This window comes from Streptomyces zhihengii (assembly GCF_016919245.1).
GTDB classification, from domain to species: Bacteria; Actinomycetota; Actinomycetes; order Streptomycetales; family Streptomycetaceae; genus Streptomyces; species Streptomyces zhihengii.
Window position 1 is genome coordinate 57672 of record NZ_JAFEJA010000003.1, and the last position, 57671, is coordinate 115342.

Annotated in this window: 37 protein-coding genes and 4 pseudogenes (1 of these 41 only partly in view); 23 read left to right on the forward strand and 18 right to left on the reverse strand. The window is 67.3% G+C overall.

Annotation, left to right across the window (positions count from 1 at the left end; genetic code table 11):
• Both JE024_RS38435 and JE024_RS38440 read left to right on the forward strand, forming a co-directional pair.
• Positions 1-188, forward strand: partial view of a pentapeptide repeat-containing protein gene (locus JE024_RS38435; protein ID WP_244883683.1) — the final stretch only. It extends 1402 nt beyond the left edge of the window; 188 of the gene's 1590 nt are visible here — the last part of the coding sequence; its start codon lies beyond the left edge, outside the window; the stop codon is at positions 186-188.
• 473 nt (positions 189-661) lie between these two features.
• Entirely contained in the window at positions 662-1300 is a 639-nt protein-coding gene (locus JE024_RS38440) for a PASTA domain-containing protein (protein WP_244883684.1), read from the forward strand.
• 578 nt (positions 1301-1878) lie between these two features.
• Here JE024_RS38440 and JE024_RS38445 read toward each other — a convergent pair.
• From JE024_RS38445 to JE024_RS38465, 5 genes are all read right to left on the reverse strand, one after another.
• Positions 1879-2415, reverse strand: coding sequence for a DUF4240 domain-containing protein (locus JE024_RS38445; protein ID WP_205378630.1), 537 nt, complete (start codon positions 2413-2415; stop codon positions 1879-1881).
• 383 nt (positions 2416-2798) lie between these two features.
• The gene (locus tag JE024_RS38450; RefSeq protein WP_205378631.1) at positions 2799-3350 is read right to left on the reverse strand and encodes a hypothetical protein; all 552 of its coding nucleotides are present in this window, start codon (positions 3348-3350) and stop codon (positions 2799-2801) included.
• Between the two features lie 473 nt (positions 3351-3823).
• A complete protein-coding gene (locus tag JE024_RS38455; RefSeq protein ID WP_205378632.1) occupies positions 3824-4225 on the reverse strand; it encodes a DUF6009 family protein in 402 nt (133 codons plus the stop codon).
• Positions 4222-5751 (reverse strand): DNA primase family protein, encoded by a 1530-nt coding sequence (locus tag JE024_RS38460; protein ID WP_205378633.1) that lies wholly within the window; start codon positions 5749-5751, stop codon positions 4222-4224. Before JE024_RS38460 ends, JE024_RS38455 begins: the two co-directional genes overlap by 4 nt.
• On the reverse strand, positions 5748-6857 hold the full coding sequence (locus JE024_RS38465) for a bifunctional DNA primase/polymerase (RefSeq protein WP_205378634.1): 1110 nt from the start codon (positions 6855-6857) through the stop codon (positions 5748-5750). Before JE024_RS38465 ends, JE024_RS38460 begins: the two co-directional genes overlap by 4 nt.
• A gap of 383 nt (positions 6858-7240) precedes the next feature.
• Between JE024_RS38465 and JE024_RS38470 the strand changes: the two are divergent.
• The 9 genes and pseudogenes from JE024_RS38470 to JE024_RS38510 form a co-directional block, all read left to right on the forward strand.
• Positions 7241-7576: pseudogene (locus JE024_RS38470) on the forward strand (helix-turn-helix domain-containing protein); the annotation flags it as partial.
• A gap of 111 nt (positions 7577-7687) precedes the next feature.
• Positions 7688-8389, forward strand: coding sequence for a hypothetical protein (locus tag JE024_RS38475; protein WP_205378635.1), 702 nt, complete (start codon positions 7688-7690; stop codon positions 8387-8389).
• The gene (locus tag JE024_RS38480) at positions 8386-8652 is read left to right on the forward strand and encodes a hypothetical protein (protein WP_205378636.1); all 267 of its coding nucleotides are present in this window, start codon (positions 8386-8388) and stop codon (positions 8650-8652) included. Before JE024_RS38475 ends, JE024_RS38480 begins: the two co-directional genes overlap by 4 nt.
• Before the next feature lie 632 nt (positions 8653-9284).
• Positions 9285-9803, forward strand: coding sequence for a site-specific integrase (locus tag JE024_RS38485; RefSeq protein WP_205378637.1), 519 nt, complete (start codon positions 9285-9287; stop codon positions 9801-9803).
• Positions 9804-9970: 167 nt separating this feature from the next.
• On the forward strand, positions 9971-11167 hold the full coding sequence (locus JE024_RS38490) for a helix-turn-helix domain-containing protein (protein WP_205378638.1): 1197 nt from the start codon (positions 9971-9973) through the stop codon (positions 11165-11167).
• Positions 11168-11413: 246 nt separating this feature from the next.
• Entirely contained in the window at positions 11414-12193 is a 780-nt protein-coding gene (locus JE024_RS38495) for an ATP-binding protein (protein WP_205378639.1), read from the forward strand.
• The gene (locus JE024_RS38500; RefSeq protein ID WP_244883685.1) at positions 12190-12732 is read left to right on the forward strand and encodes a hypothetical protein; all 543 of its coding nucleotides are present in this window, start codon (positions 12190-12192) and stop codon (positions 12730-12732) included. The genes JE024_RS38495 and JE024_RS38500 overlap by 4 nt, the downstream gene beginning before the upstream one ends.
• Positions 12733-13027: 295 nt before the next feature.
• On the forward strand, positions 13028-13891 hold the full coding sequence (locus tag JE024_RS38505; protein ID WP_205378640.1) for a radical SAM/SPASM domain-containing protein: 864 nt from the start codon (positions 13028-13030) through the stop codon (positions 13889-13891).
• A 26-nt stretch (positions 13892-13917) separates the two neighbouring features.
• Positions 13918-15060 carry a methyltransferase domain-containing protein gene (locus tag JE024_RS38510; RefSeq protein ID WP_205378641.1) on the forward strand — a complete coding sequence of 381 codons (1143 nt, stop codon included), beginning with the start codon at positions 13918-13920 and terminating at the stop codon, positions 15058-15060.
• A 78-nt stretch (positions 15061-15138) separates the two neighbouring features.
• Here JE024_RS38510 and JE024_RS42040 read toward each other — a convergent pair whose 3' ends face one another.
• The gene (locus JE024_RS42040; protein ID WP_205378642.1) at positions 15139-17100 is read right to left on the reverse strand and encodes an ABC transporter ATP-binding protein; all 1962 of its coding nucleotides are present in this window, start codon (positions 17098-17100) and stop codon (positions 15139-15141) included.
• Positions 17101-17182: 82 nt separating this feature from the next.
• Positions 17183-17569, reverse strand: a pseudogene (locus tag JE024_RS42485) (lasso peptide biosynthesis B2 protein); the annotation flags it as partial.
• A gap of 81 nt (positions 17570-17650) precedes the next feature.
• On the opposite strand from JE024_RS42485, the gene JE024_RS38525 reads away from it, so the two are divergent.
• The 4 genes from JE024_RS38525 to JE024_RS38540 all read left to right on the forward strand — a co-directional run bounded on the left by JE024_RS38525 (position 17651) and on the right by JE024_RS38540 (position 22923).
• Positions 17651-17989, forward strand: a complete 339-nt coding sequence (locus tag JE024_RS38525; protein ID WP_205378643.1) for a hypothetical protein — start codon at positions 17651-17653, stop codon at positions 17987-17989.
• Positions 17989-18918 carry a phage portal protein gene (locus tag JE024_RS38530; RefSeq protein WP_205378644.1) on the forward strand — a complete coding sequence of 310 codons (930 nt, stop codon included), beginning with the start codon at positions 17989-17991 and terminating at the stop codon, positions 18916-18918. Before JE024_RS38525 ends, JE024_RS38530 begins: the two co-directional genes overlap by 1 nt.
• The gene (locus tag JE024_RS38535; protein WP_205378645.1) at positions 18873-20150 is read left to right on the forward strand and encodes a phage portal family protein; all 1278 of its coding nucleotides are present in this window, start codon (positions 18873-18875) and stop codon (positions 20148-20150) included. The genes JE024_RS38530 and JE024_RS38535 overlap by 46 nt, the downstream gene beginning before the upstream one ends.
• A 1150-nt stretch (positions 20151-21300) precedes the next feature.
• The gene (locus JE024_RS38540; RefSeq protein WP_205378646.1) at positions 21301-22923 is read left to right on the forward strand and encodes an ISL3 family transposase; all 1623 of its coding nucleotides are present in this window, start codon (positions 21301-21303) and stop codon (positions 22921-22923) included.
• 1014 nt (positions 22924-23937) lie between these two features.
• On the opposite strand, the gene JE024_RS38545 is transcribed toward JE024_RS38540, so the two are convergent.
• The 7 genes and pseudogenes from JE024_RS38545 to JE024_RS38575 form a co-directional block, all read right to left on the reverse strand.
• On the reverse strand, positions 23938-25275 hold the full coding sequence (locus tag JE024_RS38545; protein WP_205378647.1) for a helix-turn-helix transcriptional regulator: 1338 nt from the start codon (positions 25273-25275) through the stop codon (positions 23938-23940).
• A 1073-nt stretch (positions 25276-26348) separates the two neighbouring features.
• Positions 26349-29450 carry an SAV_2336 N-terminal domain-related protein gene (locus JE024_RS41670; protein ID WP_244883686.1) on the reverse strand — a complete coding sequence of 1034 codons (3102 nt, stop codon included), beginning with the start codon at positions 29448-29450 and terminating at the stop codon, positions 26349-26351.
• Entirely contained in the window at positions 29443-30507 is a 1065-nt protein-coding gene (locus tag JE024_RS38555) for an AAA family ATPase (RefSeq protein ID WP_205378648.1), read from the reverse strand. The genes JE024_RS41670 and JE024_RS38555 overlap by 8 nt, the downstream gene beginning before the upstream one ends.
• On the reverse strand, positions 30504-32021 hold the full coding sequence (locus JE024_RS38560) for a VMAP-C domain-containing protein (protein ID WP_205378649.1): 1518 nt from the start codon (positions 32019-32021) through the stop codon (positions 30504-30506). The genes JE024_RS38555 and JE024_RS38560 overlap by 4 nt, the downstream gene beginning before the upstream one ends.
• Positions 32022-32026: 5 nt before the next feature.
• A complete protein-coding gene (locus JE024_RS38565) occupies positions 32027-32941 on the reverse strand; it encodes a trypsin-like peptidase domain-containing protein (RefSeq protein WP_205378650.1) in 915 nt (304 codons plus the stop codon).
• Positions 32942-32964: 23 nt separating this feature from the next.
• Positions 32965-33357, reverse strand: a complete 393-nt coding sequence (locus tag JE024_RS38570) for a CU044_2847 family protein (RefSeq protein ID WP_205378651.1) — start codon at positions 33355-33357, stop codon at positions 32965-32967.
• 532 nt (positions 33358-33889) lie between these two features.
• Positions 33890-34510 (reverse strand): annotated as a pseudogene (locus tag JE024_RS38575) (transposase).
• 356 nt (positions 34511-34866) lie between these two features.
• On the opposite strand from JE024_RS38575, the gene JE024_RS38580 reads away from it, so the two are divergent.
• Both JE024_RS38580 and JE024_RS38585 read left to right on the forward strand, forming a co-directional pair.
• Complete coding sequence (locus JE024_RS38580) at positions 34867-35787, forward strand: terpene synthase family protein (RefSeq protein ID WP_205378652.1); 921 nt, start codon at positions 34867-34869, stop codon at positions 35785-35787.
• Between the two features lie 1042 nt (positions 35788-36829).
• Complete coding sequence (locus JE024_RS38585) at positions 36830-38173, forward strand: aspartate aminotransferase family protein (RefSeq protein WP_205378653.1); 1344 nt, start codon at positions 36830-36832, stop codon at positions 38171-38173.
• Between the two features lie 1791 nt (positions 38174-39964).
• Here the strand turns inward: JE024_RS38585 and JE024_RS38590 are convergent.
• On the reverse strand, positions 39965-40444 hold the full coding sequence (locus tag JE024_RS38590; RefSeq protein WP_205378654.1) for a hypothetical protein: 480 nt from the start codon (positions 40442-40444) through the stop codon (positions 39965-39967).
• A gap of 1777 nt (positions 40445-42221) precedes the next feature.
• Here JE024_RS38590 and JE024_RS38595 point away from each other — a divergent pair.
• Genes JE024_RS38595 through JE024_RS38610 form a run of 4 tightly spaced genes read left to right on the forward strand, consistent with a single transcriptional unit; the run spans position 42222 to position 46193 of the window.
• Entirely contained in the window at positions 42222-43265 is a 1044-nt protein-coding gene (locus JE024_RS38595; protein WP_205378655.1) for an iron-siderophore ABC transporter substrate-binding protein, read from the forward strand.
• Positions 43262-44305 (forward strand): FecCD family ABC transporter permease, encoded by a 1044-nt coding sequence (locus tag JE024_RS38600; RefSeq protein ID WP_205378656.1) that lies wholly within the window; start codon positions 43262-43264, stop codon positions 44303-44305. The genes JE024_RS38595 and JE024_RS38600 overlap by 4 nt, the downstream gene beginning before the upstream one ends.
• On the forward strand, positions 44302-45354 hold the full coding sequence (locus tag JE024_RS38605) for a FecCD family ABC transporter permease (protein WP_205378657.1): 1053 nt from the start codon (positions 44302-44304) through the stop codon (positions 45352-45354). The genes JE024_RS38600 and JE024_RS38605 overlap by 4 nt, the downstream gene beginning before the upstream one ends.
• The gene (locus JE024_RS38610; RefSeq protein ID WP_205378658.1) at positions 45351-46193 is read left to right on the forward strand and encodes an ABC transporter ATP-binding protein; all 843 of its coding nucleotides are present in this window, start codon (positions 45351-45353) and stop codon (positions 46191-46193) included. The genes JE024_RS38605 and JE024_RS38610 overlap by 4 nt, the downstream gene beginning before the upstream one ends.
• A gap of 2455 nt (positions 46194-48648) precedes the next feature.
• On the opposite strand, the gene JE024_RS38615 is transcribed toward JE024_RS38610, so the two are convergent.
• The 3 genes and pseudogenes from JE024_RS38615 to JE024_RS42620 all read right to left on the reverse strand — a co-directional run.
• The gene (locus tag JE024_RS38615) at positions 48649-49218 is read right to left on the reverse strand and encodes a helix-turn-helix domain-containing protein (protein WP_205378659.1); all 570 of its coding nucleotides are present in this window, start codon (positions 49216-49218) and stop codon (positions 48649-48651) included.
• A 1181-nt stretch (positions 49219-50399) separates the two neighbouring features.
• A complete protein-coding gene (locus JE024_RS38620) occupies positions 50400-53096 on the reverse strand; it encodes a LuxR C-terminal-related transcriptional regulator (RefSeq protein WP_205378660.1) in 2697 nt (898 codons plus the stop codon).
• A gap of 908 nt (positions 53097-54004) precedes the next feature.
• A pseudogene (locus tag JE024_RS42620) lies at positions 54005-54548 on the reverse strand (winged helix-turn-helix domain-containing protein); the annotation flags it as partial.
• 664 nt (positions 54549-55212) lie between these two features.
• Between JE024_RS42620 and JE024_RS38630 the strand changes: the two are divergent.
• Complete coding sequence (locus JE024_RS38630) at positions 55213-56568, forward strand: IS4 family transposase (protein ID WP_280521544.1); 1356 nt, start codon at positions 55213-55215, stop codon at positions 56566-56568.
• A gap of 317 nt (positions 56569-56885) precedes the next feature.
• Positions 56886-57539: a hypothetical protein gene (locus tag JE024_RS38635; RefSeq protein WP_205378662.1), complete on the forward strand. Its 654-nt coding sequence runs from the start codon at positions 56886-56888 to the stop codon at positions 57537-57539.
• Positions 57540-57671 lie beyond the last annotated feature (132 nt).

Consider the following 57671-nt stretch of genomic DNA (forward strand, 5'->3'; position numbering starts at 1 on the left):
CTGGGGACCGATTCACCGGCAAGCGCTTCGAGAAGGCCCTGAGCGTCACGCTCAACTCGGTGGTCTTCCGCTCCAGCGGCCAAGACCTCACCACCACTGGCACGTACATCGAGATGACCTCGCGCCTCGTGGAGCCCGCACTGCTCGCCCTCGCGGTCCTTGCCGTCCGGGGCCGCATCAAACGGTGACTTGAGTTCCAGGATCCGGATGGTTGCACCAAGGTGCACCGCCCGGTGAGGAGCTGCCTCGCTGGCCACCGCGTTGCACGGACGTCGCCGACGCTTCGCCTGGTGCACACGTGCGGGCGAACACGGCTGCAGCCCGAAGGCTTTCGGCCTCACGGCGGGTACGAGGGCGCCCTCTCGCCTTTCAGCGCACACGAGCGGCCCGCCCTTGGATGGACGGAAACACTCAGGGTGCGGCAGGCCGGGTGTGGGCCGGCCGATCAGGCTCGTGCTCACCTGTCGCCGCAGGAGTCGCAGGTGGGTGCTCAGGCGTCGACTGGTGAGCTCGCTGTTCGTGCCGCAGTAGCGACTTGTCCAGTTCGAGGGTGTAACGGCGCTGCGGGGCTTGTCGTGTCACGGCTCGGCGACTTCCGTCAACATCATCTCGCAAGTGCCATAGCCTGTTCCGTCTGTAACGGGATCTGTGGGGGTAATCTGTGCGAACCGACACCATCAGCATTTTCCTGCTCTGCGCTGCCCTGAGCGGCATGGTCGCGTGTCAGCCGACCGGGACACAGACGCCGGCAGGTGGCAGCACGGCATCGTCCGCGAAGGCCGCTGCCAGCCCCGAGGCTGACGCCTCGGCAACCTCCGTGGCGGCGACTGTTCCGAACTTCGTGGGCATGGGCTTGCAGTCAGCGCAGGACACGGCACAGGAAGTTGGCTTCTACGGGCTCGACTCGCACGACGCGCTGGGCCGCGGCCGGGCTCAGGCACTGGACCGGAACTGGAAGGTGTGCAGTCAGAGCGTGGCTGCTGGCACGAAGGCGTCGACGGACACGAGGCTGGACTTCGGCGCGGTGAAGCTGGAGGAAGACTGTCCTGCGAAGGACGAGGTGCCGCCGTCGGCTGACAGTGGCACCATGCCTGATTTCACGGGGAAGTCGGTGAAGGCGGCCCGTATGGCGCTGGACTCTGGTACATCGATCAGGGTCAGTGACGCGTCCGCGGACGACCGGATGGTGCTCGTGGAGTCGAATTGGCAGGTGTGCACGCAAGTGCCGGCTGCTGGGACGGCCTTGGCAGGTCGGCCTGTCATGCTGACGGCTGTCAAGTTCGAGGAGACGTGTCCGTGAGTCCCGCAACTCGGTGACGGGCGAGTGCTCCCTGCTCCGCAGGGATGGCTTCGGTGGTCATCGTGGGCGCCTGAGCGGTGTTGCTGTGCCGGTCGTGGTGCGTTCCTGCGCGGGATGACCGCCGGAGGGGTAGGGCCGTGCTGCGAGGTGGGCGGGTGTCAGGTCGCCCGGTATCTGCTCAGAACAGTTCCAGGTCGTCTCCGCTGGTGCCCGCGACAACGGGCCGGAATGCGGCGGGCAACCCGTCCAGACGGTCGGGGCTGGCAGCGGCTGCCGTCGTAGGCCGTCTCTGCCAGCCAGGCGCGAAACCGTTCGGCGGCCTCGCGGTAGGGAATTCGCGCAACGGCTCGGTGCTCGCCGGCGGGGCAGAAGTCCACGGCAACAGTGAGTAGGCAGGACCCTTCCAGCTCCTTGCTGTATGGGCCAGCCCACGGAGCGGGCGGTTCGTCTCGAACGGGTTTGATCAACCGGGTGGGAGGTGCGGCGCTGCCTTGCACGGCACCTGTAGCCAAGCGGAGCGGAATGGTCGCAGCTAAGGAGCGTGGCAGGAGTGATGCTCCGGGTCCTGGTCGGGCTGGTCACTTGGGGTAGAGCGCTGCGATGCGGGGCAGTCGGGCGCCAATCTGGCTGTGGTCGTCGAAGTCGAAGTTCCAGGCGGGATCGAGGTCGGGGTAGGTGATGGTGATGCAATCGTCGGGGAGTTCTGTACCGGTGGCGGCCTTGTAGGCGTCCCAGGCCATGCTGAGGGTTTGCTCGCACTCAAGACTGATTCCATCGGCTGCTGCTGCCTGGACAGCTGGGAGATCGGCGAGGTAGTCGGCGTCCGTCGATGCGCGCTCGTATACGGTGCGGCCTTGGGCGATAAGCCACCCTCGGAAGTAGTCGAAGCCGTCGTCGGAACATCCGCCGTTGATGAGGTAGGCGGCAGCCCAGAGGGGAGCTTGATAGGAAGCGGTCATGAGATCCCAGAGGATCTGCTGGGCCGCGAGGATCTGTTGGGGCTCAAGGACGGCCAGCAGGTTGGTGGTCTGGGTTGCAACATCCTGGGCCTCCGCAGAGTGGTCGGCTCTCTCGCGGGCTTGCTCAATCAGCTTCCAGAACTGTTCGGTGTTCACGACGGCACAGCATGACACCCGGGTCAGACAATCCGTCGAACTCGGCGGGGCCCGGACTCGGCTGACCGAGTTCTGATCGGATCCTCGAGGCGCCCGGAGCGTCATGTCTCATGGCTGAGCGGGGATCAGGCTGGCCGGAACAGTGTCGAGGTCCTGTTTGAGGAAGCTGGCGAAGCCGCTTATCGGCTTCGGGGTGTGCGGGGCGACGCCTCGCCGTACGGAGGGGCGCGGTCAGAGAGCTGCGGGTGGGGAGCAGAGCCGGGTGGTGGTTGGGCTCAGGTTCGGGCCATCCCCGCCCTGAACAGCCGAGGAGAAAGATACTCCTGGACATGGCCGTGTGGACGGCGGTGTCGAGGACCGCGGGTGGAGTTGCGTGCGCTTGGTCAGCGGATGGGCGGTGGGTTGGTGGTACGCGGGGCCAGGGCGGAGGGCGGGAGTCCTTCGCGCAGGGCTTGTTCGTTGATGCCGGCCAGGGGGTTTGCGGGGTCGGAGGCGAAGACGGCGTTCGTGCCGCGGTTGCTCTGCTGTTCGCGTCGGTAGGCGTCGCTGAGAGCGATACCGAAGTACCCGGTGGCGGTTCCGTCGGGCAGGGCGGGATCGGCGACCAGGCCGTCGGCGGTCAGACACCATGCGTGCTCGAAGACGGGAAATGGCCAGGCCGAGGGGGCGAGTGCGAACCCCTCGATGTAGGTCCAGCCCGCGCGTTCGGCCCATAGGGTCGCGACCTCAAAGCACCGGCCAGGCTGCTGTTCATCTGCCCGGGTCCAAGGAGAGGGGTCGTGATAGGTCCCATGCGTGGCCGTCAGGTCGGCAATACTGCTGTGTGCCCATGAAGGGTCCCCGATGCGCAGATTCGCGTAGAGCGCCATCCAGCGGCGCAGCTCGTTCTCCGCGCCGTTGTCGTGAGTAGTTGAAGGCTGTCCGGCGCCGGTCATGCCATCTCCTCCAGTCTGTCGGCAGTCGCCGACCGTATTGTCTCTGGTCATCTGGGGAGGTCGGGCAGTGGGTACGGGCTTCTTCGGGTAGCGGTCACCGGGCTCCGGGGCCTTCCTTCGGGTGCAGTGAAGCTGGTCCTTGTTCCCCATCTCGTTCACGGGTGTCGGCTGGCTGCTCAGGTTCCTGCAGGGCAGTATCCAGTCGGTTGCCTCCCAGAGGCCGCATCTCTCGTCCTGTAGTGCGGCCGTCGGGGCTGGACTGAGCATCCGTTCCCGGAGTGACCTGGATCGGGGCGGCATCATCCGCCTCCGGATTCCCACAACCACCGACCGTCACCATGAGTGGCTATTTGCACGCTTTTAGCAATGGCGCATGTGCCTCCTCAGGAAGACGCCCGGACGGACGGCGATGTCGGATGTCCAGTCGCTTGAGTCGCTTCAGTCGCTGAGACCGAGTCCCCGGAGACGGCTGGTCAGAGAGGAAGAGTTATACCGAGCGCTCGCATGGCACTGGACGGGGGTCCACCCTCCGAGCGCTCGGTCTTCCTGCCTTTGGTACGTGGCTGGAGAGTGGAGGGATCGATAGCTTCGGCGGGGGCGGAGCCGGCGTACAGGCCGTCGGGTTCGGCGTCGCGGTCGTGCGGCAGGAGCCAGAAGACACGGCGTCTGAAGGTTCCGGATGCGCGGGACGCTTTTGCCTCCGCAGCCAGGACAGCGTAGCCGACCATGCGCCCGTCACGATGGTAGGCGGGCTTGCCGCTACGGGTGGGGAGCCGGTCCAGGCTCTGCCGCACGTAATCGAGACGGGTGACGTCCTCGAGCCAGACAAGCGCGGTCTCGTGCTGAAGATCGTTCTCGCTGATCAGGGAACTCATGCCGTCTCCTCGTTCGCGAGCAGTCCGATACCAGGGTAGTACTTCCTCGAATTCGACAAGATCATCTCCTTCGGGGAGGCAAGGCCGAGAAGCTCGCGGGCTCGGGCGGCGAAGGTTCGGTTGCTCATGGGCAGGCAGCCTTCGCTCTGGCACCAGCCGCGGTAGGCGTCGTAGAGCGTCTTCTGTTCGGTGCGGCAGTCAGGGTTGAGGAGGCAGGCCTCGTCGAAGAAGCGGCCGGTGTGATCCTCGGTCTCGGCATAGGCGTTGGTGGCGATGCGTACTTTGTCCGGGCCGGTGAGGTCCTTCTCGCCGGCGAGGTAGCGACGGGCGCCGTCGATGAGCCAGTTGAGGATGCCGGGGCCTTCCTCGGCGACGAGGAGATCGGTGAGATTGTCGATGCGGCGGTCGTCGGCGACGGTGCGCTCGAAGGGGATCAAACGCATGCGGCGCCAGAAGGCGAATCCGCCGGTGCCGACTTCGGGGCGGTGGTTGCCGAGGAGCCAGAGCTTGTGGGTGGGGTTGAAGGAGAAGAAGTCCTGTCGCATGCGGCGGGCTTTGATGCGGTCCCCGCCGGTGAGGTGCTTGACCCGGGCTTCGTCGAACTTGTCGCCGGGTTTGACTTCGGAGCAGACGACGACGCGGCGGCCGTGGAGTTCGGCGAGGTCGGTGGGGTGGCCTTCGTAGAGGCGGGCCATGAGGAAGCCGGGGGGTGCGGCGTCGGCGTAGTCGCCGAGGAGCTTCATGGAAACGTCGAGGAGGACGGATTTTCCGTTCTTGCCGGCCCCGAAGAGGAAGGGCATGACCTGGCCGCCGACGTCGCCGGTGATGGAGTAGCCGAGGAGCAACTGCAGGAAGTTGATCATCTGCGTGCCGTCGGCGTCGTCGCCGAAGGTGTCGGCGAGGAAGCGCTGGAACCTGGGGATCGGCATGACGGCGGGGCCGACGCTGGTGGAGCGGGAGTGGAAGTCCTTGTTGGGGTCGGGTGTGCGCAGGAGGCCGGTGTGGAGGTCGACGATTCCTGCTGGGGTGCACAGGGCGTAGGGGTCGGCGTCGAGGTGTTCGGCTTTGAGGACCATGCCGGGGGCGGATTTCGCCTGGACGAGCATGGCGTTGATGCCGGCGGTGCTGAGAGCTCGGCGACGGTGCTTTCTGAGTGCTTCGACGGCGTGTTCGCCGGTGGGGTCGCTCAGAGCGAGGTGTTCGCCGATTTCACCGGCGGCCCACAGGACGGAGTCGTCTTCGTCGTATTGCCAGCGGGTGGTGTCCCAGCGGTACCAGCCGAGGCCGGGGACGTGTCGGAAGTCGGCCTGGTAGAGCTGGACGAACAGTTTGGCGTTGCCGCGGTCGGTGAGTGAGTCGGGTCGCAGGCCGTGTGCGGTGGCGGGCGTCGCAGGCGGTGTCGGCTCGCTGGCTGTGGCGTGCTGGGCCGGCAGGACGGGAGCGGCCTTGGCCATGATCTGTTCAGCCAGGGCGTGAGGGTCGAAGTCGAAGAGCGTGCTCGGCTCGCCTCCGGCGGGACTGGTCATGGGCGGCTCCCGGGGTTCAGGGGGCGGCGGGCTCCGGCGGTCATGCCACTGCGGATGATTGTTTGCGCGCGGGCTTCCTGGCCGGGGCGAGTGAGGCGGGCGGTCTCCATGAGTGCGTCTTCGGCGTCCTGGGCGGTCAGGTGTCCTGCTGAGACGAGGCCACCCAGGGTATAGGCGGCGCGGTTGAGTTTCTCGGAGAAGCCGGTGCCCTCGGTGGAGTGGGCGCAGTCGGCGATTTCGGCGAGGGCGTTGGTGAGGATGGTGATGACGGGGTTGTTGGTGCCGCGGGCAGCGAGGACGGCTTGGCGTGCGCGGCCGGGGACGGGTCGTGGTGCTGGTACGTGGGGGGCTGGGAGGTGGTGGGTGCGCTGAAGTTCCTGCGCGAGCCAGGTAGGCAGTGGTGCCGGGGTTCGTGCGGTGCCGAGGGGTGTGTAGGTGCCGGCGTCTGTTGTCGTGCCGGGCGCGATGATGTAGCCGCCGTCGGCGCGGATGTCGACCTGCCAGGCGAGGGCGCGGGTGGTGCTGGAGCCGGTGGAGCACTGCCAGTGCCGGGCGTCGGTTTGGCGGTACCAGACGTGTAGTCCTCCGGAGGGGGTGCGGACGCGCAGGGTGCTGGTGTCCTGGGCAGGGCTGGGCTGTCCGCGGAGGGCTGCGAGTACGGCGAGGGTGTGGAAGCCGGTGGTCATGGCGGACACGTCGATCTCGTCGGCGATGTCGATGCCGGGGAGAAGTCTGTTACGGGTGGGTGGGGTTGCGGGGTGGGCGTCGATGTCGATGACGACAAGGTTGGCCGGTCCGCAGGCGATGCCGACTCCCATGCGAGGTCTGGGACCCCACCACTGCTGGATGCGGGTGCTGTCGAGGGTGGCTGCGTGAAAGCCGTGGCACCAGCGACCTGCAGCGCGGCAGGGGCAGGTGCGGCGGTCGTGTCCGGGCTCTCGGCAGGCGGGGCAGTTGGCGGCGGGTGTCTTCCGGCCTGGGGCCAGAGGGTGGACCGGCCACCCGTGGCTGGCGCACCAGCGTGCGAGCGCCAGGGCACTGGGCTGAGTGGTGACTGGAGTGCCGTGCTCTGGGTCGCTGACGGGAAGCCGCAGGTCAGAAGGCATTGCGATCCCCCGGTAGCGACTGAAGCGACTCAACGATGGAGATAGCCTAGCGAAAACGTATGTTCGGGGTGACCAGATGGGTCACCGGCGTGGCGGTCTTTCGTTTCGTGAGCGACCGAGCGACTGAAGCGAGCGACTCGGAAGCTCCGTGCGCTCGGTCGCTTGCGGGCACAACGTTGCAGGCCAGGCCGCATTCGCAAGCCGAGAAAGCGACTGTAGCGACTGTAGGTGCCTATATATCAGGCGCACACGCGCGATCCCTGCAGCCCATATAAGGAACTTGAGTCGCTTCAGTCGCTACCCACCTTGCATCAGGGTTCTGACCAGGGGTTTCTTGGAGCGACTGAAGAGTCGCTGCGTGTGCTGGCTTCAGTCGCTGTGCCAGTGCTGCGGAGGGTGCTTCGAACAAGGACGTCGCGGCCCGGCTCGACTCGACTCCGCATGCGGTGGGCCGCTGGCGGGCGAGGTTCGTCGAGCACCGGATCGCCGGCCTGGGCGACATGCCCCGCTCGGGCGGTCCCAGGTCGGTCACCGACGAACAGGTAGCCGCGCTCGTCGCCAAGACCCTGGAGTCCGCCCCGAAGAACGCGACGCACTGGTCGACACGGTCGATGGCGAGGCAGACGGGTCTGTCGCAGTCGACGGTGTCACGGGTCTGGCGGGCGTTCGGCCTGCAGCCGCACCGCTCGGAGACCTTCAAGCTGTCGACGGATCCGTACTGCTGGGGTGCGACCATGTTACCTGCGGTAACCGACAATAAGTGTAATAAGTGTAATTGTTGTCGGTAATCTGCTGCCACGAGCACCAAGCAGCCATCAGAGGGGGAGCGCATGTCCGCGAACGAGTGGGCCGGTCTGTCGGCCAACCTCAAGTTCCAGGGTGGATTCGCTGTGTGGGACATCGGGATGCTCGTGCATCTCTATGGAGCGAAGAAGGCCGGTGCGCGCATCATCGAGAGCATCGAACTGAAGCTGGCCGACAACAAGATCGGGCATCTGCCGACCAAGCTGCCAACCGACGGCACCCGCCGAGTGCTCCTCTATGCGAAGGACCATGTGGGCCTCGGCTACGTGATCAACCAGATTCACACCCTCGCCATCCAGGCCCCTGAAGCGGGGGAGAATGCCACGGTTTACCAGTTGCAGGGCTTCCTGAACTCCCTCAGCACCTTGTCGAATCACGCCTACAGGCCGCCGGTCGTGAGCCCGTGGGCCACCCCCGAGGAACACGCCGCAGCAGAGTCTCGGCAGCAGCGCCGACGGACCGCCGAACTCGCGTACATCCGCAGCTATTACGGACTGGAGAACCGTCAGGACATCCAGGTGGACCTTGGTGTACGCGTCCGGCTTCGCGGCCATGAGGGCAAGATCGTCGACACGCAAGGCACCGAGTTCCTGATGGTGCTGTTGGACGGATCTGACAAGCCGTTGCCCCGCCGTGTCTCCCCGGACCTGGAATTCGCGACCCCTGCTGGATGGGTGACGGTCCCGGAGCCGAACCACCCGATGACCTCCGAGGAGCATGCACGATGAACGCCCCGGCGGAGGTTTCCGACGGCACGATGGCGTGCCCTGTCCCCGCCCCCGAGACCGGGCACCCGTGCACCAAGCGGATCCCGCCCGGCTGGACGGCGGCCGAGGGCCCCGGCGGCGGGCACTTCTGGCAGTCCCCGAGAGCCGCCGAACTTCAGGCCCGCGGCGCGCACTTCGACGCCGGCCTGCTCCTGTCCGGGCAGCCCACACCGTGGCACCTGCCCGAAGACTGCGCACCCGGCTGCTGGAAGTGGAGGGGCTGATGACCCTGCGCGAGACCGACGACCAGGTCGTCGACGCGAGGCTCGTCGACGACGCTGCCGTGGCCCGCGTCGCCTCTGACGCGCGTCCTGTCGTCGGTCTGCACACCGTGCTGCGCCCGGGCAGCCCATCCCCGCGACGGTGTACCGCGGCCCGCGGTACACCAAGCGGGACATCACTCTCACCGACGAGACCGCCCAGGCGCTTGATGACGCGGAGAACGACCGCGAGCCCGGGCGCCGCACGGCGATGCGCGGCTTCAAGGCCTGGTGCGCAGAGCAGGGCTACGTCGCTGAGCCGTGCACCACCGTGGCGTACACCGAGTACAGCAGGCACCTAATGCAGCGGGGCCTCAAGGTGTCCACGATCAGGAACTACATGTCCTTGATCCCCACGTCGATGCCGGCAGGAGAACGCCCCGACTCGAGCCTCTACCAGGTGCTGTTGGCCGACTACCGGAAGAACAACAAGAGGGCCATGCGGGTTCGGCGCGCGTTCCCGCTCACCCTGTCCTACCTCGTGCCGATGATGGAGAAGGCAGAAGCGGACGGGTCCGCCATCGGGATCCGGGACGCGGCCATGTTCGCCTTCGGGTACCGGTTCTTCGGTCGCAGCGAAGAAGACGTTGGCCTCGATGATCGAGGACCTGACTACGATCCTCGATCACCTAGTGCTGGTGTGGCTCGCTCAGGACAAGACGCACAAGGGCGAGGCGCAGGAGATCACTCTTCACGAACACCCAGACCTCCAGCTCGTCCCCCGGCTCCGTCGCTGGCTCGCCTACCTTGCCTCCCACGGCATCACGACGGGGCCCCTGTTCCGGCACGTGCTGAAAAGCGGAGTGCCGGCCTCAGCCGAGACCCGGGCGAAGAAGGCCCCCGTCCGTGGCGGGTACCTGCGGCCGGCGACTGTCGACGAGCGGGTGAAGCTGTGGTTCGCCAAGGCTGGTCTGGTCACCGACGGCCGTCCCGTCAGCAGCCACGGACTCCGGGCCGGGGCGGCAACGGGCCTTGCCGAGGCGGAGGCGTCCGTCAGCGACATCCGCGAAGCCGGCCGCTGGGCCGAGGGATCGACTATCCCCGAGCGCGTGTACGTCCGGCCCGTCAAGGACGCGTCGAAGGACCCGTTCGAGAACGTCAGACGGCCCGCCTGAGCACCACTGCAGAAGCCGACTGAACGAGCTGAGAACGGGCGTGCCTTGAAGTCGGTGGCCAGTCCCGCAAGACGACGAACCCCGCTCTCGGGGAGCGGGGTTCGTCCGTCCCCCACGAAGCCGATCGCGGGGTACCGTTCTGGTGTCGAAGCAGAACAGGAGTCAGTATGCACGCTCTGCCTGAAGACCACACCGGGGTGCGCATCGCGCGCCTCCGCCGGGAGCGGCACCTCACCCAGCGAGCACTCTCAGACCTCTCTGGCATCCCCTACAGCACCCTGACGAAGACGGAGCAGGGAGCTCTCCCAGCAACTCCGCACGTCGTCAATGCGTGCGCTCGGGCCATGCAGGTTGAGACGGCCACCATCGTGGGTCAGCCCTACGCCGGCGATCTGAGAGCCGATGAACTTGACGTCCTGATACGGCCTATCAGAGAGGCCCTGGACGTCTACGACCTGGGGGCCGACCCGGACGTACAAGCGCGGCCCCTCGTTGACCTCACAGCCGAGGCAGAGGCGTTGTGCGCTGCTGTTCGCGCGGGAGAGATCAAGCGGGCGGCCACGGACGTGGCCGGCCTCATCGAAGAGACCACCACCGCCGCCCATATCGCGCAGAGCAGGGAAGGGTGGCTGGCCCTCGCCTCGCTCTACAGGACCGGGTACGACGTTGCTGCGAAGCTCGGGTTCCCGGACCTGGCTCAGCTCGCCCTGGCCCGAATGGACTGGGCCGCCCAGCGCGGGTCCGATGCCGTCTTCGGCGGCATGTACCAGTACCTGCGGGCCCTCACCTACCTCCGGGCCGGCCAATACCGGACTGGTCAGCGCCTCGTTGATCTGGGACTGCGCGCTCTCGAGCAGGCTGACCCGTCACGGGAACGCGAGGCCGTCACCGGGCAGATCCACTTGGGCGGTGCCGTGATGGCCGGTCGCGCCCATGACGAAGCCCTCGCCATGTCCCATCTCCGGGAAGCGGAGCGGTTTGCCGAGTCGACCGGGGAGGCCGTGAAGGTGCACTGGCTCGCCTTCGGCCCCACCAACGTTCGCGTCCACCGGGTTGCTGTGCTCGCCGAACTCGACAAGTACGGCGAGGCCGTGGAGGCCACGGCCGGACTCAGCATTCCCCGCGACTGGCCGAAGTCCCGGACCAGCCACCACTACGCCGAAGTGGCCCGCGCGCAGATGTGGACAGGGAAGCTCGACGCCTCGTTCCAGAACCTGCTCGCGGCGAGGCGGACAGCACCGCAGCAGGCCAAGTACCACCCGATGGTGCGGGACACCTACGCCGGCCTGGAGGCGGCCCACCGCCGACTGCCGGAGAGCTTCCTGTCATACGGCTCGTGGCTCAGCTCAGCTCCTTCCGCCTGAATCTTACAGACGGTCAACCCTTGGCCCTAGCTATCACCAACTCGTGATAGTTAGGGCCTTGTTGCTGCTCCAGCATGTCGTCACTGCCCATTCGACATGGAGCCGACCATGACGACGCACCTTGCGGGCCAGGAGCGCACCTGTCGAAGCGCCCCTGCTTCCGCCCACGAACCAAGAGACCGCACGCGGGGTCTAGCTGCCCTGGAAGTGTCGCTCGAGCGCCACCCCGATCCCGTCACCGGTGGCATGTCCGAGGCGGACAGAAGGCGGCCGAGCCAGCTCCGCCGGACGCTTCGCGCAGCTCTCCGCCACTGGGAGAGGCACGAACTCGTCGACGCCGCGGAGCTGCTGCTCACCGAGCTCGTGACGAACGCCCTCCGGCACGCATCCGCCCCCACGGTGAACGTGCGGGTTGCCCACCTGGACAGCCACCTCAAGATCGAGGTGAACGATGGAACGCCCCGCGGCCCGCTGGCAGGCTCCTCGAGCCCGGACGCCGAGCACGGCCGCGGCCTGTTCATCGTCGACGCGGTGGCCGATGCCTGGGGCGTCAGCGAAGACCGAACGACGGTCTGGTGCACCCTCCCCCTGACTGAAGGAACATTCGACATGGCCACCCCGCAGATCGTGCGCGAGCAGATCATGGCCTTCGACGCCAACCCGAACTCGTCCGGGTCTGCCCGCGTCTGGGCACGATCCGCGCTCACGATCCTGGCCTGGCCCGGCCCCGTCCACGTTGCCACGGACGTGCTGTACGTCCTCGTCACCAACGCTTTCGAGCACGGGTTACCCGCGGGGAGCGGACGGTCGGTGAGGGTGGCGCTCCGGCTGACGGACCGCGACGAACTGCTCGTCGATGTCGAGGACCACACCCCCGACTTCCCCGCGTTCGACAAGGCCGTGAGCGGTGAGCTCGGCTGCGGTCTGTGGGGGGCCAGGAGTCACGGCGCCGAAGTGACCTGGTTCCCCAGTAGCGCCGGCAAGACCGTGCGCGCCATGCTCCAGGCGGGGCCGGTAGACCTGTGACCGTCACCGCGACGCCCGACGCCGGGCAGATGATGAACAGGCTCGTGCGGGAGGCCCCTGCGAGCCGGCCGCCGACATGGCCGACCTGGCGGATTGCCGAGCTGCTCCGCAATCTCCTGGCAGTCACCAGGCGCGAGGACACCATCGTGCGCCTGGGCGGCAACCTCTTCGACGTCGTGGTCACCAGCTCGAGCTTCAAAGCCCGCGCCGCTGTCGACGTCATGGACGAGGTCCAGGGCGGGTGCGGACCGGTCATCGAGGACACCCGAGACGGATCCTTCTACTGGCTGGTCCCGCCGGGCACGGCCGACCGGTGGCCGCAGCACACCCATGCCGTCTGCCTCGGCGCGCCGTACCGAATCACGCTTCCGTCGCTCGACTCCACGTCATGGCCTTCCGTCCCCGGGCCCTACTGGTACCGGCCGTCCCGGAGCGACCGTCTGGTACCCGGCATCCCGCTGTGGAAGACGCTCGCCCTGCACCAGCCGGAGCCGACGCCGCACGCCGCGTTCGAGAAGCGTCTCGGCGGAACCCCCTAGATCCCCGTGTCCGGGCGGCCCCCCCCGTAGCTGCCCGACACGGGCGCACCCCCTGGTGCCGGAGCGGATCCGGCTCCGGCACCAGAGGCCCCACAACTCCTGTCCGGTGGCCGGGTCGACGGCCCGTCCCCGGCCGCCGGACAGGCGCCACTCCCGGCGCGGGGCACCACCCGATCGTGTTCCCCCACGGCGACGTTCCCCGCGCCGGGCGCATCACCCACGACCGATGGGACCGTTCCGCCCACACCTTCCGCCCCGGCCCGGCATCCTGGGCCGGACGAGCAAGGAGCAATCGATGACCGTGCTGGACATACGCCGCCCCTCCCCCGCCCCGCTCGACGTCCTCTCGCTCGAACTCACCTCCCGGTGCCAGTTCACCTGCCCCAGCCAGTGCTACGCCGAGGCGGGCCCGACCCGCGGCCACGGCAGCATGACCGCCGAGGACTGGCACCGGCTCATCGACGAGGCCCACGCCCTCGGGACGCGCAGCGTGCAGTTCATCGGCGGGGAGCCCACCCTGCACCCGGCCTTCACCGAGCTCGTCGCTCACGCGCTGCGCGTCGGTCTGAATGTCCGGGTGCACTCGAACCTCTACAAGGTCCGTCCCGAGCACTGGAGCCTCTTCGAGGACCCGCGGGTGCGCGTGGCGACCACCTACCACAGCGATGACGCCGCGCAGCACGATGCGATCACCGGCCGGGACGGGTCTCACGCGGCCACGCGCGCCGCGATCCGCGAAGCATTCATGCGCGGCGTGAAGCTGCGCGTCGCGATCGTCGACCACGGGAACGGCCAGCGGGCGGAGCAGGCACGCGCCGAGATGGAGAGCCTCAGGGTCACCGCCACCGTCGACAAGGTCCGCGCGGTCGGGCGCGCCTCCGGCGGCCTCCCGCCGTCCACGTCGTCGCTGTGCGGGCGGTGCGGCGATCGCAAGGCGGCCGTCCTGCCGAACGGTGAGGTGTCCGTCTGCGAGATCGGCCGCTTCCTGACCGCGGGCAACGTCCGCGAGACGCCGCTGGCGTCGGTTCTGACCAGCCCCGCGTGGCAGCAGGCCCGCGAAAGCGTCCCGGTCCGGGACTCGGCGGACCCGTGCGGGCCGGACTGCGGGCCCTCGGACGACAGCTCGTCCGGCGGCGGCTCCTGCGGCCCCATGAGCTGAGAACGGCCAGGAAGAGGAGAAGCAGCATGGACTGGGAGACAGACGCCCAGCGCCTGGGCACCAAGGTCGCCCGGCCGGGATCCCCCTGGGAGGCGGCCGTCTCGGAAACCCCCCGGCACGTGTTCGTGCCCCGGTGGTTCGAACGGGACCAGGAGGCCGGCGGCCGGGTCGTCCGCGACGGTGCGGCCGACCCCGACGCGTGGCTCGCCGCCGCGTACAGCGACACCACGCTGGTCACGCGGGTCGGGGCCGTGCACGCGGACCACGCCGAACCCGGCACCGTGGTCACCTCCGGCGTCTCGACGTCGTCCTCGACGGAGCCGGGCCTGATCGTCGAGATGTACCGGCAGGCGGACCTCGTCGACGGGTGCCGCACGCTGGTGACCACCGGCACCGGCTACGGCACCGCACTCGCCTGCCACCGACTCGGCGCAGGCATGGTGACCAGCGTCGACGTCGACCCATACCTCGTGGAAGCCGCCGCCGACCGGCTCTCCTCCATCGGGCTGCGCCCCGAGACCGCCGTCTGCGACCTCACACAGGGGCCGCTCCCGGGCGAGTACGACCGGATCGTGTCCACCGTGGCCGTGCCGCGCATCCCGGCCGCCTGGCTGGAGGCCCTGCGGCCCTACGGCCGGCTGGTTACCACGATCACCGGGACGGGGCTGACCCTCTACGCCGACAAGACCCCGGACGGCGGCGCTGTGGGAAGGACCTCGTTCGAGCCGGCCTCCTTCATGGCCGCCCGCCAGGGCGACGACTACGAGGAGACCGTCCCGGCGGCCGTCTGGGACGCGGCCGAGCACGGCGGCGGCGACGCGAGCGTGAGCCGTCATCTGCTCGTGTTCGTGCCCGAGGCATGGAGCATCCGCTCCATGCTCCAGCTCCACACGCCGGGGATCGAGCACCGTCACCGGTGGTACCCGGACCGCAGCCACACGGTCTGGATGGCGCACGCCGACGGCTCGTGGGTCCGTGCACATGCCCCCGGCCCTCGCGAGGTCGCCACCGTCTACCAGGGCGGCCCGCGCCGCCTGTGGGACCCGCTGGAGGACATCCTCGACCGCCTCAACTGGGTGGGCGAGCTGCCCGTGTACGGCGCCCGCGTCACCATCACGCCCGACGGCGACACCACTCTCACCCGCGGAAACTGGACGGCCAGGCTGTAGCCTCCGGCTCCGCTTCCCGCTGCGCCCCCGAGTTCCAGCTCGGGGGCGCAGCCCTGCAAGGCACCAGGCTGCCCAGGCTCAGGCCTCTACCTTCGGCCGCTGAGGCTGCGACTGCTCACCGTAGGTCTGGGCCTGTGTCCGCCACATGGTTGCGTACTCACCGTCCAAGTCGAGCAGAGACTCGTGGGTGCCGGCCTCAACGAGTCGGCCGCGGTCGAGCACGACGATCCGGTCAGCAGTCCGGGTCGAGCCCAGCCGATGGGTGATGAGGATGACGGTCCTGCCGGCCCCCAGCGCACGAATCCGTTCGTACATCGCCTCTTCAGCCCGGGGGTCGAGTGCGGAAGTCGGCTCGTCGCAGATCAGCACCGGCGCGTCCTCGCGGAAGAAGGCCCTGGCGCCGGCCAGGCGCTGCCACTGACCGCCGGACAGGTCCCGACCGCCCCACTGCGACGGCGCTAGGTTGGTGTCCAACCCGTCGGCAAGCTGCTCAATCACCGCGTCGGCTCCGGCGAGCTTTGCCGCCTCGAGCACGGCCTGGTCGTCGCCGTCGCCCTGCCCGAGGGTGATGTTCTCCCGAGCAGACACGGGCCACCGCGCGATGTCCTGCGGCAGCATCGCCAGCTTCGCCCACACCGTTTCCGGGTCGACGGTCGCCAGGTCGACGCCTCCCCACTCGACCACTCCCTGAGTCGGCTCGTAGAGGCCTGCCAGCAGCTTGGCGAGCGTCGACTTGCCTGAGCCGTTCGCCCCCACGATTGCCAGCGTTTCTCCACGCCTTACGGCGACGCTGACCCGGTCCAGGGCAGGGCTGGTGTGCCCGGGATAGTGGAAGGTGAGGTCCCTGGCCCGGATCTCGTCCGGCACCGCGGGGACCGTGCCGGTGAAGTCCCGGCCCTCCGTCCGCTGTTGTGCGTCCGCAACGAAGTCGGCCCAGTCGCCGAGGTAGAGGCCGGTCTTGTACGTGGTGTTCATCCCGGTCACGAGTCCGGCGAGCATCATGCGACTGGCCTGCACCGCCACCACCGCCGTGCCAGCCGCTGCCAGTGGCACTCGGCCGGAGATCACCAGAGCAGCGAGCGCCGCGTACACCAGCATCGCCGCCGCGCCAGCCAGCGCGTCGCCCAGGAGCTGGTAGCGACCGGTCTCCCGTCCTACCCGCGCCGCGTGCGCCGTCAGCCGCTCGGTGACCTCCGTGAACCGGCTCAGCAGCCAGGGGCGCATCGTCGCGGCGCGGACGTCCAACGCGGTCGGCCGTCCGGCGGTGTTGTAGATGAGGGTGTGCCGCAGTCGCCGGTCCGCCAGGGTGTGGCGCTCGGCACGGTGCGAGGTGCGGGCCGCCTGTACCGCTGCCGCCCCGCGAGGGAGCACGGCCAGGAGCAGCAGCGGAAGCAGAAGCGGGTGGAGGGCGGCGAGGATGCCGGCGGAGGCGAGCAGCCCGATGAGGGCCGTGCTGACGGCGGTGAGCGCGTCGACCATCAGGTGGGCGTCCTTCGACGCCCGGTTCGCGGCCTCGCTGTGGTCGCACCAGGCGGGATTGTCGTAGGACGCGAGCGGGACGCTGGTGGCGGCGTGGAGGTAGCGAAGTTCGGCGATGGCGTCGATGCGCGGCCCGATCCGAGCGGTGGTGGCCAGGGTGGCGGCGCCGATCAGGGAGCGTACGGCGGCGGCCGTCATGATGACGATGATCGCGGGGAGCGCGGCGTGCAGCCGGTCGGCGGCCGGGCCGGAGGCGAACAGCGGGGAGAGCGCCCCCTTGGTGGCGTACAGGCCGACCGCGGTAACGATGCCGGTGCCGACCTGGAGCAGTGCCGTGAGCAGCAGTGCGGGCCGGTCGGCCTGCCAGGCCAGGCGCAGGACTGTGGCCGACAGGGATGGCAGGCGCCGGGCCATGGTGGTGAAGCTGTCGTTGAGGGCGTTGTCGTGGCGTTCGGCGCTGACCGCGTACTGCGGGATGACGTCCGTGACGGCGGGGCGGGCGCGTCGCCGCCACGGGACTCGGGACGTGGGGGCGGTTTCCTGGCCGTGCGTGGGCTTCATGCAAGGCGCAACGCATCACCCATACGGGTGGTTGTGGTGGCGAGGGGTGGCGACAGTTCGACGGTTCCACCGTAAGGACAGCCCGGTACGGCCACACCCGGTCGACGGGTTCCTGCCCGTGCACCGCATGTGTGGTGGCGATCCAGGCGTGTGCGCCCTGCGGCGCGAACCGGGCGCCCAGCACCCACGCCACCCGGCGTCCGATGAGCGCAGCGGCCAGGTAGGCGGTTAGCGACTCCTCCAGGCACGCCGCTCTACCGGGCCACCAACCGGCCGCCCGCCGGACCGCCGTGCACACCGCGTCGGCCTCCTCCGGCGAGGCGGCCCGGCCCGGCAGACGACCCGCGAGCCGGGCGGCGCGTACCACCAGCCGTACGGGCAGACACCGCAGCAGCACCAGAGCGGCCCCCAGACCTATGTGGCCGGCCGCCCGCATCATCCCCGGCGGCACCATCAACCGGCGCGGCATCAACGCCTACATGTCGGGCGTCTCCCGGCCCAAGAGCTGAGCACGCGACGCTAACGCCGCCCACTGTCCATGGTGCGCGGCGTGACTACTCAGCAACCCTCCAGGGCCCTGGCCCGCGAAGCCGCCGGACTGCTCATGACCGCAACCGGCGCCTTCGGTGCCCTCGTGGCGCTGGGCGCACTCCACTGGGCTCTCGGCGCAGCCGCCTTCGGGGCCACCATCACCTTCCTCGGCCTCTCCTACAAGCCGCGCACCGGCGCTCCTCGCTGGACGCTGCGCCTGCGGGCAGCGGTCGGCGTCGGCTACGGGTTCGTGACCGGAGGCGCCTTCACCATCTCCCCGGCCCTCGGGTGGCTCTCCATCGCCGGTGCCGTCGCCGGCGCGGGCTGGTGGCTCGCCACGGGCAGTGAGGGAGCCTGATGCCCCGCCAGTTCCTGCCCGCCCTGCGGGGCCTCCTTGTGCCCCCTGCACCGGAGCCGGCCGCCGCGCCCGTGGACACGAAGGACCTCCTCGCCGGGGGCGTCTACACCTCCGTCTCCTACGCCGGTGTCACGAACATCTGGGGCACGCAGGGACGCGCAGACGGATGGGACCTCGAGCGCGTCATCGTCGAGGGCTACGAGCGATCCATCTGGACGTTCAAGGCCGTCGAGGCGATCAGCAAGCATGCCTCCACCCTCGCCGTGCAGATCGGCCGCGGCGGCGACGAGCGCGAGTTCGACGAGGTCCTCGAGGACCACCCGCTGCTGCGGCTGCTGAACAAGCAGGCCAACCCGCTGGAGACCGGCGATGTCTTCAAGAAGCGCGTCAGCGCGCAGCTCCTGCTCAGCAAGAAGGGCGTCTTCATCGAGAAGACGTACTCCCGGGGCGGGGTCCTGGTCCGCCTCGACATCCTCCCACCGGACCGCGTCCGCGTGGTCCCCGACGACGTGAACGCCAGCTACATCAAGCACTTCGAGTTCACTGACAACGCCGGCGTCGTACGCGAGCTCGAGCCCAGGTACGTCATCTGGCTCCGCGACCCGCACCCCACCGATCCGTTCTGCGGCGTCACCCCGCTCGAGGCGGCCGGCCTATCCGTCGACCTGGACGTGAAGGCCCCCACCTACAACATCAGCTTCATCGACAACGACGGCCGCCCGGGCGGCATCGTCGGCATCGACCTGGACGGCGTCGACGCCAAGGAAGTCGACCGCATCCAGCGCCGCCTTGCCCCGGGCGCGCACAACGCCGGGCAACTCACCCTCGTCGGCACCGGACCGGGCGGCGTCACGTACGTCGATACCTCCGCCCGCCATGCGAGATGGCGTACGAGACCCTCTCCAGCACCGCGAAGAACGAGATCCTGAGCGCGTTCGGCGTCTACGAGAGCGTGATCGGCAACGCCAGCGAGCGGACGTTCAACAACGCAGACCGCGAAGAGTGGAACTTCTGGGACCACACGGAACTCCCCCACCTCCGCCTGTTCGCCTCCGCTTTCGACCCGGACCTCTCGGACGACTGGCAGATCCGCTTCAACACCGCCGGCGTGCAGGCGCTCGCGTTCCCCCGCCGCCAGGCACGCGAGGAAGCCCGAACCGAGTTCGAGGCCGGCCTGATCACCCTCGACGAGTACCGCAAGGTCGCCGGACGACGGCCCTTCAACACCCCGCAGTCCCGCGCCCTGTGGATCTCCCCGCAGAAGGCCCCGATCCCGGCCAACGACGCGGACGCAAAGGCCCTCGGCCTCGCGCCGGACCCCGGCGCCGGCAACGGCCTGGGAGCCGGATCGGACCCCGCTCTCCCCGCGCGCGACGACTCCGCAGCCGCAGCCGCAGCCGTGGCCCAGGCACTCGACGGCGGCCCGACCGCCGCGGATGATGTCGCGCTCGCCCGGGGCCAGGCGCCGCTGGAACTGCCGGCCGCCGCCGCACCGTCCTCACCGGCCGCCGCCGACGTCGCCCAAGCTCTCGCACAGAACACCGGCCTCTCCGTTCCGGGGGACGCTGCCGACGACGTCGCCCGGGCCCGGACCGCCTCCGGGGCACCCGGCCGCGGCCCGGCGGCCGACGACGTCGACGCCGCCCGCACGCGGATCGAGACCAAGGCCCTCACCGCGCCCGCCGAAGGGTTCGAGGTGACCGACGCCGACTTCGACGCCGTCGCCCTGGCCGTCCGGGCAGCACTCGCCGCACTCCTCGCCAGGCAGGCCGGCGTCATCGTCGCCCGTCTGCGCGCCCCGAAGACGAGGAAGCACACCCGCTTCTGGACACCGGAGAACGAGCACGACACCCGCGGTGGTGACGCGGACATCGACGAGGACCGCGTGGTGAGCGCCGCCCGCTGGGAGGAGGAGACGACGACCACCCTCGCCCCGATCAGCAGCGGGCGGACATGTCGCCCACGCGCACCCGGAGTTTTGAGGTCGGGCCGACGCGGTTGCAGGCTCAGCAGACAGCCGCGCATGGCTGCGGCCTTCGCGGCTCGGACGGCTTGGATCTCCGGGCCGCCCGCTTCTGCACCTGGTGAAGGTCAAATGTTCAGAGATTCGGCCTCAAGGGGAGTATGCCTGCATTGCTCGATACCCGGTCTTGTTCGGTGACGCACCCGGCGCAATGTCGGAGTTGAACTGGATCGACGGCTGCTGAGGGCACAGCATGCGCGCCGGACCGCACGATGCAAGTGTGGGGGACGGAGAGAGCGCAGTAACGGCGTGTGCGCCTCCCTGGCATGTGCTGAGGTGACCGTGCCGAATGAGGGGGCGCAGAGCATCGTTCGGGCCGCGCTGCTGGTGGTACAGGGCTCCTGAGGGGGTGTGTCTGTCCAGCCTCTGGAGCGGTTGGACAGACACACCCCCTCAGGTCGGGCAGGAGATGGTGCAGCGCTGAGCTGGATCAGCGAGTCGTTCGGTGAACCCCTGCACGGGCAGGGAGGACGGCACAAGCCTGGTCGACCTGTTCTCCGGTCTCCGGAGCATTCCCGCACGGCGGGGAGTACGAGGTTCTTTCGAGGAGGTCGACGGGGCACCCCCGCTGGGCGGGGAAGACGGGGTGAAGGGTCTGCGGCACAGGGCCGCGACTGGTGCACGCCCGACACTGGCATTGTCGAACGAAGGAGGAGCACCCCCGGCGATGGCGGGGAGGAGTGCGCTCTATGCCGTCCGATGGTCCGGAGTGGGAGCACCCCCGGCCCGGCGGGGAGGACGTAGACCATGCGTTGCGCCTAAGTTCCCCGAGGGGCATCCCCGTATTGACGAGGATCTATTGATTGAGGCCAAACGGTGGCCTCAATCAGCGTTCTGCCTGGTGGTCGAGGGAGGCAGGGTGGTGCATGGGCAACTGTATCGGGGCGGTCGCGGGTTCGGGGGATGGCCGACGGGACTGACTGAATGCACGCTTCAATGTTTTCAATTACATTCTTCCGATATGCCGCATTTATGGCATTGTTAGAGGGTGTCCTGCTTCCCTGATGGGCAGCTCGCGCAGTCATCTTCGGGCAGGGCACCGGTAAGACCTCGACTGGTCACGCTGCATCCCGGAGCGCGCTCGTGTCGAAAAACCACCACCTGGTGAGTGTCCCCGAGCGGCTATTCGATGCGATGGGTCATGGGTGGCGTTGACGGTTCGAATTGGGGTCTGGCCCAAGTTGTGTGAGGTGACTACTCGTTGTAGTTGTTGATCTCCGCTTCTGATACTGGAAGGTCGCCCGGATTTCGCTCATCGCATGGCTGGCGTGCTCGACATTCGGTTGCCGTGAGCGAAGATCCTTCCGTGGTGCAAGAGCTGTTGTTCCCGTCGAACACGATGATCGTGATTACGTCCGCCCAGACGTACGGCGAAGCGATACGCGTCGAGGCACGGTGCACCGCGAGCAGCGCTTGCTGTCCGGCATGCGGGGACTGGTCGGCTCGGGTTCACGGCTCCTACCAACGGTTTCCCACGGATCTGGCCTGTGGTGGGCGGCCGTGTGTGCTGGTGCTGAGGGTTCGCCGGTTCGTCTGCGCGGCTCCGGCCTGTTCGCGGCGTACGTTCGTCGAGCAAGTGCCCGGACTGAGGAGGCGACATGGCCGGACCACCGAGCGTCTGCGGTCCACGATGGGCAAGGTCGGTTTGGCGCTCGCCGGGCGGGCCGGTGCACGGCTCGCCGCGCATCTGGGCATCGTGACCAGCCGCAATACGCTGTTGCGGCGGGTGATGGACTTGCCCGACCCGGCGCCGACCGAGCCTCGCGCTGTCGGCGTGGACGACTTCGCCCTGCGCCGCGGCCATGTCTACGGGACGGTCGTGATCGACGCCGAGACCCACCAGGTCCTCGACCTGCTGCCCGAACGCGACGCCGCCACCCTCGCCCCCTGGCTCGCGGCCCGCCCCGGAATCGAAGTCATCTGCCGCGACCGCGCCGGCGCCTACGCCGAAGCGGCCCACGTTGCCGCGCCCCAGGCCCTCCAGGTCGCCGACCGGTTCCACCTCTGGCAGAACCTCGCTTCCGCCGTCGAAAAGGCGGTGGCCGCCCATCGCTCCGGCCTGCGTGACCTGCAGTTCCCCGTTCCCGAGCCGGACCCCCTCTGGGAGGACCCGATCGGGGACGCCACCGGGCGGGATGATGAAACGGACTTTCCGGAGGGCAAGTTCGCCGAGCGGGCCCGGATGCACCATGGTCTGGTCCACGAACTCCTCGCCCAAGGCATGAGTCTGCGGGCCGTCGCACAGCACTTGGGCTGGGGCCGACACACCGTGCAGCGATACGCCCGCGCAGTGGCCTGGCAAGACATGGTCAAGGGGCGGAAACGGCAGCTTCCGAGCAAGCTCGATCCGTTCAAGCCCTACCTGGCGGCGCGCTGGGCTGAGACCGGCGGAAGAGTGACCGTCCTGGCTCTCTGCCGGGAGATCACCGCCCGAGGCTTTCGCGGCCACTACACCATCGTCTGCGACTGGATCCGCCGCGACCTGCCCCAGCGGGAAGGTTTCACGCCCGCTCCGCCACCACCATCGGTACGGCAGGTGACCGGCTGGATCACCCGGCACCCGGCAACCCTGACCGAAGCGGAGAAGCTCCACCGCAAGGCAGTCCTCGCCCACATCCCGGAACTGGCCTCCGCCGCCGAACTGACCAACTCGTTCGCGGAAATGCTCACCACGCTCGACGGCCTGCGTCTGCCCGAATGGATCACCGAAGCAGTGGCAGCCGGCCTGCCCGGCATCAGCACCTTCGCGGCCGGACTCGAAAGCGACTTCGACGCGGTTACCGCCGGACTCACCACCCACTGGAACTCCGGACCCGTTGAAGGAACGGTCAACCGGATCAAGATGCTCAAGAGGCAGATGTTCGGCCGCGCTGGCTTCCCGCTCCTCCGGAAACGAGTTCTCCTCGCGTGAAGGTGCCGGGGTCCAGTGGGGTCTACTCAGGACTCCGATCGCGAGTCACGCGTGCGGCTGCCGCCTGCACCGTCTCTTACTCCCACTGGTTCGACCCTGGGGTCTCGGGCGCCCCGGCGGCACCTGTTGAAGCGACTCGGCGAGCATTTCACGTCTCGATCAGCAAGGCCAGGGTCGCAGGCGGCCGTCACACACAGTTCACGTTCCACAAAACTCGGGCCAGACCCCGAATCAGACCGGCAAAGCCAATGGGGCTGTGCTCTGCCGACATCCCCAAGTGTCGTAATTCCATTGATGTTCGTGTCTCGGAGCCGGGCACGCTGGCGGTCAGCCACGACCGGAGCGCCGAAGGTCTTGCGCTGTGTGACGGCGTTCCTCCGAGACATCGCGCGCAGCGCCATCGCTCACGTAGCTGGAGCGGCGTGCGCCACCCGTCGCCGCAAGCCGACAGCTCGCGGTCGGCGCGCCGCGTTGCTTCCGCTCTTCGTTCTCTCCGCGAACTGTGTACGCCTCGGCCGGGCGCGCATGCACCTCTGCTGAAGGCCCGTCTCGGCGCAGGGGAAGGGCCCATCCCCGCATGCGCAGGGAGCCGCGGCTCCAGGCGGACGCGACGGATCCAGGTTGGGGCCATCCCCGCAGGCGCGGGGAGCACACTCGGCGCCGTCCTCGGGCACGGTGGGAAGCTGGGCCATCCCGGCCAGCACGCGGGACAAACGGGCTCAGATGGCAGTATCGACAACGGACGCGCTACCGCACGACGCCCACCCTACTAACCTGGATCACTCGGCAAGCCGGAGAACGGCAGCCACCGCCAGCGCATACGGCTGCGTCGCGCGCCGGCGCTTCAAGAAGGCAGCTCTGCAGAGTGCTCTGTGCATACGGGCGGATACGACCGTCTGGTCGAGACAGTGCTGGCCGCGGATTCCCAAGACCGGGACAGGGCAGCACGAATCGCTCGCTCGAAGGGCGCCCGTCTTGAGGTACTTGGGTGCTGTGCCGTCGTGCCGGCATCCGTCATATCGTGGCTCCGGTTGGGCCTTCTGTCTGAGTGCCCCTTTGCCGCAGTGCCATGGTTACCGGGTCAAGCGGAGGGGGCCAGGGCTGGTCGCCGGGGTATCGGTCATCGTGTGCGGTGACGGTGGGGCGTCCGGAGCTGGCGCTGATGGTCAGCCGGATCGTCGGGGATAGCCAGAGGTCCCACGGACCCGTCCCGCTGGAACGAAGGACTAGGCGTTCCAGGATCTGCGGTGGGACGGTGAAGCGTTCCTGGGTGATGGAGAGGCCGAATAGAGCCGGGGACAAGCTGTTTGACTCGCCGCGGCGCGGGGTGCGCTGGCGGGGCCGGCGCACCCCTGGGTACAGGGCCGCGTAGAACTCCTGATAGCTGGTGACGTGCCGGACCCCGGTCGGAGTGAGATGTAAGGCCTGCAGGTCGCCGAAGGTGCGCCGGACGGCCATCGATGGCGGAAGCTGCTGCAGAGTTTCGGGGCGCGCGACCAGTGGGGCGGGGACCCATGACGCTCCGGCACGGGGCTCCACCTCATGGAGTGCGACCAGGACCTGCCAGGTGTCGGACGGTTGCGCGCTGCGGTGGAATCCTTCGAGGAGCCCTGGGATCCGGGCAAGCTCCGCGTGGTAGAGCCCTTCCCACCGCTCGGCCGCCTTCTCCGCTTTGAGCTGGCGAGAGGGTTCGGGATCGAAGTCGGCGATTACGCGCTCTCGTTCGCGTCGGGCAGCTGTGAGGCGCAGCTCTCCAAGGACTCTTGTGAGTATGCGCCGTATACGTTGCACGGGTCTGCCGTAGAGCTGGGACAGCCGCTGGACCCCGGGGTCGTCGGGGCTCGGCCCCTTCCAGTGGCCCGGGCGGCGCACGTAGGTGGTGGCGAGTCTTTCGATGATGGCTTCCGTCTCCTGGCGGCGCACGGCGACGGCCGGGATGTTGTCCATGGCGCTGTCGAGGATTGAGTGCCAGATGCCGAGGGCTTGGACGACGTCGTCGAGGAACCGGGGTCTGCGCGCCGGGACGATGCCCTGCTGCTCCAGTCTGCGGTAGGACTTTGGGGAGATGCCCAGTTCTGCGCAGAGCTCCTGGGCGGTGCGACCGCTGGCCCGGCGCCAGTCGGCCACGTTCCAGGTCTGCCAGTTGTCCCGCTTCATCAGGTCAATGGGGCGGATGCTCAGGCGCTCGGCGAGTAGCCGGATTCGTGCGGGATCGGGTGTGCGGTGGCCGTGCTCGTAGGCAAGGATCTGTGCCTTCGTTGTACCGACGAGTTCTCCGAGGCGTGCGGCGCTCAGCGGTTGCGGGTTGCCGTCCCGATCGGCGTGGGACTTACGGGCGTTGTAGAGCGCCACTGGGTCAAAGTCCGCAAGTCCGCGGGCCATGCACTGCCTCCTAACGGCACTTCAGAGGACCATTTTAGAGGTACATTCCTGCAGGGCCAACTAGATGCCACGCAGCGTCACAGTCCCCCTTGAACTGCGCTGTTGTGCAGTTAGTCGGCCATACATCTGGATCGCAGGTGCTCAATACGGGAACTTGGGCATCATCGGCGCCACGGTGCAGCTACAACTTCTACGTGTGCGCGTCCAGTGCAAGAAGGTGGCCCCACCCCCTTGGTTCGCGAAAACCCAGAGCGGGGAATGGGGCCGGCTACGGGAGCTGACAGCTCCGCATACGGGCTTCCTGTGCCACCAGGGGGCCCGTTAGCCGTTGGGGGAGACTCCCGGAGGTGCGGTGACCCTTTCGGCGAGTGCCTGCGAGATCAACCGTTCGAGAACCTTCTTCGCGAGCTTGCGGTTCGTCGTCTGCCCTGCCCCGCCTGAGCGAAGCAGGTAGCTGCCATGGCCATCACCTCCCTTCCGGTCCGGTGGGCCCTCCAGGGAGGCCCTCCGGCGTACCGTGCGACAAGGCGACATCACAACTTTAGCGGGTGAGTCCATTCGGGCGGAGTGATGGACAGCGCAACGACGTTCGCCTGTTGCGTATCTGATGGCATGGCAGATCCGGAAGCGATAGCTCCGGCATTTCGTTACCGAGCGGTAGAACTTGGCGGTAGCTATAGAACTGCTGTCACACACATGTCACTTCACCGGAAGACCTTCAGCCGTCTAGACCAGTATCCGATATTCGAATATCAAGAACCGGTGACGTGTGCGAAATTGACCGAGTCTTGACATTTATGGAAACGCTACGACGTGACGTATCCCACACTTCGAGGTGCTGCAACTCGTGAACCTCGGCGCTGACGTGCACGACTTCTCCACGCATTCCCCCGCAAGCACCCGCCGCTGCCGCGAGTTCCCGGACTGGCGCACCCCGATCGAGGCTCTTCGACGCCAACGCCCCAACTGGCGGTGGACGGCCAGAAGCCGCCATGGCACTTGCATGGGCGACGGCCTCCTGGCCGCCGGACTCGTGTTTCGCTTCAGCCGTCTTCGGAGTCCCGCCTACGGCGAAGGGCTCTCGCGAGTGCCGCAGCGGATGGCCATCGACGGTTGAGCGCCATGGTGACGGTGCCGAGCTGTTGGGCCCGCTCCTGCGCCCGAAAGACTTGGGCCCGGTGCCGTTCGAAGCGGCGCTGGGCCTCGTTGTACTGGGCCAGCCATGCTTCCTGCTGCTCCTCGGAGCCAGGCAGCCAGTCGTTGGTTTCGGGATCGAACCCGTCAGGGAAGATGTGGTTGCCCTCGTCGTCGTAGGAAGCGGACATTCCGTACAGTGCCGGATCGAACTCTGCATGCCCGGGGTCGCTGCCGAGGCTCGCGTTCGCCTGCCGGACCGAGAAGGCGAGGCGACGGCGTTCCATGTCGGCTTCGAGCAGGCTGACGAAAATCTCTTCACCGACCCGTACGATCAATCCCGCGTCGTCCACGTGGTGGTCGGCCAGTTCGGAAATGTGAACGAGGCCCTCGACGCCGCCGTTCACGCGGACGAAGGCGCCGAAGGGAACGATCTTGGTCACCGTGGCTGGAAGAATTTCTCCAACAGCATGGCTGCGCGCGAAGACGCTCCACGGGTCATCCGTGGTCTCCTTGAGGGAAAGGGTGACACGCTCCCTTTCCAAATCCACCTCCATGACCCGAACCTCGATCTCCTGGCCGAGTTCCACGACGTCGGACGGCTGGTCGACACGTGACCAGGACAGTTCTGAGATGTGTACGAGTCCGTCGAGACCACCGAGGTCGACGAACGCGCCAAAGGGGACGATGGAGGAGACCGTGCCCCTGCGGACTTCACCGACCCGCAGTGTGTTGAGTAACTCGATGCGCGCTGCAGACTCGGCTTCCTCAAGGAGGGCTCGGCGGGACAGGACGATGTTCCGGCGGTCCGTGTCGAGTTCGAGGATCTTGGCTTTCAAGGTTAGGCCGAGGTACGGGCGGAAGTTGCGCACGCGCCTCCGCTCGACCAGGGAGGCCGGCAGAAAGGCCCGGACGCCGATGTCGAGGACAAGGCCGCCCTTGACCACCTCGGTCACCGTCCCCTCGACGGAGCGGTCTTGCTCGTAGTGTTCACGCAGCGCGTGCCAACGCCGGTGCTCAACTGCCTGCCGGTGCGAGACGAAGCAGCGACCCGTAGGATCTCGGCGTCTGAGGATCAGCACCTCGAGGCTGTCGCCGACGGCTAGCTGCGCATGTGGTTGTGTCTCCACGGCCGTCAAGATGGCCTCCTCATCACCCAGTCCGATGAGGAAGGAGCCCTCCTGGATGGAGGCGACGATTCCCTGGACGATGTCTCCCGGCCTGTACCGCGATGTGCGGGGCGCGGCAGGTTCGGGAGCTGGAGGCGGCTGCTGGGTCTGCGCGAGGACTGCCTGCTCCAGCAGGCGGGCGATGGAGCGGTGCTGGCCGCCGGCTCCGCTGAGAACGGCGACGGCGACTTCCGCGAAGGGCAGGCTGCGAGGATCGAGCGGTGACGATGCGGGGCGGTCTTCGTTGCCGACGAGTGAGGCAAGAGCGCGGAAGTCCAGGGTGCCGCCGAATGTCGCCGCGACGCGGCGAGACACGTTGGCGAGTACGTCCTCAAGCACCACCAGGGATTCGCGGCGTGTCAGCTCCGCAAGGAGTTCCTCCCGCACACCCGGGCGGAAGTCGTAGACCACGTCATCCGGGTCCTGGCCCGATTGTTGCTGTTCACGGCGTTCAATGAGACCCGAGACGAACAGCTGGGCAAGGTCGGTCTGCTCTGAGCGCGGGACGAGTTCACGTTGGACAATGCGCATGACGGGCAGGCTCAGCGGCACGGCAGCCAGGTAGCACGCAAGGCGAAACGCCATGGATGTGCTGCCGGCATGGAAGCGTGCCACTCGCTCTTGCGGAGTGCTGGCGCCACTTTCTTCCTCTGCGGGAGGTCGGGGCACATTGCCGAGGGGAGTGGCGAGCATCGGCACCCAACTGCTGCTGCGGCCTCCCAAATGCTCGGCCCAGGGGGCAAGCCATGAGCCGTGAACTTCCATGACAGGCAGCCACCGAGTGCACGGCGCCTGCGCATTGCTTGCTCGGGGGGACGTCTGAAGCGGGGGCGGCAGGTGGCGGGTGCGGAACTGCAGAACGGGCCGGGCAGGGTCGGTGATGCGGGCGTCGACATTCTCTGTCGGCACTGCGGTGCGGTGCCACAGCCGGCGGGGCAGCACGTGGAGCACTGCGGCAGGGCGTTTCGATGTCTGGCATGCAAGGAAGGCCGGCAGGCTCGGTCCGTACCAGGCCGGTCCGACGGCGTCGGTGAGCACCAGAAGCAGGCGGGTGCCGGTCGTGTCCTTCAGGGGGCGATGCCAGTGGGCGGAAGGTTGTGGGGCTGACGGGCTCATGGAGGGCTTGCGACGGAAGCGGGTCAGCGTGGGTGTCTCGGTATCCGTGTTCATCGCCCATTGCCGGATGCTGTCGAAGGCCCCGTGGCGCTCGAGCAGAGTGCCGAGTTCACCGGCGAGATGATGCCAAACGGCCATCGTGCTACCCGTGTCGACCACTAGGTCGACACCGAAGCGGGGCTTGGTCGCTGGTCGCCATACGGGGATCAGACGGGCTGCTTCGCCGGTTGCCTGCGCCGTCGCCTCTTCGTCGAGGTCCGGTGGTGCTCCGGATGCGGCCACAAGTTGGCGCAGGGGACGTAGGGCCCGGTTCAGATGCAGCGGGTCGGAGAGGAAGGCGGGCCGACTGACCTGCACCACGTGAGCGGAAACGTGGCCGAAGGCCACGTCGCGTCCTCCGCCGAGGGTGTGTAGACGCACCGTGGTCGTGTTCACGGCGCACGTTTCGGGTGCGGAAGCATGGAGACGGTCGCCGTTCGATCCCGGAGCGGCTGGGTCGAGCGCGTCCTTGTGCCCGCCGGGAGAATCGGATTCCGGGACGGAATGGGGCTGCAGGGGTGTGCTGCCTGCCTGAGGCGGGGCGCCGATGATGCGCGAGACCCACAGGATGTCGGCCAGGTCTTTGGGGTCGACGCCGCCGCCGTGAGGCAGGTCGGCGTCATCCGTCTGCAGCAGCCCGGCGAGGGCGGCGAGTAGATGCTCGCGCGGAGAGGACGGGCTAGTCATGGCCATCGCTCAGCGAGCGGAGGAGAACATCTTGGATGATCTTACGGCCTGGGTCGTGACGCCACAGGCCGCGCTCTGCCATCAGCAGGGCGTTGAGGAGCTGGTCGTTGGCCAAGACTGCCCCTTCCTCACGCTGGCGGCGCAGGAATTCGGCGATCAACTCGGTCCGTGCAGACTCGGTTTCAATGTTCCCTCCCAGATGGGCAGCAACCATCGCCGCCAGTCGCTTCTCGTCCGGTGGCTGGACCTTGAGCCTGACACACCGGCGCAGGAAGGCGGTGGGGAACTCGCGTTCCCCGTTGCTGGTGAGGACGACCAGGGGGAACTGGGCACATCCCACTCTGCCGTCCTTGATGATCGCCTTGCCGTCCTGGTCAGAGGTCATCACCTGCCGGCGCCCTGGTCCCAGCCGAGAGAGTTCGGGAATCGTGTACTCCCCCTCCTCGAAGACGTTGAGAAGGTCGTTCGGCAGGTCGACGTCGCATTTGTCGATTTCGTCGATTAGCAGGACGCGGGGCCGCCGCCACGGCAGCAGGGCTGTTCCAAGGGGACCGAGCCTCAGATACTTGCCGATCGCCAGATTGCGCGAAGGTCTCTTGGAGCTCTTGAGGCCTGCGTCATGCAGGCGGCCGATGGCGTCATAGACATAGAGGCCGTCGCGCAGGGTTGACCGGCTGGTGATCGACCAGCGCAGTACGGGCCCGAGCCCGAGTTCGTGCGCCACGGCGTAGGCAAGCGTGGATTTGCCCACGCCAGGCTTGCCGGTGATGAGGAGGGGTCTGCGCAGGTGCAGGGCCAGGTTGACGAGTTGGATGTCTTTCACATCTGCTTGGAAGGCTTCCGCTTGTTGGGTGCGCCCCAGCCTTCGGTCTGTGACTGCTGGAGTGTCCGCGGGGGGCATCAGAAGTTCGTCTTCGTCGAACGTGCCGAAAGCACGCCAGGCGGGTGTGTCGGGCAGATCCTCGATTCCGTCGTGCGGCATCCGTGAGCCGCGGTAGATCCACCAGTCCTCGCCAGGTAACGCCGACTCCTCGTTGCTGCCCTGCGGGCTGTTCATGACACCATCCCGGTGAATCGGAGGTCTTGCTTTCGGTCCACGCAGTCGGGGTCTTCCCAGAGCAGCGTGATGTGATTGCGCACGTCGCTGTCCGCAGCCCCGCGCCCCTGGAAGCGGCACTGATGAATGATGTCCGGAAGATCCGCCAGGCAGCTCGGCTTGTGGACGCGCAGGGCTTGCATGAGGGTCTCCGGATCGCCAGCGGTGCGGACCCACAGCACGGCGGGGATTCCGTCGGTGAACATGGCCGCGTTGACCGCTTCTTGCAGCTTTGGATCGAGTTGTTCGTAGGGCTGCCGCAGTCCGAGGCAGGCGAGGGCGGGCCGCTCCATGATCCAGGATGAGAACTCGCTGTTCTTTCCCGGAGTCATCGCCGGCCATTCGATGAGTTCTAGGACATCCATCTGGCCGTCGCTGCCGCGTTGGTTCAATCGGCTCCAGCGTCCCTGCCAGGGCTGTCGGCTGATGAAGGTATCGATGTACCGCTCACGGGAACGCACGACTACAGGGTGGTGGTGGCCCAATGCCTGACCGGTCGGGCCTGTCGCCCACAGTTCGGCCGGGTGACCCAGGAGCCGGGAGGGGAGAACGAACTCGATGCGTGTCGCTGGTGGCGGCACGGCTTCGAGTTCGTCGGCCAGACCTTCCCACGCGGTCAGGGAGTTGTTGCCGTGCGTCGTGAGCTCACTGGTGCGCAGGGACAGGGGCTGGGTGAGGGATGAGACTCTGGTGAACGCACCTCCAGCTTGGGGCTGGCGGTAGCACGTGGCGTACAGGCCGTAGCGGGCGTCGTCGATGTGCGGCGCATCTTCAGGCTCAAGGCGGACCTGGATGATGAGCCGGTACTCTCCCGTGACCTGTACTGCGGACTGGTCCGCTGGCAACTCCAGCCGGTCGAGAATGTCCCTTACGGGCGCCCGGTTGGCGTGATGTCGACTGGTGGTGTCCCCGGCCAGAGAGCGCAGGAAGCGCGCGAGGAGTGCGGGCCCCTGGTCTCCCCACAGGCTGGCGATGCGGACAAGGATCTCGGGAAGAGTTTCGTGCCCTTCGAGCGCGGTGAGCCCCTTACCGGCGTTCGCGGCATGGAGTTTGAGTTCGGCGGGCCGGGGCTGTGGATCAAGGGCGCGCAGCACGCGGATCAGCTGCCCCATCTCGTGCACAGGCAGCGGCTGTTCGTCTACGACGGACCGGACCGCCACCTGCAGCCAGGCGAATGCCCTGTCATCGTTGGCCATGGCTTCCAGGGCGTCGCAGATCGCCTCAACTGCCCCCATCGGGTCGCGCCACGCGGCGGCGGCGGACAGCATGCTGCGAACGTGGTCCTTTGCCGTCGCCCCATGTTGCACACTGGCGCCGAATCCTCGGCACCCCGGATTGCGCGACACATGGTCGAGCAGGTCCGCACGGAAATCCGGCCTGTTCATGCTGGCGAAGTCGGCGAGGAGGTCGCACAGCAGATTCTGGGCGTCCTGACTCCACGGCTCGGCGTGCGCCGGTTCGCATACCTGCGTCATCGGCCCTACGCGCTTTCCCAGCCGCCGATAGCCCGCCCGATGACCTCGCGCAGCCGCTCCAGGGCCTGGTCGTAGGGGGCCAGTTCCTCCATAGCGGTGTACAGCGCTGTGTACGCGCTCTCCTTGTCGCGGAAGGACTCGATACGGCTCACAATGCGTTGGAGATGAGCACGACGGTCAGGTCGGTCGTCGGCGTCGAACGAATGCGGCAGCCCGAGGTGGTTGCCCATGATGTCGAGCAGGTCGAAGCGTGCCTCGGGGCGAGCCAGGACAGGAAACGCCAGAAGCGCGTCTACGATCTCAGCCTGAGACGGCACGGGCTGGCGAACGGGTGCTGCCACCGGCCGCACACCCAGGAAACGGGCCAGTGCCCCGACCGGGACGAACCAGCCGCCCGCGTCAGTCCTGTAGTTGCGGCTGCCCTTGAGTACGCCGCACACCGTGCCGTCCTGGTTGAGGACCGCGGCGCCACTGTGCCCGGGTCGGACACCGTCACCGAGGAACCTCCGATACGGCCCAGATACGCCCGCCACGCGCAGCAGAAGTGTCTCGGGTTTGGCCCCGTCGAAACCTGGAACGGTCGAGGAGTAGCCCACGATCGTTACCTCGCTGCTGACCGGTGCTTCGTCCTGTGCCAGAGGCAGCACAGGGTGATTCGCCAGTGCCGGAACGTGCACGGTCGCAAGGTCGGGGAACGGATAGAACAGTCCCCCGTCGCTGTTCTTGGGCTCGGCACGCACGTCGTGCGCCTGTACCGGGTAGGCACCGGAAGCATGGTGGATGACGAGGTCGCTGAGCGTGCCGTCGCCGACTACTACGTGCGCGGCTGTGGTTACGGTTCCCGCACTGGTGAGGAAGCCGCTGCCGCAGAACTCATCCTCGGCGCTGATCCACACAGTGCGCGCCATCAGGGCTTCCATGGGTTCCGAGAGTCCGGTCCGGATCACGCGGAGGCCGACGGCTGTTCACCCGACGGCTTAAGGTTCCAGGACAGTCGCACGGTCAGGGCCGCCTCGCTGCCGGCTTCCGCGATGACTCCCAGGAGTTGGCCTGACTTCACCGCTAGCTTGAGACCGAATTCCACCTCGAAGGAGTCCGGGTTCCCGGCTTCCCCGTCGATGATGGTCTTGGCAGCCCACCGCCCTACGCCCTGGACGGTGGTGCCTACCTGTTCCAGGCTCATCGTCACGGCAGACCCGAGCTTCTCAGCCGCCTTCTTTCGAAGCGCGGCATCCCCGAACTCTTCACTCTGCTCGAACGGCACGCTGCCGACGACTTCAGCCGCGACCTTCGTACCGTCTCCGAGGTCGATCATCACTGTCTCAGAAGTGGTCATAGCTCCCCCTCGATCTCACGGGTCGTCATCTTAGGCAATGTTGAGCAAGCCCGTGGCAAAGAACACAAGTTCAGACGGAAGCAGACGATGCGTCCGTACCTCCCGCCCCTGCGAGGGCGGCTTCCGCCCACCCGCGCACGTGGGGCACTGGCGACCACGGCAGCTCGCTCGCTCCGCGCGCCACCACACTCCGCGCACACGTAGAGGACCGGCTGACGCCTCGGTCGGGTGTTCTGGCGCCCGCCGGACCAAGGCGCCCGGGCACTTCATTGCGCTCGTGCCTGCCAGGAGGTTGCCGACAGGCACGAACGTGTCTGACAGGCGGAGGCGTACTTCAAGATCGTTCGGCAGAACCTGCACCCGGAGGAGGTCGCCGCTGAAGTGAGCGCCCAGTCCGCGTTCCCTGGCCAGGACGACGAGTATCCGGATGTGGTGAAAGTCCACGTCCGTGAGGCGTTCAGGGTAGTGATGCAGATTGCTGCCACGGCGCTTGGCCCATGGACACGCACTGGGTGGTCGATCGCTGAGCGTGCTATCGCCAGCCCAGACGAGGAATGCCGGCGATGTGGACTGCGGCCTGGTAAGCGATGGCGACCTTGTCGGTTCGTGGCGCCAGGAGGCGCCTCGGTGTGGAGAGCCGGTGGCCGACCACCACCACGGTCTCGCCGCAGACGGTGGCCGATCTGGTCGGGCACTTCAGGGGATGTTCGTGCGGATGCCGCGTCGGATGAGGTGGCTCCGGATTGCGCGGCAAGGGTGTGCTCGGTCGGGCCGGGTGTCAGATCCTCCTGGTCTCCTTCACGGAAACACGGATGCCGACTATGACACTCTCGAAGGCCGGGGAGCTGCCCGCCTGGCCTGCGGTCATGCGACGTGCCACGGGTCGTGCGTGGCGTCGCTGGCACAATGGACCTTCGTGCTCAGGCCGTCTTGGGAGCACCCGCGGGCAGGGCGCCTGGTTCGGTCTGGCCTGGAGGCCCCTCTCCTGGGTCGGCGGCGTGCTGATGCGCTCAGAACCGAATTCGTCGGGCAGATCTCGCCAGGGCGAGCAGGTGCGGATACTTCCATGTGGTGGCTTCCAAGGTTCGGCGGTGACCGGCGCGGCCGACCGCGGACCGGATCGGCGGCATCAGCGGCTGGATTCGTCCCACATCGCGTCAGTGGTCACTATTTGGACGGGCACAAGCGGCAGGGGCCGGGGACGCGTCGTTCTCAATGGTCTTGCGCTACCTGCGTCGCCGTTGACGTTGCCTGGACTCCCAGTAGTTGCCCAAATGTATCTGAGTTCGACCTTGGTAGTACCGGAGGATAGAGAACCGGTGGCAGGGTGCGCACAACAGGCCGCATGCGCCGATGCGGAATTCGAACCGGACAGCGCAGACCCGTGCATCGCAAATAGGTGTGCCCAGCTCACGGAACGACTCCTTTATGAGACCGTCGGCTGATTTCCGTAAGCCGGTTGAACACGCCACTTTTGCCAGACACCGGGACTGTGGAAGGGTAGGCTGCATGTTCGATCTAGCTTTCGGGGACCAGGTGCATCTTGATGTTCCCGACCTCAACATCCCTTTCACTGCGACCCTTCATCCGGCGGTTGCAGCGGCAGGCGACCACGCAATAACGTGGGCGCGCGAAGCGGGTCTGCTCGAGGGAAAGTCAGCCGAGGAGCGAGCCCTCCGAGAAGGGCACTTCCGCTTTGCTTCCTGGATGTATCCAACAGCCTCACTGTCGCATCTTGTCCAGCTCACAGCAGTGGACGCCTGGATGTTTCTGGCCGATGACCACGCCGATGAGCTCCGGACTATCGACGGACTCATCAGCAGTGGTGGAATCCTCGGCGAGGTGCTACAGCGCATCGAAGCGGACATGAGCCCGCAGTGGTGCACCCGATTCCGTGAGCATCTTGCCGACTGGGTCACGAGCAACGAGCAGGCGGCCACCCGACACCATGCTCAGGAAGTTCCGTCCCTTGAGGAGTACGTGCCGTGGCGGCGCGTATCAGGAACGCTACTGTGGGGTTTCGACCTGGTTGAGTATGCTACGGAGCGCGAACTGCCTGCCGCCTCTGTATCTAGTTCTGCGTATGCCGAACTCGTTGAGGCCGCCGCTGACGTTATCTGTTGGACTAACGATCTCTACTCGGCTCCCAAGGAGATCCAGAGAGGGGACCCGAACAACCTGCTCGTAGTCCTGCAGCACCATTACGGTATGACTCTCCAAGAGGCCGCCGAAGCCACTGTCGAGCGCATAGAAGCCCGAGTTTCCGAGTTCCATGCTCTGCTCCCGACTATGCTTGATCAAGCGCCTCCGTCCAGCCTCCATTCAGTCCACCGAGCATGGGCTGACGGGCTCGCTTCATGGATGCGGGGAAACCTGGAGTTCTGCCGCGAGTCGCCGAGGTACGCCATGCCGGCCCCTTCAAGCGAGTGATATCTCCCAGGACTGTCAATCACCACCCTCGCCACTGCCCGTGCGGAGTGGATGAGGCTAATCGGATCCCGCGCGCGGGGCGACCGGACCAGCAGGCTCTCGGATACCGCACCGGACGTCGTTGACAGAACAAGCCAGGTGCGGACACTGACCGGCGCCTGACGCCCGTCGCCGTCCGGTTGGCCTGACGGGGGTTGATAGGCACTTCTGGGCAATAGGCCCTGCCTGCCGATTTCGGTGTCGGCCTCTGGCGCGGGTCGTGCCCGGGGCCTGCAAGTTGACGTTGCGCTGAGCGGCAGGGTCGCGGGGACAAGCCATCGAACGGCACTTGCGTGCAGGCGCGCTGCGCCTTGCAGGAAACTGATGTCGTTAGCAGGCTGCTCGGTGGCGCCCCGCACCAACCTCAGGAGAGCAACGTAGTCGGGGTTCGAGGCGGCTGGCACACGGGGGCGGGCTGTTGGGTGACGCGGCCCTTGGATGCCGCTGCCGCCTCTTGGCAGGTCCGCGGACGCCAGCGGCCTGTCACGATGCAACGTCCACGGCAAACACGCGCGTGCGCGCTGGCCCACCGGTCGGCAACGGGATTTGAGCAGCGATCTTGCCGCAAGCGTCGTGCACCAGATTCACGAGCGTGTCTGCAGCATGTTCAGGTAGACCACCTCGCCTTACAGGCGTTCAGGTTCGGCAGTGACCGCCCCTTGAGGCGGTGAGTGCGGCCTTGTGGGCCGTCACATAGCCCAGGGCCTGCTGGCCTGGGACCGATTGCTCTCGCTAAGGGCATGGGCGTCAGTGAACGGACAGGTGGGGGAAAGGCAGTGAAAGATGCAGTGTGACTCGCGGGGCGATCTGTGCATAGGGGCTGCCGTGCAGGAGCAGGCCGGCCGTGTTGCTGTCCTTGTCGAGACGTGGGGTGCCTACGGGTTGTGGGGGGCTTTTGCGTCCTCTAGGACTTTGTTTGACCGTTTCTTGTACGGATCCTCCGAACAGGAAAGCCGGAAAGAGTCGATGGGCGTGTGCTTCGCACGGCGCCTACCGTCGCGGCATGACCTCTCCCACCGGCACGACCGTCTCACCCGCCGCCCCGTCGGCCGACGCCTTCTGGGCCGACGCCGACCGGCATCTGGTCCGCTACGGCGGCGAGTTCTGCCGTGAGGTGATCGAGCACGCCTCCGGCAGCTTCGTCCACACCGCCGACGGCCGGAAGATCCTCGACTTCACCTCCGGTCAGATGAGCGCGATCCTCGGTCACGGGCATCCGGCGATCGTGGAGACCGTGCAGCGGCAGATCACCACCGTCAGCCACCTGTACAGCGGCATGCTCAGCCGCCCGGTGGTCGACCTCGCGCGCCGGCTGGCCGGCACCCTGCCCGACCCGCTGGAGAAGGCGCTGCTGCTGACGACCGGGGCGGAGTCGAACGAGGCGGCGATCCGGATGGCGAAGCTGGTCACCGGGCGCCACGAGATCGTCTCGTTCGCGCGGTCGTGGCACGGCATGACGCAGGCGGCCGCGTCCGCCACCTACAGCGCGGGCCGCAAGGGCTACGGCCCGGGCGCCCCGGGGAACTTCGCCATCCCGGCGCCGCACGCCTACCGGCCGGACTTCACCCTGCCCGACGGCTCGCACGACTGGCGCCGTCAGCTGGACTTCGGGTTCGACCTGATCGACGCGCAGTCGACCGGCAGTCTCGCCGCGTGCATCGTGGAGCCGATCCTCAGCTCGGGCGGCATCATCGAGCCGCCGCCGGGCTACTTCGCGGCGCTGAAGGCGAAGTGCCGGGAGCGCGGGATGCTGCTCATCCTGGACGAGGCGCAGACCGGGCTGTGCCGCACGGGCACCTGGTACGCGTTCGAACGCGACGGGGTCGTGCCCGACATCCTCACGCTCTCCAAGACGCTCGGCGCCGGTCTGCCGCTGGCGGCCGTGATCACCAGCGCCGAGATCGAGCAGGCGGCGCACGAGCGCGGCTACCTGTTCTTCACCACCCATGTCGCCGACCCGCTCGTCGCCGCGGTCGGCAACACCGTGCTCGACGTCCTCACCGCCGAGCGGCTCGACGAACGCGCGGCCTCGCTGGGCGAGTTCCTCCGCGACGGGCTGCTGGACATCCAGCAGCGGCACCCGGTCGTCGGTGACGTGCGCGGCCGGGGCCTGCTGGCCGGGATCGAGCTGGACGCCTCGTACGAGGCAGGGGCGAGCACGGATCTGCTCGGCGCGCGCATCACCCGCCGCTGTCTGGAGCTGGGTCTGCACATGAACATCGTGCAGCTGCCCGGGATGGGCGGGGTCTTCCGCATCGCCCCGCCGCTGACCATCACCGAGGACGAGCTCTCGCTCGGTCTCGCCCTGCTCGACCAGGCGATCGACGACGTCGTCGGCGGGCGCTGATACCCGTTGAGCGCTCGGCCTCCGTCTGCCGCACGGAGGCCGACCGCGTGGGTCCAACAACGAACCCACTCCTGCGACGCTTTTCCTCTGCTGGGACGGAGCGAGAGGGATCCCCCCGGAGCGGGGTCGTGACTTGGCGTAGTTGAAGCCATGCTGGCGCCGGTGGAACCATCCCCAGCACTTACGGGGAGCAGCCGGTCGATGCGAGTGAGCTCAGCCAGAGCCATCTCTGCCAGTAGCGGGGACCAAGAGTGCGGGCGTTGAGCTCGCCGACTCCCGGAACATCCCCGGCGGGGCAGCAGTGCGCCGCATCCGGAAGCTACATGTGGACCATTCCCACCCAAAGTGGAAAGCAATCACCCTCGGTGCTACGGAGATTGTTGCCCTCGGGGACATCCCCGCGTGCGCCGGGAGTAGTGACGAAGTCTGCCAGCAGGGGGCGGGCGGAAGCATGCAAACGCTACGGGTACGCGAACAGGCCGCGTACGCGGGCAGCAGCCAACGCAGGAGGCCCCGGAGCCACTCGCAGCTGCAGCCCTGTATTACTAGGCGCCGGTCGGATGGCGAACGTGCGCCGCGCAGGCGGGGAGCAGCCCGAGGTCCGCGCAGACAGGGTAAGTCCACGGACCATCCCCGCGATCGGCAGGGAGCAGGTCGCTCAGGGTCCGTGCGACACGCCAGCCCACGGATCATCCCCGCGTGGCCATGGGGAGCAGTCCTGCTGTAGGCAGTTTCGAGGATCGGGCAGGGACCATCCCCGCGCAAGGCGGGGGAGCCGTCCGTGTGGGGTTCGACGCCGAAGACCTTGGGATCAGCCCCATGCGGTGGGGAGCAGGTTCGCGACTGTGAGTGTCGCACCGACACTAGGCTCTGGCGTGCGGCGTCCACTGGACAGCGGGTGTTCGGGGCAGGCTGCCAGGTGCCACCTTGCGAAGAGACTATGTCGTACGCCGAGTGCTGTGAGCATGCCACCACTACTTGGCAGCCTCGCGGCGGGTGCGTGGAACAGCTGGGCGTGTAGGGGCTATGCGGAATCAATGACGCGCGATGTGCTCCCTGGTGTCTTCCCCGAACAGGTTGGGGAGCAGAGATGAGCCGTACTGATCTCGGATTCGAAATGGGGAGCATCCCTGCGCGCAAGGGAGCAGCAGCCGGCGCCCGTGCCGCTGGTGTCGGGTGCGGGTAGTCATCCCCGCCTATGCGAGGAGCAAGGCGTGCACTTCAAGGCGCAGCCCCTGCCAGGGCCATCCCCGCATTTGCGGGAGCAGACGAAGCATATCGAGGGGCGTTCTGCTGAGGATCATCCCCACCTAGGCAGGGAACAGCCGATGAGATGGCTGTCGCGGACCGCGGCTCCGGGCCGTTCCACAATGTGCGGAGGCTGGTCCCGCCCGCTTAGCATCCTTCCAGGATCAGGCAAGGGCAATCCCCCACCTGCGGGGAGCAGACCAGCTCGGTCCTGCCGTTGATGATGTCGGGACCATCCCCACGCTGCGGCGCGTTGACTGGCAAGTCTGACCACGTGGAGAGCTCGGGCTAACTGGACTCAACCTCGTAGCAAGGGGGCCTGCGGCACGCACGGCAGGTGCTGACGACCTGGGGAGACGATGTACCAGTGGCGGTGGTGGAAGGCCGCCGAGCTGGCTGGGCCGGCCGTCCCTTGCGGCCAAGGGCAGACTGGGCGCAGGCATTCAGGCGCCGCGTGCGTCTCCTGTGGCAGACGGCTCAGGTGTCTCAGCTGGGGGCTACGTGCCGCAGCGGTCCCGTGGGGAACCCGCTGCGTGTAACGACTCAGATTCTGCCCTCAGGGCTCGACAGGTGTGCGCGCAGCCTCGTCTCGGCATGGTCGGCTTCCAGGTGCGGGGCGATAGTGATGTACATCTCGGTGGTCCCGTGGGCGGTTACTGATGCCCAGAGCAGTAGCCCCCAGAGCAGGATGGCGACGCCGTCCTGGCGGCGGATTCCGATGCCGACCGGCACAGCGGCCCCTACGCGTGAGGGCGGAGCGCTGGAGACGTCGGGCGTCGTGTAGGAGGCGTGGTCGTCGCCGGCCAGGACCGCTGGCGCTGCCAGGACTTTCACCCATTCCACGGTGACGCCTGGCAAGATCCGCTGCAGCGCGGCTGTTGTCCACACCCGTACGACGGCGGGAGGGTCGCCGAGCATGTGCAACGGGCAGTCGGGGTCCGCGAGCCGCTCGAAGTCGTCCTGCGGCATGCCGTAGTGCTCGTTCTCGAAGATCTCTCCCGTCTTGCGGCCTCGATGGTCCACTTTCCAGCCGCGACGGATTGTCTCTTTCGGTGTCCACCCGTCTTCGCCAGCGTATTCCCCGGAGATCTCGTAGATCCAGCTCCCGCCCTGCTGCGGTTCTGCCTTACGCCTGCGCGATCCGAATAGGCCCATCCGTTCCCCCATATCCCGTTCAGTGGTCTTCGCCTTGAGAGCTCCGGCGCTGCCTCCGCCTCGCCCCGTGGCCACCGGAATCTGCCCAGCTAGCCAGCATGGCAGTCGGCGTGCACCACCATGACCGGAACCGACCCACGAGGCTGATCGCCGCAATACTCGGAGATTGTCCAGCTGGGCTCCTTCCTCTTATGGGGGGGATCCAGGGCCGAGTGCAAGTACGAGTGGAGCCAGAGAGCCAGTTGGGCCATCCCACCGTTCTCGGGAGCGCTCGACATCGATCGGCATGCGGACCTGCGTGCCGGACGATCCCCGCAAGTCCGGAGAGCAGACCCTCTTGTAGCCCAGTCGGCATCAACCCCGCCCAAGCACGGGGGAAGCCGGTGAAGAGAGGCGCGCCGTCCCACTCCGGTCGGGCCATCCCTGCGTGAGCGGGGAGAAGTGCGGCCGCTGCATCCACGGCGGCCTGTCCAGCCCCGCCCCCGCCCCCGCCCCCGGGAAGCAGACATGATGTCGTTCCAGCATCCCTTGGTGCCTGGACCATTGCGCGCGAGCGGCATGCGGGGCGGTGTCATCGTGGCCGTTTGGCGTGGCTTTCAGCAATACCGCCAGATCGCGGCAACACCGGCTCCGGTACCGCTTCCTCCCCTGCGCGGCAAGGAACAGCGCGCAAGGAGCCCAGGGCACGGACGCAGGGGAGATGGCCCGCTCCTGGCGAGTTGCTGGTTGAGCCGTATCCTGCCGCGGACGAACGGCCTGGGGTCATCCCCGCACAGTCGGGGAGTATTTTTCAATGGTGCCGGTAAGCGTGGACCATCCCCGCGTGCACAGGGCCCAGTCGACGTTGATCGGTCCGATCGGCCACCACCGCGTGCCGAGAGCACTGCCGCGACACTAGCGTTTGCAACTCAACTCCGACACCGGTCCCTTGAGTGGAAGGCTCCTCGCCTCCGGGGGGCGTTGGCACGAGCGCAGAGCCAAGACGGCGTGCCTAACAACCTCCGCAGTATCCCCGCATAGGCGCGGGGAGCAAACCTGTTGCCGCGCGGCAACGGCTCAGTCGGGATCAACCCCAGTTGGGCAGGGAGCACAGCGGGAGGAGATGCACGGCGCCCCTTCCGGGGCCTTCCGGTGCATGCTTGCAGGAACTGGGGAACTCCCGGTGAGTTGCCGGGTTATCCCGCGCCAGCGGGGAACAGGGCGTGTTCAGCCGGAGTGTGTAACTGATGGGGCGGACCATCCCCGCTCATGTGGGGAGCGACGTGCCTATCCGGGAGTCTCCAACCGCACAAGTCTCTTCGTACATCTATCACCAGGGACGCCGGATCGCGCTACTGCTTCGTCAGATCGTCAATGCGGTGCGGAGGAAGCGTCCTCACGAGCTGGCGGACCTCGCCTGCGGCACACGAACGATGACCTGAGCCTCGCTATGCGACGACGGCGCGAACTGGGCCGCAGGGGCAAAGAGGCGCCGAGCCGGGCAAGTGCGGCCCTTACCGACCCCAGGGTGTCGGTCCGGGTACTTCGGCCTGTCCCGATGGGCACAGATACTGTCGCGAATGTTCAACTGCGCCACATCGCTGACTTTATCAGCTAGAAAAGGTGAGCCTTACCTAAGTTCCTAACGAAAGCGATGCCCCGTCCCATGAGCACTCCGCGCCTGCGAGTCTGCGTTGCCGCAGCCACCCTCCTGATCGGTCTGACCGCCTGCGGCGGCGAGAGCGGTGACCACGGCAAGGGCGACGGCACGACCGACGGCGCCTCACGGCAGTTCCCGATGACGATCGAACACGCGCTTGGCACCACGGAGATTCCTTCCAAGCCTCAGCGTGTCGCCACCGTGAACTGGGCCAACGACGAGGTCCCGCTCGCGCTCGGGGTGGTGCCGGTCGGCATGGCCAAGGCCACCTTCGGCGACGACGACAACGACGGCGTACTGCCGTGGACCGAGGACCGCCTGAAGGAACTCGGAGCCAAGACCCCGGTCCTGTTCGACGAGACCGACGGAATCGACTTCGAGGCGGTGGCGGACACCAAGCCGGACGTCATCCTGGCCGCGTACTCCGGACTGACCAAGCAGGACTACGAGACTCTGAGCCAGATCGCTCCCGTCGTCGCCTATCCCGACGCGCCGTGGGCCACCCCGTGGCGCGACATCATCCGCCAGAACAGCAAGGCGATCGGCCTCGGAACCGAGGGCGACCAGCTCATCGGCCGCATCGAGGGACAGATCACCGAGACCGCCGCCAAGTACCCGCAGCTCAAGGGCAAGTCGGCGATGTTCATGACCCACGTCTCGTCCAAGGACGTGAGCGAGGTCGGCTTCTATAGCGCGCATGACACCCGGACGCAGTTCTTCACCGACCTCGGCATGAGAATCCCGGACAGCGTCTCTGAAGCCTCCCAGGGCACCAAGAAGTTCGTCCTCAGCAAGAGCGCGGAGCACATCGACGACTTCAACGACGTCGACATCGTCACCGGCTACGGCGACAGCAAGAACGAGCTGCTCAACGCCCTGAAGAAGGACCCGCTGACCTCCAAGCTCAAGGCCGTCCAGCAGGGCTCCGTCTACCTGCTGCCCGACAGCACGCCCCTGGCCACTGCGGCCAACCCGACGCCTCTGTCGATCTCGTACGTCCTTGACGACTACCTCAAGGAGCTCGCCAAGGCCGCGGAAAAGGCGGAATGACCGTCATCGAGACCCTGAGCCCGCCGGACGCCGCCCCCGCGCGGCGTCCGGCGCGCACGAGGGTGATCTGGCTGTTCGTGCTCGTCGGCGTCCTGGCGGCGTCCGTCGTCGCCTCGCTCGCCTTCGGCTCGCGCACCGTCGCCTGGTCCGACCTCTGGTCGGCCCTGGGCGGGGCGGAGGGGACCCTGGAGGAAGCCGCGGTCGCCAAGCGCATCCCCCGCACCCTGCTCGCCACCGTCGCCGGTGCCGCACTGGGCATCGCCGGGGCGGTCATGCAGGGGGTCACGCGCAACCCGCTGGCCGACCCCGGCATCCTCGGGGTCAACATGGGCGCCTCGCTCGCCGTGGTCACCGCCATCGCCTACTTCGGCCTGGCATCGGCATCCGGATACATCTGGGTGGCGATGGCCGGCGCAGCCGTGAGCGCGGTCTTCGTGTACGCCGTCGGTTCGCTGGGGCGCGGCGGCGCCACGCCACTGAAACTCGCCCTGGCCGGCGCGGCGATCTCCGCCGCGCTCGCCTCACTCGTGAGCGCCGTCGTCCTGCCGCGCACCGACATCGGCGACACCTTCCGGCTCTGGCAGGTCGGCACCGTGGGCGGCGCGTCGTACGACCAGCTCCGCACGGTCGCGCCCTACCTCCTCGCCGGCTTCGTCATCTGCCTCGCCTCGGCACGCTCGCTCAACTCGCTGGCCCTGGGCGACGATCTGGCAGCGGGACTCGGAGAAAGGGTCGCGCTGGTGCGGGCCGGCGCCGCCCTCGGCGCCGTGATCCTCTGCGGCGCCACGACCGCCGCCGTCGGGCCGATCGGCTTCGTCGGCCTGCTCGTCCCGCACGCCTGCCGACTCCTGATCGGCGTCGACCACCGCTGGCTGCTGCCATTCTCCGCGCTCAGCGGCGCCGTCCTGCTGACTGTCGCGGATGTCATCGGACGGGTCGTGGCCAGACCGGCCGAGATCGACGTGGGCATCGTGACCGCCATCGTCGGCGCCCCCTTCTTCATCCACATCGTCCGCCGACAGAAAGTCACGTCCCTGTGAGCGCCCCCGCCGCCGGCACCTCCGCGACGCTGCGGGCGGTCCACCAGGCACGCATCCGCCGCAACAGCCGACGCCGGCTCCTCCTGCTCCTCCTCCTGCTGCTCATCCTGGCCACCTTCGCCATCACCCTCATGGCCGGGCACACCTTCTACCCGGCCCGTGACGTGCTCCGCGCCATCATGGGAGAGGACGTGCCCGGCGCCTCCTTCACCGTCGGCCGGCTCCGCCTGCCCAGAGCGGTGCTGGCCGTGACAGCGGGGTGCAGCTTCGGGGTCGCCGGCGTCACCTTCCAGACCATGCTCCGCAACCCCCTGGCCAGCCCCGACATCATCGGTATCAGCGCCGGTGCCAGCGCCGCGGCCGCCGTCGCCATCGTCGCCCTCTCCCTCGGGGGCACCCAGGTGTCGGCCGTCGCGATCGCCGCCGCACTCGGCGTCGCCCTCCTCGTCTACGTCCTGGCCTTCCGCGACGGAGTCGCCGGCACCCGGCTCATCCTCATCGGCATCGGGATGGCCGCCCTGCTCGACAGCGTCACCTCCTACGCGCTCTCCCAAGCGGGCGGCTGGGACCTGCAGGAGGCCACGCGCTGGCTCACCGGCAGCCTGAACGGCTCCACCTGGGACGAGACGGTGCCCACGGTCATCGCCCTGCTCGTCCTCGGACCCGTCCTGCTCCACCAGAGCCGCAACCTGAACACCCTGCGGCTCGGCGACGACACCGCATCCGCGCTCGGCGTCCGCGTCGAACGCACCCGGCTCGTCGGCATCGTCGCCGCCGTGGGCCTGATCGCCTTCGCGACCGCCGCCGCGGGCCCCATCGCCTTCGTGGCCTTCCTGTCCGGGCCGATCGCCGCCCGGCTGGTGGGCGGCGGACACTCCCTCCTCCTCCCCGCCGGCCTCGTCGGCGCCCTGCTCGTGATCGTGGCCGACTTCACGGGCCAGTACGCCTTCGACACCCGCTACCCCGTAGGCATCATCACCGGCGTCCTCGGCGCCCCCTACCTCGTGTATCTCCTCGTACGCACCAACCGAGCCGGAGGCTCACTGTGACCGCGTCCCACTCCCTCAGCACCGAGGACCTCACCCTCGGCTACGGCGACCGCGACATCATCCACGGCCTCGACCTCGCCCTGGAGCCGGGGCGGATCACGGTGATCGTCGGCGCCAACGCCTGCGGCAAGTCGACGCTGCTGCGCTCCATGACACGTCTCCTCCACCCCCGGGCCGGCCGCGTCCTCCTGGACGGAAAGGAGGTGCACCGACTCCCGGCCAGGGTGCTCGCCAAAAGGATCGGGCTGCTGCCGCAATCACCCGTCACCCCCGAGGGCATCACCGTGCTCGACCTCGTCGGCCGCGGCCGCCACCCGCACCAGCGGACCTTCTCCGCATGGTCGGCGCAGGACAGTGCCGCGGTGACACAGGCGCTGGAGGCCACGCATACAGCGGACCTGATCGACCGAGCCGTGGACGAACTTTCCGGCGGCCAGCGGCAGCGCGTCTGGATCGCCATGGCCCTCGCCCAGCAGACAGACGTGCTCCTCCTCGACGAGCCCACCACCTTCCTCGACATCAGCCACCAGGTCGAAGTCCTCGACCTGCTCACCGACCTCAACCGCACCCGCGGCACCACCATCGTGATGACCCTGCACGACCTCAACCTGGCCGCACGGTACGCGGACCGCCTGATCGCCCTGGCCGACGGCCGGCTTCACGCGACCGGCACCACCGAGGAGGTCATGACCGAGGACACCGTACGGGCCGTGTACGGCATGGACAGCCGCGTCATCGAGGACCCCGTCTCGGGGAAGCCGCTCGTGCTCCCGATCGGCCGCCACAACTCCGCGCCCGCCACCCCGTATCAGCAGGCACGGACGAGCACGACAAACTGAGCGGCTCGGCGATCCTCACGGGGTTGATCCGCATCGCTCAGATCAGGTCGTCGGCACCGGTAATGCCCTGAGATCATCGATCTGCAGTGGGAGGCCTGCGTTTCCGCAATAGCTGAGGTGGCGTCAGGGCATCTTGAGGCTCCAGCAGCCGGGAGTTGAGGAATCGGTACTCCCGCCGAGACGCAACGGCTTGTGAAGCGACTGGATCGGTCCACTGATAGGGCTCCAACTCCCGGTCGGCCGAATTGTGACAGGGCGGGGCTCTTTCGGAGAGCCTCGCTTCGCTCACGGATGCCCGCCTCAATCCGGGTCGCTTCCCGGCTGCCCTCTTGGGGGCGAGTGCTACACATGCTGATCTGGGGTGGGCGTCAGCGGCTGACATGGGGCAACAGGGCCATTAAGCGGCGTCCTTGATGGCCCTGGGTAAGGCGCGAGTCTGTTGGTCACGGCATGCCGGCTAGCCGTGCTCGATTCGCAAGGATGTCACGCAACGGCAAGATTGTTGTCAAGACGGCGGTCAAGTGCTTCCAAGCACCCTTCACGTCCCGCCGCGTCCGAGTCGTCGTCAGGTGCTCCGCCAGCTGGGTCCCGCGTGATGAGGATGCCTGGGCGGTTGGCGAGCCAGAGTTAGCTGCGGCTGCGGGGCGAGGCAGAGCGCAAGTCCTCACTAGCTTCATGGAGGCGTTCAGCGCGGAAGGGTGGCCATCTGCGCGAGGCCCCGATGTCGAAGCTGCCTGGGCGAAGTCCACGGACCGGTCGGCACGCGGCGAGCGGTGGGGTGCGCCTGTGTGAGGAGGGCGCGGTCCTCGTTGTCGGTCTCTTCGATGCGGGCGATGGCAACAATGGAGGCGTCCTCAAGTCGGCGTGCCCAACTGCCGCCGACGGTCTAGCGGTCAAGGGCGGCTGCGGCAAGTCCGGCCTCCGCCAGGTCGTCGCCGTTACCGAAGATGCACACGACGAAGGCGGGATCCACGACGGCGGTTACGCTTGCCTGGTTGAGGCTGCCGACGCCGTGTGCTGCGATCCCCCTCCGTCATATTCCTTGGTTCGACTGAGTCCCAGCTCGTCTGCCGGCCGGCGCCCTCCGCGCGGCTCAGGGCGCCTGCATTCTGACGCCGGACGAGCCGACTCCTACGGCATCGAAGGGTTTGGCGAACACATTCAGGCGGCCTCAAGTAGACAGCCCACACACTCCGGGCCGGACGGTGGTCGCAGCCACTTGACCGTCCCGCCCGGCTTTCTTGCCGAGCGGACCGTTTCGACCATGCCGAGGAGCAGCCTGGTGGCTGATGACCGGCGAAGATCCCCATCGAGGGGAATAGTTCGTCACTCGCACGGCGCCGGTCGGGTCATCCCCGGGGCATACGAGGAGCAGGGAGGACAGAGAACGGCGTCTCCCGGCAACGCAGGGCAACTGCCTCAACCACTACCACCTATGGGGCGGTGAGAGTAGACGCGCGAGCCATCCTCACACGAGCGATGCACTCCGGGCAGTGACAGACAGAATTCTTGCACCCTGGATCGTCTTGCCGCCACCCGGAAGCCGTTCTCATGCGCCTGTCAATGAACCGGGAGCATCCCCGGGACGCACAGGGAGCAGGCGACGGCAGCCCGATCAACAGCCGCCCACAGGAGCATCCCCGGACGAGCAGGGAACAGAGGCAGATCAAGCCGCGCGCCGACCGTGGCTCAGGGCCATCCCCATGCGGGGGCTCACCATCAAGTGCGCACGAAGACGCATGGCACCGGAGGGACGATCCCCGCCGGTGGAGGGCAGGGGCATCTGCACGTTCTTCCTTGGCTCAGAACCAGCCCCACACAGCGAGGGGGAGCAGGCGATCACGACAGGTGGGGTGGCTGCTGGGGGGCCGCCCTGCCCGTGGGGAAACATGGCCACCATGATCAACGCGCTCACTGCCCACGGACCATCCCCGCGTGTGGTGGGGAACAGGCAGCGGCGAGTTGCAGACGGACTCACGCACCGGATCATCCCCACGCATGCCGGGGAACTTTGCCACGTCGAGGTCTTCCCGTCGGAAGGGTCAACCCCGCGCGGGGCGGGGAGCAGCACATCGTCGACGACCACGGCTTGGGCGCGGCCGGATCATCCTCACGTATGCCGGAGCATCTCACGCGTTTGTAAGTGCTTCACCAGAGCAATCCGCTCCCACCAATTATTGCACCTTGAACCATTGGATCAAGGTGCAACAAGCTCATCCGACCCGGCAGAACGTGCGTAGCTGAATGACGTAGGTTGCCTCCAGGCAGCGCACGGTCTGTGCGCGGCGGCCACGCGAGGGGCGCAGTGTTCGCCAGGGCATACAGGCCCCGGGGCGGCGGGTTTTGCGCATCGGATACTCCCCCACGGAGCGCGCCCTGTCGCGTCCAGGTCACCGTCAGCGAGGCCAAGTTCAGGGCGAGTTGAACCGGTAGACACAGACTGCGGCAGGGAGCGCTAGTCGAGGCGCTCTCCTGTACCGTACTGCTCGGCCGCCGAGGTCGTGTGGTCACTCTTCCCCTCAACACGGGCAGGCGCGGTAGCAATCTCGGCGGCAAAAGGTTCAAGGTGGGGCCGCGGGGCTTTGTCTTCCGCTTCGTGTAGTGGGCCGACCGCCGTCAGAACGGGCTGGTGGCGCTGATCAGCTGCACTGATCCGGGCCTCGAGGTCAGCCCGTCGGTACCAGGTGCGGCCGTGCCGGTGAATGATGGGCAGGTGTCCATCCTTGCCGTAGCCCCGGACAGTGGAGGCCCGCGTCTCCAGTACAGCTGCGGCCTCCTGGTCTGTGAGCAGATCGTCTGGATGTGTCTCTCCCGGCGGCACCGCAGGGGGCCACATGCCGTCGCTGACCGCGTCTGTGTCCGGCTGCGTCCCGTCGTGCCCGGATCCAGGCGGCCGGGGCGAGCCCGCAAGAAATGCGCGAGCCAACTCCTCGTCGTAGAGGCGCAGACGTCCTCCCTCGTTAACCAGCGGCACCCGGCTGCGCATGTTCGCGCCTTCGTTGCGTTGCCAGGTCTTGAGCACCATCCTCCGCTCAGCGGCAATGTCAGCTTCGGTCAGGGCGGGTCGACCGCGGGGGATCACGACGCGCTCCTCGGGGCGGTGCAGGGTCGCGTGCGGCCCGCGGGGAAGAGTGCAGAAGACAGACTGCGGGGCATGTCACCCTCCTTGTAGGGAGGTGCGGGCAGGTTGAGGCGATCGAGTTCAGCCGACTTGTTTTGGTGCGGCGAAGCCGTGCCGTCCGCGGCGGGCCCGCCTCCACCAAGCAGGCGCTTTCGGCGTAGGGCCCGGCGCTTGTGCCTCCGCAAGCTCCGATCGCAGTCGGCTGAGGCGGTTCGGCTACGGCAACACATGCTGGGCCGAAGCTGCACGAAGTGACGCCCAGCTCGGGGGTTCCAGAGGGCGAGCAAGCTACTTCGCCGTCTGCAGTTGCAAGCATGCCCCCATCCCTCGTCTGCGCCTTTGGGAATGAGGCTGGGCGGGTGTCTTGATGCACCCCTTCTGCCCGTGCGGGCCCTTCGTGGCGAGGAGCGGGCACAACATTTGGGCAGGTGCGATGTCATGGTGTCACGGGGGGCGGCACCCCCGCGTCACGCCCGGTGCACCCGTGTCCTCCCTGTCGCGGCGTACCGGGCGTGGCATTTTTCGCTCTATGGCTCACAGAGCCCTGACCTGGCTTCTCAGCGTTGGCCTAGGTGCATACTGGCCTGCCCGAGGCCCTGCCCCGTTCCGGGCACACTCGGTCCAGTCAGTCGCTGACGCATGCGGCTCGAGTGGCGGCCGCGCTGATGCCACGGACTCCGCGCGGTGTGTTGGCAGGAAGCGCATGAGCGGGAGTCCTTAGACATTCGCGTGTGGACCCACGGCGTCTCGATGCTGGGTACGTCAGTTGTTCGGGCGGCCCACGGACAGCGGTTCAACAGGGGGTGCGGTGATGCATCCTCCTTGCCCGTAAGGCCCTGGTTCGGCGCTGAGCACACGCCGCATGTGGCCGGTGCGATTGAGTGGCCTAACGGGGAGCACCACCCCCGCGCCATGCCCGGCGCACTCCCACCTGCCCTGTCGCGGGTGCGCCGGGCGTGGCCATACTCCGTTCTGCGGGGTTGTGTCGCCACGGGATATTCAGGCATGCAGGAGGAGCCGCTTCTGTTCCTAGGGATGGATGGCTTCGAGGGCTGGACGCCATCGCGAGGGACAGTGCCGCTTCGTCACCGTCGTCCTCGTGGTCGGGTGGCCGGCGGACTCTCAATCTGCCCCAGGGCTCGGGGAAGTTCCTGCCGACGCGAGATGCCTAGTTTCCGAAAGACAGCGCCGAGGTGGACCTCTACGGTTTTGACTGTGACATGCAGTTGCTTGGCGATATCGGAGTTACTGCGAAGGGATGCGGCCAGGAGTGCGATCTCGTACTGACGGGGTGTGAGGGGCTGCGTCAGCTTGCCGACGTTGAGCAGCGGTGTTCGGGCGCCTTCGCAGCGTGCCGCCAATCCGGCAGCACGCTGGGCTGCGGCTGTTGCGAGGCGGTCTTCTCCGGCTTGAGTCAAGGCTGCGCCTGCGGCGTTTGCCGCTTCCGCGGCCAGCAGGTCGGCGCCCATAGTTTCTAGCTCGTCTGCTGCAGCGAGAAGCTGATCCGGGGAGTTGCTGGCAAGCGCTGCAGCAAAGGCGGCCCGGGCCGGGGTGAGTGCACCTTCGCTCTGTTCAGCCAGTTCACCAAGCCGAGGCGTTGCCTCGGTGGCGGCGCCGAGGCGGGCGAGGTCGGTGAGGAGGAGCGCCTCTGCCGGCAAGTTCCCGGCTTCCCGGGCAACCTCTGCGCCCTCAGTAAGAGACTGCCTGGCCTCCGCCAGTTGTCCTCGGGCTACGAGCAACCAGGCACGTCCAAGCCGGTCCTCACCGTGGAGGTGGGTCATGGGCGCATACGTGGCGGCTTCTGCAAGAGCATCTTCTGCTGCTTCTTGGTCTCCGAGTAGGGCGGCTGCACAGGCTAGGCCAGACAGCGTTTCAGGAAGCAAGTGATGGAATCGGTACGCGCGGGTCAGCGAGGCGGCTTCGGCATACCAACTGCGAGCCGCCTTGGGGTGACCTGCCAGTAGTTCGGAACGACCGAGGTATGACGCGATGCCCATCGATGGGAAGGGCGAAGCACGAGCATTCGTCAGCTCCGTTAGCGCACCCTCTCCGACGTTGAGGTTCTCCCTGAACCGACCGGCATCGGCGAAAGCTCGGATAGCTGGCACGAGCTGCGAGGCGGCGGGGACCGAGTGGCTCCGTCCGGCGTTCACATCTCGTGACTGGCCGGTGTAGGCACGCAGAGCCCACTCGGCTCCCTTGAGGCAGCGGCCAAGCCGCACCAGCGCGATGGTCTTCGTGGTGGCTGCCATGTCCCACGTTCCGGCATCGAGCGAATCTGCTGGATCGTCCTCCAACTCGCTCAGCAGAGGCATGCCCGGGGTCGGAACTTCGACGAGATAGCGCACCCACGCGTCGTTCAAGTCAACAACACGTCGTCCGGGAGGACTTGTCACGCGGTCTCGAGCCGCGTCGACGACCGCAAACGCTGCGTCCGTGCGCCGTGCAATCCAGAAGAAGTTCCGTACGCGCATCGACATGACGGCGAGACGGTCCTGTTCGTTGTCGGACATGGCGTCAGCTTGGGCCAGGATGTCCTCAGCTTCCTGCCACCGGCCCAGCAAGGCGAGGGCTTCGCCGTGGAGGAGGAGGGTCGCGGCGGTGCGAGCATCGGACGGCATGGCGGACATCAGCGTCAGCACTTGCTGGACATCCGTGGCGTGGCGGGCCAGATTGGCGGCCTTGACCAGCAGGGCGGGGTCCGCGGTTCCCGTTGCAGCCAGGCGCCGCGTGGCCACCTGAAGGGCATCATCGCGTCGCCGCGGCCCATAGGACTCCACCCGTTCGGCTTGCTCCAGGAGCATTGCCCGGCGGCGCAAGTGTGGGATCTGCTCACGGAGAACTTCCCCGTACAGCGGATGAGCCAAGTGCATCGTTGTGCGCCGCCATTCGGCGTTGACGCGTACGAGGCCAGCTTGTTCTAGGTTGATGAGTACCTCGACCGGTGCAAGCGCTTGCGCATCGGACAGGCTGATGGACCCGCACAGTGCCAGGAGTTCCAGGACTGGGCGTGCTTCCATTTCGGCTACAGCCAAGCGAGCTTCGATAACTTCGATCAGCTTCGATGTGCCTACCGGGCGGTCGCCTGTCAGCTCCCAGATTTCCCCATCGGTGGTCAAATTTCCCGAAGCCAGTGCGCTGAGTACCAACTCTCGCACGTAGAGGATATTTCCCTCGGAGGCGCTGTAGAGTTCACGGAGGGTTTGTCGCTCGATCGGGCCGCCGAGAGCTGTCTGGAGAACTTCCTCAACGCTCTCATGGTCAAAGACCGTGACATCAATTTGCCGTACTACGTCTCGGTAGCACAGCGCTGCGACGGCTTCGGAGATTGGTTCGCCGGCACGCACGGTGCAGATGAGACGGATCACACCGGCGTCCAGCAACTGCTGTAGCAGCAGTACAGAGGTTGTATCCAGCAGATGAATGTCGTCCACCCACAGGGCCCAACGGGTGCGCTGCTGTGGCCCAGCCAGCGAGGCGGCTACCTCCGCGAAGGCCCGCACCGGGTCGGAAAGATCTACTCCTGCGGGGATGATGTGCGCGATGGCCCCCAGTGGCACCGTGGCGGCCGCGGCGGTCGCCGTTGCCTGCAAACTCTTCCAGCCACTGGCCGCGGCTCGGCTGAGGCATTCCTCGGCCAGTCGCGACTTCCCCACCCCTGGCGGTCCGAAGATCCGCACACCTTTGCACCGCTCATCCGCCCAGGCAGCCTCAAACGCCTGAATCTCTTGCTCCCGGCCCACGAGTGGCCACTGGGATGCCGCCAGAGCGCGAGCTTCCATAACTTCTTCCCCCTGCTGTCCAAACGGGCCACATAGATCGCCGGGCTGCCTGATTTGCTGACCGTTGCGAGTATTCCGGCAAATTAAATGCCGGTTCTGCGTCACTGCGCACTTGAGCGGAATATCGAGCCGGATGTCAGGCCAGGCCGTTCCCGTCAGAGAGCAAGCAGTCGCTCCCGCAGTTCGAGGGAGTTTCTTAAACTCCACCGAAAGCGAGCGAGGTCGAATTTGCAACCGGCGCATGCGCGAGGGTCCACGATGTCGGTACAGCCCTCATCGATCATGGCGTCTGTTCGTTCAGTCATGGAGACCTCTTAACCCTGGGCTTTGCCGTCCGCGTCTTGCGGATGCTCGCTGGCCCCATGAGCCTGATCCTCCGCTCTGTCGCATGGCACGCCCAGCCCAACACGCTACGTGCACGGTGAGTTCTACGATTGCGGAGTGTCGCAACTGTCCGCAATCGGTAGATCTGCCGATTTCTGTAGTTTCCCTTATCCTATTGCGTTGCGCCGCAGTACACCAAAGCGCGGCATCGTGTCGTCTGAGCCCGGAGCAGGACCTTCCGACCAATGACGAGCCGTAGCATCCTGCTCCCTGAGCAAGCGCGGTACCGTCACAGATAGCTGCCACGTCAGCCCAGGTCCCCCGCGACTTGAGCGTTTCCCGGCACAGCTGCTCAGCGCGCCTTGCCGCGATGCACAGCACAAGAGCTGGAGGCTGCAGGTTCCACAGTTCGGCGCTGGCTCTCTGGAGCGCTGGCGCCGCTGAGTACCGAGCGCTCTCGCCGAGGAGACCCCCTGTCGGTCGGAGCCCCACAACCCGCCCGTGTCCCCTTCGGTTCGCCGGACGCGAAGCCAGTCACGAAGCAGCCGCCGCGCTACCGCCGCCTACGCATACGAGTTACCTCAGGCTTTGTGGGCGTTGAGGTTGTCCCAGAAGAGTACGATCGGGCCACCGAACTGCCGGTGGGCGGCGATCAGCAGATCATGGTAGTCGCGCCAGGAGAAGCTTTTGCGTCCGTCGCGTCGGTCGTCATCCCGGCGTGGCCGGTAGATCAGCCGGGACTTGTGGCCGGGTTTGTAGCAGGTCAGCGCGGCGATCGATATTCGTCGGCGGGAACGGCCGCGGACCCGCACTGCCGGTGTCCGGCCGCGCCGTGACCAGGTCCTGGCCTGCGGCGGCGTCATGGAGAATCCGGCTTCGTCCTCGAAGACGAGCCAGGCTCCACTCACCGCCGCGAGTATTCCGCGCAGGGCCACACCTCCTTGACCCACCCGGCCACCGCCTCGTCGTCCCGCTCCATCGCCCGTCGGGCCGGGCCTGGCAGGACCAGCCGTTGCGCACCAGCAGCTTGCGCACGCCCTGGACCGTGTAGGCCAGGTGGATGCGCCGGCCGATCACCGTCTTCACGCGGCTCAGGGTCCGGCGTTGATCCTCCCAGCCATGTGCGGCCGCATGCCCCGGTGATACCGCACGCGCGACGACCCGCCAGCCCCTACGACATCACGAGTTCAACCTCAGTAGCCATCCGTATGCCCATCTCGGTGCGGCCGGAAGGCGCATGGCCAGGCAGTTGCTGCAGAGGCGCGCGTCTGGAGCGTACCCAGCGATGAAGCTGGGACCATCCCCACGTGAGAAGGGAGCACGGTCTCTACATGTGACTGATCCGGACCAACCCCAGGTGCGAGGGGAGCAATGGACAACAGGCCAGAAGGCCACCTGCATGTGTGGGCCATCCCCGCGTTTGCGCGGGAGTCGAGCCCTTGAGTATGGCACCGCTTGAACCGGGTCACCTCGCAGGAGGCAGACTGCCCTCCTTGGGGCCAATACGCGATGCCACGAGTCACGGGCCAGCTTACATATCGGCTATATCGCCATGCCTCAGATCCCGTGGAATCGCATAGAAAGCACCGCCGGCCCGCCAGCGGTCGTGGAACCGATGTCCGGAGCGAGACGACGGGCATGTGCGCAGACCATCCCTAGTCAGGAGGCACTGGCCACCTATGACCAATGCCGTGTAGTTAGGGCTCTGGGCTGCTTGTCAAGCAGGCTGATGAAGTGACGGAGCTCCTGCTAGAACCGTGTCGACCAAGATCACTGTTCAGCAGGAGCTCCGTTGGCCGCCAAGTCTGTCATTTCTCGTGAAGTAGCGGTTGCGGCAGGGGCGTTTGCCCCCGGCCATCTCGGCGAGCTGACACGGATTGTCCCGTTCGAGATGGTCGATGAGGTGTTGGCAGATACCGGCAGAACCCAGCAGCGGATACGGGACCTTCCCTCGCGCGTGGTGGTGTATCTGCTGCTGGGCGGGGCATTGTTCCCGGGGCTCGGATGGCAGCAGGTGTGGCAGCGGCTGACGGCCGGCCTGGACGGACTGCCGACGGCGACTCCCACGGCCGGCGCGCTGGCCCAGGCCCGCAAGAGGCTCGGGACCCGACCGTTGCGTCACCTGTTCGACTTGCTTCGTGGACCGGCCGCGGGACTCGGGATCGCCGGAACGCGGTGGCACGGACTGCTCGTCTGCGCCATCGACGGCACGTTGATGGCAGTGCCGGACAGCCCCGCGAACCAGGCCGAGTTCACCAGGCACCGCTGCAACAATGGCGGCGCGGGATACCCCTCACTGCGGCTTCTGATCCTGGTCGCCTGCGGAACCCGAACCGTCATGGACGCGGTATTCGGTCCGGCCACCGACGGTGAGACCACCTACGCTCCACGCCTGGTCCGAAGCCTGCGGGAAGACATGATCGTCCTGCTGGACCGGAACTTCGCCGTCCAGGCCCTGATCGAAGCAGTCACCTTGAGGAGCGCACACGTCCTGGTCCGGGTGAAGGAGAACCGCAGACTGCCGGTCCTGCGACGCTTCCCCGACGGCTCCTGGCTCTCCCGGATCGGACCCGTTCCGGTCCGTGTTGTCTGCTGCGAGATCACCATCAGCACATCACAGGGACGACGCACCGGCGCATACCGGCTGGTCACAACCCTGACCGACCCCTTCACCCACCCCGCCGGCGATCTGATCGGGCTGTATCACGAGCGGTGGGAAATCGAGACCACCTATCTGGAGATCAAGTCGACGATCCTCGGCGGTCGGGTCCTTCGTGCCCGCACTCCCGCCGGTGTCGCCCAGGAAGTCTTCGCAGTGCTGGTCACCTACCAGGTCCTGCGGCTGGCGATGGCGGACGCCACCGCCAGCCGGCCCGGGACCGACCCCGACCGGGCGAGTTTCTCCATCGCCCTGAACACAGCCCGCGATCTGGTCATCCAGGCCGCAGGCGTGTTCAGTGGCGCCGTGATCGACCTCGTCGGCACCATAGGCCGCCGAATCCTGGCCGCCCTCATGCCCGACCGCCGTGTCCGCACCCGTCCACGCGTCGTGAAACGGGCCATCTCGAGATACAACGCCAGAGGCACCGTCGACCGCACCACCTACAGGGCCACGATCAGCGTCCACATCCTGACGCCCGCCCCTTGACACCGCCCACGGCACCCCTAACTACACGGCATTGCACCTATGACAGCACGACGGCTGGCCCCCGGCTGTGCCGCGATGACTGCGACGTTGCCGAAACCGGCCGAGAGCATGTCCGTCTGGATGCAACTGCGTTGGGCTTCGTCACCGGTTGCCGCCAGGGTGAGTGCGCAACGCACCCATGCGGGGGCTGATGCCATCTGCGCTTGCGCAGCGGGCAGCACGCTGTCACATCGGTGGGCGACGGCAGTGCACTCCGGCTACTAGAATGACACCACATCAAGAGTCACTCTATTCACGTTCTATGTAACGGGGCCGCTGTGCGCATCACCGTCACCATCGATCAGCCGGGTTCCGAGTTCCAGGAGAAGCTACTCGCGCTGCTCGCTGAGCATGCCGTCCATGTTGAGATGGACGCGATGTGGACTGCTGAGCGGGCTCAGGCGTACTACCGGTCGCTACCTACGCGCGCCCGGCGGATCGTTGCAGGCGCCGTGGCCGGTGACGGCTACGTTGCCGCAGAGGATCTACGTGATGACGAGAGCACCAGCCTCCGCGGTCACTCGGCCGCACTGAAGCGACTCCTCCAGCGGGGCGCTCTGAGGGGAATGTGGCCCGAGGGCATCCAGCCGCCCATTACCCCACAGGGCCCCGGCTTCGGCAAGGTCGGGGGCTACGCCATGGACGAAGATCTGGTGCCCGTCTTCTTTGCCGCGCTCACGAGTGTGGAGGACGAGCACGAGGAGTGGGTGAGGCGGCGATTGACACAGGCGGAAGTCCTGGAGGGCGCGATCCGTGCGAACGAGGCTGGCGCCTGGGACGCCCGGCGAGCCGTGACGACCCTCTCGGCGGCTGGCCATCAGGTGGCCGCCAGGCGTGCGCGGCAGATCCTACGAGACCTGGAGATGACGGGTTTGCTGAGGAGGTCGGACGCGGCCGGGGACAGCGCCGTCTACGCGGTGACCGGAGACTGATCGCGCCGCCGCTACAGCCGGCTGGAGAGTCCCTCTGATCCGCCCTCGCCGGTCGTTGCGGCAGTTGTGCAGTGACCATGCATCGCCCCACTGAGGCTGGACATTCCGAGACGTGGGAACTCGGAGCAGTTC

Bases quoted from the DNA above. Each gene is read 5' to 3' on its own strand.
- JE024_RS38560 (WP_205378649.1), bottom strand. From the start codon at position 32,021: ATGACGCAGGTATGCGAACCGGCGCACGCCGAGCCGTGGAGTCAGGAC.
- JE024_RS38495 (WP_205378639.1), top strand. From the start codon at position 11,414: ATGTCCGAGGCGGACAGAAGGCGGCCGAGCCAGCTCCGCCGGACGCTT.
- JE024_RS38570 (WP_205378651.1), bottom strand. From the start codon at position 33,357: ATGACCACTTCTGAGACAGTGATGATCGACCTCGGAGACGGTACGAAG.
- JE024_RS38565 (WP_205378650.1), bottom strand. From the start codon at position 32,941: ATGGAAGCCCTGATGGCGCGCACTGTGTGGATCAGCGCCGAGGATGAG.
- JE024_RS38480 (WP_205378636.1), top strand. From the start codon at position 8,386: ATGAACGCCCCGGCGGAGGTTTCCGACGGCACGATGGCGTGCCCTGTC.
- JE024_RS38530 (WP_205378644.1), top strand. From the start codon at position 17,989: ATGCCCCGCCAGTTCCTGCCCGCCCTGCGGGGCCTCCTTGTGCCCCCT.
- JE024_RS38615 (WP_205378659.1), bottom strand. From the start codon at position 49,218: ATGGTGCTCAAGACCTGGCAACGCAACGAAGGCGCGAACATGCGCAGC.
- JE024_RS38475 (WP_205378635.1), top strand. From the start codon at position 7,688: ATGTCCGCGAACGAGTGGGCCGGTCTGTCGGCCAACCTCAAGTTCCAG.
- JE024_RS38460 (WP_205378633.1), bottom strand. From the start codon at position 5,751: ATGACCAGTCCCGCCGGAGGCGAGCCGAGCACGCTCTTCGACTTCGAC.
- JE024_RS38505 (WP_205378640.1), top strand. From the start codon at position 13,028: ATGACCGTGCTGGACATACGCCGCCCCTCCCCCGCCCCGCTCGACGTC.
- JE024_RS38620 (WP_205378660.1), bottom strand. From the start codon at position 53,096: ATGGAAGCTCGCGCTCTGGCGGCATCCCAGTGGCCACTCGTGGGCCGG.
- JE024_RS38595 (WP_205378655.1), top strand. From the start codon at position 42,222: ATGAGCACTCCGCGCCTGCGAGTCTGCGTTGCCGCAGCCACCCTCCTG.
- JE024_RS38490 (WP_205378638.1), top strand. From the start codon at position 9,971: ATGCACGCTCTGCCTGAAGACCACACCGGGGTGCGCATCGCGCGCCTC.
- JE024_RS38510 (WP_205378641.1), top strand. From the start codon at position 13,918: ATGGACTGGGAGACAGACGCCCAGCGCCTGGGCACCAAGGTCGCCCGG.
- JE024_RS38600 (WP_205378656.1), top strand. From the start codon at position 43,262: ATGACCGTCATCGAGACCCTGAGCCCGCCGGACGCCGCCCCCGCGCGG.
- JE024_RS38580 (WP_205378652.1), top strand. From the start codon at position 34,867: ATGTTCGATCTAGCTTTCGGGGACCAGGTGCATCTTGATGTTCCCGAC.
- JE024_RS38485 (WP_205378637.1), top strand. From the start codon at position 9,285: ATGATCGAGGACCTGACTACGATCCTCGATCACCTAGTGCTGGTGTGG.
- JE024_RS38555 (WP_205378648.1), bottom strand. From the start codon at position 30,507: ATGAACAGCCCGCAGGGCAGCAACGAGGAGTCGGCGTTACCTGGCGAG.
- JE024_RS38585 (WP_205378653.1), top strand. From the start codon at position 36,830: ATGACCTCTCCCACCGGCACGACCGTCTCACCCGCCGCCCCGTCGGCC.
- JE024_RS42040 (WP_205378642.1), bottom strand. From the start codon at position 17,100: ATGAAGCCCACGCACGGCCAGGAAACCGCCCCCACGTCCCGAGTCCCG.
- JE024_RS38450 (WP_205378631.1), bottom strand. From the start codon at position 3,350: ATGACCGGCGCCGGACAGCCTTCAACTACTCACGACAACGGCGCGGAG.
- JE024_RS41670 (WP_244883686.1), bottom strand. From the start codon at position 29,450: ATGACTAGCCCGTCCTCTCCGCGCGAGCATCTACTCGCCGCCCTCGCC.
- JE024_RS38535 (WP_205378645.1), top strand. From the start codon at position 18,873: ATGGCGTACGAGACCCTCTCCAGCACCGCGAAGAACGAGATCCTGAGC.
- JE024_RS38455 (WP_205378632.1), bottom strand. From the start codon at position 4,225: ATGAGTTCCCTGATCAGCGAGAACGATCTTCAGCACGAGACCGCGCTT.
- JE024_RS38465 (WP_205378634.1), bottom strand. From the start codon at position 6,857: ATGCCTTCTGACCTGCGGCTTCCCGTCAGCGACCCAGAGCACGGCACT.